Source organism: Lentilactobacillus fungorum (genome assembly GCF_016860605.1).
GTDB lineage: Bacteria > Bacillota > Bacilli > Lactobacillales > Lactobacillaceae > Lentilactobacillus > Lentilactobacillus fungorum.
Genome location: NZ_BNJR01000012.1, coordinates 57,672 through 115,342 on the forward strand (window position 1 = coordinate 57,672; position 57,671 = coordinate 115,342).

Annotated in this window: 47 protein-coding genes (2 of these 47 cut by a window edge); 26 read left to right on the forward strand and 21 right to left on the reverse strand. The window is 44.3% G+C overall.

Annotation, left to right across the window (positions count from 1 at the left end):
- From YK48G_RS05990 to YK48G_RS06015, 6 genes are all read left to right on the forward strand, one after another.
- Window positions 1-654, forward strand: partial view of a type 1 glutamine amidotransferase domain-containing protein gene (locus YK48G_RS05990; protein WP_203629811.1) — the 3' portion only. 33 nt of this gene lie to the left of the window's left edge; the window shows 654 of its 687 coding nt (coding positions 34-687); the start codon falls outside the window, past its left edge; its stop codon occupies window positions 652-654.
- A gap of 430 nt (window positions 655-1,084) precedes the next feature.
- The gene (locus YK48G_RS05995; protein WP_203629812.1) at window positions 1,085-1,258 is read left to right on the forward strand and encodes a hypothetical protein; all 174 of its coding nucleotides are present in this window, start codon (window positions 1,085-1,087) and stop codon (window positions 1,256-1,258) included.
- 454 nt (window positions 1,259-1,712) lie between these two features.
- Window positions 1,713-2,798, forward strand: a complete 1,086-nt coding sequence (locus tag YK48G_RS06000; RefSeq protein WP_203629813.1) for an ammonium transporter family protein — start codon at window positions 1,713-1,715, stop codon at window positions 2,796-2,798.
- Between the two features lie 7 nt (window positions 2,799-2,805).
- The gene (locus YK48G_RS06005; protein WP_203629814.1) at window positions 2,806-3,921 is read left to right on the forward strand and encodes an NAD(P)/FAD-dependent oxidoreductase; all 1,116 of its coding nucleotides are present in this window, start codon (window positions 2,806-2,808) and stop codon (window positions 3,919-3,921) included.
- A 165-nt stretch (window positions 3,922-4,086) separates the two neighbouring features.
- Window positions 4,087-4,377, forward strand: a complete 291-nt coding sequence (locus tag YK48G_RS06010; protein ID WP_232365297.1) for an ArsR/SmtB family transcription factor — start codon at window positions 4,087-4,089, stop codon at window positions 4,375-4,377.
- 80 nt (window positions 4,378-4,457) lie between these two features.
- Complete coding sequence (locus tag YK48G_RS06015) at window positions 4,458-4,790, forward strand: hypothetical protein (protein WP_203629815.1); 333 nt, start codon at window positions 4,458-4,460, stop codon at window positions 4,788-4,790.
- A gap of 120 nt (window positions 4,791-4,910) precedes the next feature.
- Here YK48G_RS06015 and YK48G_RS06020 read toward each other — a convergent pair whose 3' ends face one another.
- The 3 genes from YK48G_RS06020 to alsS all read right to left on the reverse strand — a co-directional run bounded on the left by YK48G_RS06020 (window position 4,911) and on the right by alsS (window position 9,351).
- Complete coding sequence (locus tag YK48G_RS06020) at window positions 4,911-6,299, reverse strand: sugar porter family MFS transporter (RefSeq protein ID WP_203629816.1); 1,389 nt, start codon at window positions 6,297-6,299, stop codon at window positions 4,911-4,913.
- Window positions 6,300-6,938: 639 nt separating this feature from the next.
- Entirely contained in the window at window positions 6,939-7,649 is a 711-nt protein-coding gene (budA, locus tag YK48G_RS06025; protein WP_203629817.1) for an acetolactate decarboxylase, read from the reverse strand.
- Window positions 7,650-7,674: 25 nt separating this feature from the next.
- Window positions 7,675-9,351: an acetolactate synthase AlsS gene (alsS, locus tag YK48G_RS06030; RefSeq protein ID WP_203629818.1), complete on the reverse strand. Its 1,677-nt coding sequence runs from the start codon at window positions 9,349-9,351 to the stop codon at window positions 7,675-7,677.
- A 561-nt stretch (window positions 9,352-9,912) separates the two neighbouring features.
- On the opposite strand from alsS, the gene YK48G_RS06035 reads away from it, so the two are divergent.
- The 5 genes from YK48G_RS06035 to YK48G_RS06055 all read left to right on the forward strand — a co-directional run bounded on the left by YK48G_RS06035 (window position 9,913) and on the right by YK48G_RS06055 (window position 14,901).
- Entirely contained in the window at window positions 9,913-10,596 is a 684-nt protein-coding gene (locus YK48G_RS06035) for a YjjG family noncanonical pyrimidine nucleotidase (RefSeq protein ID WP_203629819.1), read from the forward strand.
- Window positions 10,597-10,881: 285 nt separating this feature from the next.
- Window positions 10,882-12,225: an MFS transporter gene (locus YK48G_RS06040; protein ID WP_203629820.1), complete on the forward strand. Its 1,344-nt coding sequence runs from the start codon at window positions 10,882-10,884 to the stop codon at window positions 12,223-12,225.
- 116 nt (window positions 12,226-12,341) lie between these two features.
- On the forward strand, window positions 12,342-12,821 hold the full coding sequence (locus tag YK48G_RS06045) for a Dps family protein (protein WP_203629821.1): 480 nt from the start codon (window positions 12,342-12,344) through the stop codon (window positions 12,819-12,821).
- A 462-nt stretch (window positions 12,822-13,283) separates the two neighbouring features.
- Complete coding sequence (locus tag YK48G_RS06050; RefSeq protein WP_203629822.1) at window positions 13,284-14,201, forward strand: aldo/keto reductase; 918 nt, start codon at window positions 13,284-13,286, stop codon at window positions 14,199-14,201.
- Window positions 14,202-14,706: 505 nt separating this feature from the next.
- Window positions 14,707-14,901: a hypothetical protein gene (locus YK48G_RS06055; protein ID WP_203629823.1), complete on the forward strand. Its 195-nt coding sequence runs from the start codon at window positions 14,707-14,709 to the stop codon at window positions 14,899-14,901.
- 724 nt (window positions 14,902-15,625) lie between these two features.
- On the opposite strand, the gene YK48G_RS06060 is transcribed toward YK48G_RS06055, so the two are convergent.
- The 3 genes from YK48G_RS06060 to YK48G_RS06070 form a co-directional block, all read right to left on the reverse strand.
- Window positions 15,626-17,017, reverse strand: a complete 1,392-nt coding sequence (locus tag YK48G_RS06060; RefSeq protein ID WP_203629824.1) for a flavocytochrome c — start codon at window positions 17,015-17,017, stop codon at window positions 15,626-15,628.
- Window positions 17,018-17,260: 243 nt separating this feature from the next.
- A complete protein-coding gene (locus YK48G_RS06065; RefSeq protein ID WP_203629825.1) occupies window positions 17,261-18,523 on the reverse strand; it encodes an MFS transporter in 1,263 nt (420 codons plus the stop codon).
- Window positions 18,524-18,565: 42 nt separating this feature from the next.
- Entirely contained in the window at window positions 18,566-20,218 is a 1,653-nt protein-coding gene (locus YK48G_RS06070) for a glycoside hydrolase family 43 protein (RefSeq protein ID WP_203629826.1), read from the reverse strand.
- Window positions 20,219-20,450: 232 nt separating this feature from the next.
- Here YK48G_RS06070 and YK48G_RS06075 point away from each other — a divergent pair, with 232 nt between their 5' ends.
- The 3 genes from YK48G_RS06075 (at window position 20,451) to YK48G_RS06085 (ending at window position 23,644) form a co-directional block, all read left to right on the forward strand.
- Window positions 20,451-21,467 carry a LacI family DNA-binding transcriptional regulator gene (locus YK48G_RS06075; RefSeq protein WP_203629827.1) on the forward strand — a complete coding sequence of 339 codons (1,017 nt, stop codon included), beginning with the start codon at window positions 20,451-20,453 and terminating at the stop codon, window positions 21,465-21,467.
- A gap of 354 nt (window positions 21,468-21,821) precedes the next feature.
- A complete protein-coding gene (locus tag YK48G_RS06080) occupies window positions 21,822-22,739 on the forward strand; it encodes an NADP-dependent oxidoreductase (RefSeq protein ID WP_203629828.1) in 918 nt (305 codons plus the stop codon).
- A 221-nt stretch (window positions 22,740-22,960) separates the two neighbouring features.
- Entirely contained in the window at window positions 22,961-23,644 is a 684-nt protein-coding gene (locus tag YK48G_RS06085) for a GTP pyrophosphokinase (RefSeq protein WP_203629829.1), read from the forward strand.
- Window positions 23,645-23,721: 77 nt separating this feature from the next.
- Here the strand turns inward: YK48G_RS06085 and YK48G_RS06090 are convergent, their stop codons facing one another.
- Entirely contained in the window at window positions 23,722-24,915 is a 1,194-nt protein-coding gene (locus tag YK48G_RS06090) for an oxidoreductase (RefSeq protein WP_203629830.1), read from the reverse strand.
- 153 nt (window positions 24,916-25,068) lie between these two features.
- Here YK48G_RS06090 and YK48G_RS06095 point away from each other — a divergent pair, with 153 nt between their 5' ends.
- From YK48G_RS06095 to YK48G_RS06120, 6 genes are all read left to right on the forward strand, one after another.
- Window positions 25,069-25,932, forward strand: a complete 864-nt coding sequence (locus YK48G_RS06095) for a fructosamine kinase family protein (RefSeq protein ID WP_203629831.1) — start codon at window positions 25,069-25,071, stop codon at window positions 25,930-25,932.
- A 665-nt stretch (window positions 25,933-26,597) separates the two neighbouring features.
- Window positions 26,598-27,293: a response regulator transcription factor gene (locus YK48G_RS06100; protein WP_203629832.1), complete on the forward strand. Its 696-nt coding sequence runs from the start codon at window positions 26,598-26,600 to the stop codon at window positions 27,291-27,293.
- 10 nt (window positions 27,294-27,303) lie between these two features.
- Window positions 27,304-28,707 (forward strand): sensor histidine kinase, encoded by a 1,404-nt coding sequence (locus YK48G_RS06105; RefSeq protein WP_203629833.1) that lies wholly within the window; start codon window positions 27,304-27,306, stop codon window positions 28,705-28,707.
- 116 nt (window positions 28,708-28,823) lie between these two features.
- Window positions 28,824-29,492, forward strand: a complete 669-nt coding sequence (locus YK48G_RS06110) for a phosphatase PAP2 family protein (protein ID WP_203629834.1) — start codon at window positions 28,824-28,826, stop codon at window positions 29,490-29,492.
- Window positions 29,482-32,040 (forward strand): YfhO family protein, encoded by a 2,559-nt coding sequence (locus tag YK48G_RS06115; protein ID WP_203629835.1) that lies wholly within the window; start codon window positions 29,482-29,484, stop codon window positions 32,038-32,040. The genes YK48G_RS06110 and YK48G_RS06115 overlap by 11 nt, the downstream gene beginning before the upstream one ends.
- A gap of 233 nt (window positions 32,041-32,273) precedes the next feature.
- Window positions 32,274-33,059: a YhfC family intramembrane metalloprotease gene (locus YK48G_RS06120; RefSeq protein ID WP_203629836.1), complete on the forward strand. Its 786-nt coding sequence runs from the start codon at window positions 32,274-32,276 to the stop codon at window positions 33,057-33,059.
- A 137-nt stretch (window positions 33,060-33,196) separates the two neighbouring features.
- Here YK48G_RS06120 and YK48G_RS06125 read toward each other — a convergent pair whose 3' ends face one another.
- From YK48G_RS06125 to sufC, 9 genes are all read right to left on the reverse strand, one after another.
- Window positions 33,197-33,466, reverse strand: a complete 270-nt coding sequence (locus tag YK48G_RS06125) for a Txe/YoeB family addiction module toxin (protein ID WP_203629837.1) — start codon at window positions 33,464-33,466, stop codon at window positions 33,197-33,199.
- A complete protein-coding gene (locus YK48G_RS06130; RefSeq protein WP_203629838.1) occupies window positions 33,467-33,745 on the reverse strand; it encodes a type II toxin-antitoxin system RelB/DinJ family antitoxin in 279 nt (92 codons plus the stop codon).
- A 261-nt stretch (window positions 33,746-34,006) separates the two neighbouring features.
- Entirely contained in the window at window positions 34,007-35,278 is a 1,272-nt protein-coding gene (locus tag YK48G_RS06135; protein ID WP_203630086.1) for an NRAMP family divalent metal transporter, read from the reverse strand.
- A gap of 16 nt (window positions 35,279-35,294) precedes the next feature.
- Window positions 35,295-35,618: a metal-sulfur cluster assembly factor gene (locus YK48G_RS06140; protein WP_203629839.1), complete on the reverse strand. Its 324-nt coding sequence runs from the start codon at window positions 35,616-35,618 to the stop codon at window positions 35,295-35,297.
- A 14-nt stretch (window positions 35,619-35,632) separates the two neighbouring features.
- Window positions 35,633-37,036, reverse strand: coding sequence for a Fe-S cluster assembly protein SufB (gene sufB / locus YK48G_RS06145; protein ID WP_203629840.1), 1,404 nt, complete (start codon window positions 37,034-37,036; stop codon window positions 35,633-35,635).
- Window positions 37,029-37,484, reverse strand: coding sequence for a Fe-S cluster assembly sulfur transfer protein SufU (sufU, locus tag YK48G_RS06150; protein ID WP_203629841.1), 456 nt, complete (start codon window positions 37,482-37,484; stop codon window positions 37,029-37,031). Before sufU ends, sufB begins: the two co-directional genes overlap by 8 nt.
- Window positions 37,471-38,709, reverse strand: coding sequence for a cysteine desulfurase (locus YK48G_RS06155; protein ID WP_203629842.1), 1,239 nt, complete (start codon window positions 38,707-38,709; stop codon window positions 37,471-37,473). The genes sufU and YK48G_RS06155 overlap by 14 nt, the downstream gene beginning before the upstream one ends.
- Window positions 38,690-39,982 (reverse strand): Fe-S cluster assembly protein SufD, encoded by a 1,293-nt coding sequence (gene sufD / locus YK48G_RS06160; RefSeq protein WP_203629843.1) that lies wholly within the window; start codon window positions 39,980-39,982, stop codon window positions 38,690-38,692. Before sufD ends, YK48G_RS06155 begins: the two co-directional genes overlap by 20 nt.
- A 1-nt stretch (window position 39,983) precedes the next feature.
- Window positions 39,984-40,802, reverse strand: coding sequence for a Fe-S cluster assembly ATPase SufC (gene sufC, locus YK48G_RS06165; RefSeq protein ID WP_203629844.1), 819 nt, complete (start codon window positions 40,800-40,802; stop codon window positions 39,984-39,986).
- A 312-nt stretch (window positions 40,803-41,114) separates the two neighbouring features.
- On the opposite strand from sufC, the gene gltB reads away from it, so the two are divergent.
- A complete protein-coding gene (gltB, locus tag YK48G_RS06170; RefSeq protein ID WP_203629845.1) occupies window positions 41,115-45,575 on the forward strand; it encodes a glutamate synthase large subunit in 4,461 nt (1,486 codons plus the stop codon).
- A 662-nt stretch (window positions 45,576-46,237) separates the two neighbouring features.
- Window positions 46,238-47,671, forward strand: coding sequence for a glutamate synthase subunit beta (locus YK48G_RS06175; RefSeq protein WP_203629846.1), 1,434 nt, complete (start codon window positions 46,238-46,240; stop codon window positions 47,669-47,671).
- A 456-nt stretch (window positions 47,672-48,127) separates the two neighbouring features.
- On the opposite strand, the gene YK48G_RS06180 is transcribed toward YK48G_RS06175, so the two are convergent.
- On the reverse strand, window positions 48,128-48,853 hold the full coding sequence (locus tag YK48G_RS06180; protein WP_203629847.1) for a gamma-glutamyl-gamma-aminobutyrate hydrolase family protein: 726 nt from the start codon (window positions 48,851-48,853) through the stop codon (window positions 48,128-48,130).
- 200 nt (window positions 48,854-49,053) lie between these two features.
- A complete protein-coding gene (locus YK48G_RS06185; protein ID WP_203629848.1) occupies window positions 49,054-50,670 on the reverse strand; it encodes a peptide ABC transporter substrate-binding protein in 1,617 nt (538 codons plus the stop codon).
- A 508-nt stretch (window positions 50,671-51,178) separates the two neighbouring features.
- Here YK48G_RS06185 and YK48G_RS06190 point away from each other — a divergent pair.
- Window positions 51,179-51,640, forward strand: a complete 462-nt coding sequence (locus tag YK48G_RS06190; RefSeq protein ID WP_203629849.1) for a hypothetical protein — start codon at window positions 51,179-51,181, stop codon at window positions 51,638-51,640.
- 118 nt (window positions 51,641-51,758) lie between these two features.
- Here YK48G_RS06190 and YK48G_RS06195 read toward each other — a convergent pair whose 3' ends face one another.
- Window positions 51,759-52,922, reverse strand: a complete 1,164-nt coding sequence (locus tag YK48G_RS06195; protein WP_232365299.1) for an MFS transporter — start codon at window positions 52,920-52,922, stop codon at window positions 51,759-51,761.
- A gap of 81 nt (window positions 52,923-53,003) precedes the next feature.
- Entirely contained in the window at window positions 53,004-53,306 is a 303-nt protein-coding gene (locus YK48G_RS06200; RefSeq protein WP_203629850.1) for an ArsR/SmtB family transcription factor, read from the reverse strand.
- A 126-nt stretch (window positions 53,307-53,432) separates the two neighbouring features.
- Here YK48G_RS06200 and mazE point away from each other — a divergent pair, with 126 nt between their 5' ends.
- The 3 genes from mazE to YK48G_RS06215 all read left to right on the forward strand — a co-directional run bounded on the left by mazE (window position 53,433) and on the right by YK48G_RS06215 (window position 56,725).
- Complete coding sequence (mazE, locus tag YK48G_RS06205) at window positions 53,433-53,645, forward strand: type II toxin-antitoxin system PemI/MazE family antitoxin (RefSeq protein ID WP_203629851.1); 213 nt, start codon at window positions 53,433-53,435, stop codon at window positions 53,643-53,645.
- A complete protein-coding gene (locus YK48G_RS06210; RefSeq protein WP_308440168.1) occupies window positions 53,642-53,929 on the forward strand; it encodes a type II toxin-antitoxin system PemK/MazF family toxin in 288 nt (95 codons plus the stop codon). The genes mazE and YK48G_RS06210 overlap by 4 nt, the downstream gene beginning before the upstream one ends.
- A 489-nt stretch (window positions 53,930-54,418) precedes the next feature.
- Window positions 54,419-56,725 carry a glycoside hydrolase family 31 protein gene (locus YK48G_RS06215; RefSeq protein ID WP_203629852.1) on the forward strand — a complete coding sequence of 769 codons (2,307 nt, stop codon included), beginning with the start codon at window positions 54,419-54,421 and terminating at the stop codon, window positions 56,723-56,725.
- A gap of 73 nt (window positions 56,726-56,798) precedes the next feature.
- Here YK48G_RS06215 and YK48G_RS06220 read toward each other — a convergent pair whose 3' ends face one another.
- A protein-coding gene (locus YK48G_RS06220; RefSeq protein WP_203629853.1) for an NAD-dependent formate dehydrogenase crosses the window boundary here: on the reverse strand, window positions 56,799-57,671 show its 3' portion. The gene runs 324 nt beyond the window's last position; 873 of the gene's 1,197 nt are visible here — the last part of the coding sequence; its start codon lies off the right edge, out of view — the gene reads right to left on this strand; it ends in the stop codon at window positions 56,799-56,801.

Here is a 57,671-nt window from a genome sequence, read left to right on the forward strand (position 1 = left end):
CCAAAATTTGAAAAGCTCTATAAAGCAACGGGCATTTGGCTGCAAGAAGTGGCGCATTTTAACAAGGTCATGCAGGATAACGACATTGACGTTGATTACGTCAGCCCACAAGGCGGTTATGTACCAATCGATCCACTTAGTCTAGCTCCCGACGCGATGGACCCGGTTGACTGGGAATTTTATTTGGATAATGACTTTCGAAATCAGCATTTAGCTAAATCCTTGAGTCCTCAAGAGATTCAGCCGACTGATTATCAAGTCGTTTACTTTGCCGGCGGTCACGGTGCGATGACTGATTTTCCCGAAAATAAGGAGTTAGCCAGCATTGCGCTTACAATTTACAATAATGATGGCATTATTGCTGCCAACTGCATTGGCGTCTCTGCTTTATTGGCAATCAAATTAGTGGATGGTCACCGCTTCGTCAACGGCCGCAAATTAACCAGCTTTACCAACGACGAAGAAGCGCTAAACGGCTTAACTAACGACGTTAAGTTTCTGCCTGAAGATGAGCTTAAAAAAGCCGGTGCTCACTTCGAAAAAGAAGAAGCCTTTAAGTCCCACGTGGTTGTTGATGGCCGCTTAATTACCGGCCAAAATGCCAATTCAGCAACCGCTGTTGGTGAAGCAGTCATTAAGGGACTATTGAAGTGAGCGGAGCAAAGCGCTTAGAAAGCGCCAGATAGGCTAGGCGTTTCACGGCCGTCGGAGCCTAAGTTGACTTGGCCAGAAATCCCGGGCTTGGATTTTTGACCAAGTCTGCTTAGGTGTAACTTTCTGCTTTGCGTAGCTGTCCTAAGAAAAGTGAGCGAAGCCAGGCGATTAGAAAGTGCCAGGTAGGCTAGGCGTTTCATGGCCGTCGGAATATAAGTCTCTTTATAGGAAATTCCCAAGCTTAGAATTTTTTACAAAGATGCTTAGACGCAGATCCCTGCTTACACGCAGCTATCCAAAACAGCCAGGAGGGGTCACCATAAACATTTGGAGTGATTCTTTACTATACATATTAATTGCCACAGCGATCATCAGCGTTGGCTTATTTGGTTTACTGAAATCAACGTGGGTGCGGCAGCGTTATTATCGATTGACACTAAAAGTTTTACTGACTTTTTGTGGACTAGCCGCAAACGGCCTTGGCGTTGTCTTTTTGATCCAACCTTTTTATCGCTTTATCGATTCGCTTCTAGTTGGGCTGATTGGCATTGGCTTAGGAACTTTCTGGCTGATCGTTGCGTTTTTTGAATTTCTACGACCATGACTTAACAAAAAAAGCCGCTGACCACTTGTAATCGGGGAGATCAAGTAGTCAGCGGCTAAAGCCATTGTTAATTATCGCACGAGGAGTGCTTCACTAAAACCGATATTTCCAAAACACAAAATTAAGCGTTAATCAGATGTTGATGTTAAGGAGTAGATGTAGCAGCGGTTTGAAAGTATTACAAAAGATCCATATCGTTTTGTGAAGTTTAAATAGTAATGGCTACGATTTATTCTACTCAATTCATTCCCATTTGTCTAGTGAAAATGATTAAAAATTAATCAGCTTTTAGTGCTTTTAATTATTAATTTCCTTATTATTCGGCAGTTAGCAACGGCTGTTTTTAAGTGATTTTTATATATCATGCTAAATACCCCTTGACAGGTTTCAATTCTCGTTCCATAATTCTAAATCGTAACAATTACTATTTAGAGTAAAAATGGGAGGTCTTTCATTGAAAATTAACTTTTCACTTCTATGCGCCGTCTTGATGATCCCCATGATTTTTTTCGTGCCAATTATCTATACCCAAGCCTTTCCGAGCCGCCATACGGAAAAACATTTGGTTGAGATGATCATTGCTTTATTAACTGGCATTTTATGTTGGATCTTTTTTGGTTATTTTGAATCCTTTCAAGTCGGTTCTGGAAATGCGCTGCCAATTATTAGTCAAACGTTTAGTCCGGTCATGTTTGTGCAACTTGATTTCTTTTTATATGCGTTAGTTATGTTTACCGGCACTGCTATTACCAAACATTCTTGGAATTTCTTTTTGATCTTTGTGCCCGTTTGGACACTGCTCGTTTATGCTCCCATCGCAAATATGATGTGGTCAAAAACCGGTTACTTGGCCCAATTAGGGGCGCTGGATTTTTCAGGCGGCTTAGTCGTTCATTTAACCGCAGGCCTCACCAGCCTGATGATCGCCTTTTCAATTAGGCGGCCGCCCAATGACGAACGTTCAACCAATCCGACATTAGAATATATCGCAATTCTTTTTGTCATTACTGGTTGGTTTGGCTTCAACCTTGCACCAGCTGGAAGCTTTCAAAATTACGGTAATTTAATTGTCACCAACACTTTGATCGCAATCATCGCGGCAACATTCGGTTGGCTCATCCCATTGGCCGATCATGATCAACCCATCAAGCTAAACGACGTCGTCAACGGCATCCTAGTTGGCCTAGTCACTAGCACGGCCGCCGTTGGCTATGTTTCGCCGCTCTCAATTGGCATCATTACGCTTTTAAGTGGCCTTATCTGTCATTTGGCAACTGATTTAATGAACCGAACAAATCGATTCTACGATGCCGTTGATTCCTTTACGATTAACGGTGTCGGGGGATTAATTGGCACCCTAGGTCTTATCTTTTTGGCCGATACTAAGGTCAACCCTAGTGGTGCCAACGGCTTATTATATGGTGATTTTCATTTCGCTAAAATCGAATTGATTGCCATCGTCATTATTTCAGTCATGACAATCTTGGGTGCTGCGCTTAGTTTGTTGGCTACTAATATTTTGTCACTCAGAAAGGATTGAGCAAGTTATGTCATCACACGTCTCAGTTGCCATTATCGGTGCCGGTGCTGCCGGAATTGGCTTTGGCGCAACTTTAAAATCATACGGTTTCCAAGATTTCGTCATTTTAGAAAAGGGGGAAATTGGCGATAGTTTTCTAAATTGGAATCCTGAAACCCGTTTAATCTCACCATCATTTACGACCAATGGGTTTGGCTTTCCAGACCTAAACGCTATTATACCAGACACTTCGCCAGCTTATAGTGAAGGCAATGAACATCTATTCGGTAAAGAATATGCCCATTATCTCACTCAGATCGCTAAAAAAGCCGCCTTGCCAATTAAAACTCATACGGAAGTCGAAATGATTCGGCTTCTGGCTAACGAATCATACGAATTGACCTTAGCCAATGATACGTCGCTTTCTGCTGACTATATTTTTGTCGCAATTGGCGATTATCCTTATCCATACACACCCAATATTCCGGGAGCTGCCTATGGCATTCATTATGCCAACCTTAAAGATTACGATCAATTGTCAGCAAAAGGCCCCCAATTAATCATTGGTGGTAACGAAGCCGCCTTTGATGTCGCAATTCATCTCGCCAAACGAAAAATCCCCAGCGTTTTATTTGCGAATGAAAGTGCCGCCAATTCAAACAACCCTGATCCAAGTAAACGGCTTTCAACCTACACAGCAGCTGGTTACCAGAAGTATCGATCCTATATTCGTTTGAATGATAATAAAACAATTTTAGCGATTAATAAGACTGATCATGAATATCGGCTCTTATTTAGAGATGGTACTTTAACCAAAACTAACAAACGACCAATCTTTGCAACCGGTTTTGCCTGCTATCAAAGCCCACTAGTCGCCAATTTGTTCATTAACTATGGTGACCGTCCATTACTAAAGGACAATGACGAATCAACCATTTCGCCAAATGTCTTTTTGTTGGGCCCTCAAGTGCAGCATGGTAACGTCTTATTATGCTACATTTATAAATACCGCCAGCGCTTCGCTCCTTTAGCAGAAGTCATTTTGCAGCGAGTCGGTATTGAAATCAATCCCGAAATTTCTAGAAAATATCAGCGAAACGGAATGTATTTAAAGGACTACTCAGCTTGTGACGTAAACTGCTAATAGCTTTTATGAAAGAGGGCTGACCACAGCGACAAATTGTCGCTTGATGGTCAGCTCTTTTTGCACAATCATATAAAAAGAGTCGATTATCATGTTAAAATACGAGTTAATATCTATGCTTATTTAAATTAGATGATTATTATTTTAAGCTTAGGAAGTGTCAATATGACAGAAGAAATTAATCCCCGCTTCTTCCAGCTGACCCGGGCATTAAATCACCCCGTTAGAATTCAAATTTTAAATTATTTAATGAAACATCAAAAAAGTAACGTTAACAGTATTGTTGCCATTGTTAACGTTTCTCAACCAGCCGTTTCAAGGCATTTACGAATCCTCTTAGACGCCTACCTCGTCATTGGCCATCAAGTTGGCAAAGAAAAAATTTATCAGCTAGCTGATACACACGTTGAGAAGATTCTTGAACTTCTTAATCAACACGTTAGAGAAATCAAGTGAAAACATTTGAATATCGTATCAAGATATGTTTATATGTAGATGTAGCGATGTTGTTCAGTTTTTTATAGGAGGAATGTAATATGGCAGATCCAAAAGCAGAAGTTAACCCAAACCACGTTCATAGTTTACATTGTGGTCACACAAAGATTCTTCATCACGATCACATCGACTTTGTGGAAGCAAACGGCCATCTCCATCATAAACACGAAGACCATTGGGACGAATGTCGAATTGAAGTTTCAGAGCAAAATCCCGATGGTGAACATCCAGTAGAAGGCGAAATTCATAATCAATATTGTGGTCACGAACAAGTTCCGCATGGTGACCACATGGACTATTTAGTAAATGGCAGACTTCAACACGTTCATGGCGATCATGTTGATGACCACGGTCCAGTTGATATTGTCAGCTAATAATTAATCATCGAACCAAGGGCTTTTCCCAAGGTTTTCAAATATAATAAATCGCGCTACTATTCCTTTTGAGAATAATAGCGCGATTTTTTCTAACGACTAATTACTATTTATTTGCGTTTATTTGCGGTTGGCTCCCTGTTCTTCAATCTCTTCCAAACTGCGGCCCTTAGTTTCTGGCACGCAAGCTTTGATGAACCAAACACCCAGCAGGCAAATCACCCCAAAAATCGCAAAGACCGCATCTTGAGGCATATTGGCCGTCATGATCGGGAATAACAGTCCAACGGCAAATGACCCAATCCAGTTAGCAGAAGAAGCCGCACCGGATGCCCGGCCCCGAATTGCTAACGGGAAGACCTCGCCGATAATGACCCAAGTCAAAGGTGCCCAAGTAAATGAATAAGCAGCCACGTAAAGGCTTAAGAAGGCAACAATCATCATTGGACTTGCATTTGGCATCAACATATTAATCACTGTGGGCAAAATGAAGGATAGGCCCATCACCGTGCCACCCAAGATGAGTAAAGTCTTTCGCTTAAATTTATCGGCAATGGCTAAGAAAACTAGTGAGCCAACTACTAGCAGAATTCCTTGGATAATTGGCCACATCAATGCCGAACTAGCCGCTTTACCAGTCGCCTTTTCAACAATCAATGGAATATAGTAGAAAATTGCGTTGGCTCCTTGGAATTGTTGGAAGGCCGCAACGCCAATTCCAGCAATTGCCAAGTAACGATACTTGCCACTGAAAACAGTTCCCCAAGAAGTCGCCTTGGAGACATTCTTTTCTTCGGCTGCCGTTTCTTGAATTTGAGCTAATTCCGTATCAATTTCGTCATCATTATCACGGATATAACCCAAAACCCGGCGCGCGTCATCGATACGCTGACTTTTAACCAAGAACCGGGGTGATTCAGGCAATCGAGAGACCCCAAAGAACAAAATGAGAGCTGGTACCGCTGCTAGGCCAAGCATGAGTCGCCAAGCCAAGTTCTCTGGCAAGTCCTTTAAAACAAAGTCCATCACGTATGACAATAACATCCCCGATACGATCATCGTTTGGTTAATCCCAGTGAGCCGCCCGCGCAGTTTGGCGGGAGCCATTTCGGACATATAAGCCGGTACCAAGGCGGAAGAGGCGCCGACTGCAAGCCCTAAGAAGACCCGCACAGCAATTAGGTAATACTGGCCGTCGTTAGGCGAAATTGCTGATAAGATTGAACCAATCATAAAGACAATCGCCGATAATAGAATCATCTTTTTTCTACCAAGCTTATCAGAAAGCTGGCCGGCAATTGCGCCGCCAAAGATGGCTCCTAACATGACTGCTGATGTAATCCAACCGACGATCGTTGCGTTATTTTGTAAGCCCCAATCGGTCTGTAAAAATGGCAAGGCGCCAGTCATAACCCCAATATCGTAACCAAACAGAATGCCACCAAATGAGCCAAAGAAGTAGATAAATCTGCTTGAGATCTTCTTTTCTTTCGTGATAACCTTTTCCATTGTCAATCTCCTTATCTTAAATCAGTGAGCGGAGCCAGGCGCTTAGAAACTGGAACATAAGGCTCCTCAGACGGAAATTCCCGGGCTTGGAATTTTTGGCTGAGGTGCTTATGTGGAAGTTTCTGCCTGGCGCAGCTGTCCTACAATCAGTGAGCGGAGCAAAGCGGTTAACAATCGGAGCGTAAGTCTCCTTCGAGGAAAATTCCCGGTTCTGGGATTTTTTTCGAAGGTGCTTACGCGTAGATTGTTGCTTTACGCAGCTGTCCTATCATCCATGCTTCCCGTTTCGACAAAGTTGAAAGGGGTTGCATAACAAATCAAACAAATTCTTAAATCATAACTTATACTAACATCAGTTACAAAACGCTAATATAACAACGCTTACATTGATTAGAACAAATTAGTATTTGAAATAGCCACTAACCCTGCAGCGCTTACAAGGTGATATATTAAAGCATTTATCCGTACAAATCAACTATAAACTTTATTAACCTTACAAATAAATTTAAAGTAAGCGCAAAAAAGCCTTCGCTTCAACATTTGAAGCGAAGGACATTTTTTACTAATATTAAAATCAATTTTACTTAAATTAAACGATTTGTTATCAATATCCGCTATATGATTATCAGTCAAACATCATTACTCAGATTTTTGAATACTCCCAGCAATATCGTCTTTTGAAAAGTCGTGAGTCATATACGCCTCATTATTAACCGGCAGATGTTGTTCTAATGTATCAAACAGCTGATAAGTGACCTCACCTTTTACCAAGCGAAAATCAAGTACATGCCCGCCATATTGATGATCGGCTGAAAGGAAATGATGGTGGAAGCCACCAACCGCGGCGCCATTAAACAATTGCGGCGAATAGTAGCTGAGAAGGGTCCCATCAACTTGATCCCGCGTAAAAATGCTTTGATTTTTTGCGGTTTCAGCTAATGTTGCATAGGGCCGCTTCGATTTAGCAACTGCTCGCGTCTTGACATTTGCAAAGGTCCCCGTAATTTTAAGCGAGAAGAAGGTGTTTTCAGCCCGGCTTAGTGCTTGCATTTGTTGATTCAAATCATCTTGGTCAACGTTTTCTAATTCTGCCAGTGGCGAATAACGAGCAAAATGAGCGTTGGCAAACGGTAGCGTAAAGTCGTCATCAACAATTATGACTTTGCCAGTTGAATCGACTTGATAGGGCTTGCCATCAAGAATAATCAGTTCACCGTCTAATCCTTCACCGGTGCCAATCCCGGTGTCACCGTGTTTTAAAAGATCGCCCATTGTAATCGTGCCGTCAAGTAATCCTGGGACCAGTAAGGCTAACGTTCCATGTTGATACAGTGTCGTATAATTTACCATTATGAAGACTTCCTTAGTGTCATCGTTAATTTAAAATATCTTTCATTAAAGCTGATTTCAACTTAATGTTATCACTATAGTCCACCGGGATGTCAACAACGACTGGTCCTTGTGTATGAAACGCCTCATCAAGCACTGCTCCCAAATCATCTGGGCCAGTCACTTGCAAGCCCTTGGCGCCAAAGCTTTCAGCATATTTAACATAATCCACTGGGCCAAACTTAACGCCGGCATCCTTACCATACTTAGCGATTTCTTGGAACTTCACCATATCATAGTAGCCATCGGTCCAAATCACCTGAACGATGTTTAAATGCAATCGAACCGCTGTCTCCAATTCCTGGCCGGAAAACAAAAAGCCACCATCGCCAGAAACCGAAACTACCGGCTTTTCAGGCCGGGTTAATGCCGCCGCGATCGCCCAAGGTAAAGACACGCCCAGCGTCTGCATCCCATTACTAAACAGTAAATGTCTTGGCCGATAAATTCTAAAGTAGCGGGCCATCCAAATGTAGTGACTGCCAACATCAACGGTAACCGTTGTCTCATCATCAACGCGTTCCTGCAGCGCACGGACAATTGCTAATGGATGAACCTGACCTGGTGTCGTAGCCGCCGGTACTTCACGTTGGGAAGAAAACTCAGTTCGTAAATTATCGAGCGTTTTTGTCACTTCTGGTGAGAGATCATACTCACCCACAAATGCATTGGTGAGCGCATCAATTGTATTTTCAATATTTGATTCTACAATCAAATCAGGCTGATAATTAGTAGTAATTTCAGGGGCAACCGTATCAATATTCACAATCTTTTTATTATGTTCAAGATTCCAATTCCGAGCTTCGTATTCGACTGGGTCATAGCCAATCGCCAAAACCAAATCGCTTCGTTTTAACAAAGTGTCACCAATTTGATTTCTAAACAAGCCCACCCGCCCAAAGAAACGGTCTTCAAGCTTTCTGGAAACCACGCCGGCCCCTTGGTAAGTCTCAACAACTGGCAGCGACACCTCGCCGAGCAGCGCATGGAGCGCCTTGGTTACTTCCGGAGTCGAAGCCCGCATACCGGCAAAAATAACCGGCAGTTTCGCGTTCTTAACCATCTCAGCGATTTTTTGAATAGTTTCATCAGATGCTCGACCCTCGTCGGCACGCCGTAACGGGGCAATCTCTGGCCGATCGGTCTCGTCGCTTAGTACGTCGGCTGGCAACGACAGAAATGCCGCTCCCGCTTTTGGTGAAATTGCCGTGGCATAGGCGTTTGAGAAGGCTTCGGACACGTTATTGGCATCTTGGACTTCCACACTACTTTTGGCGGCGTTAACCATCAGTTCTTTGCTAGGGATACTTTGATGAGTTAGGCGGGCTAAATCGTCTCGAGGGACCTGGCCGCCTAAAGCAATCACTGGATCCCCCTCAGTCGTTGCCGTCATTAGACCGGTGACCAAATTAGAAACGCCGGGGCCAGAAGTAGTTGCCACAACGCCGGGCTTGCCAGTTAATCGACCAATGCCCGCTGCGATAAAAGCCGCATTTTGTTCATGCCGGGTGACAATCAGCTTCGGCGTTTTCGGGTCATCGCTATACGTTAAATCTTCAAACAGTTGATCAACTTTTGCGCCCGGAATGCCAAAAACATACTTGACGCCTTGATTGATCATTGACTGAATCAGGGCTTTTGACCCCCGCTTTTTTTCACTCATAAGAACACCTCGATTGAATTTTATAATCCTAATATACTATCGAATGTGGCTTTTAGCTATTTTGAGTTGGTTTTCACAATTCGTTTAGGGGTCGCTGGCCTTGCTAAATAAGTTAAAGTTCAGCAAAAATTACCTCAAAATTTGAAAATAAGTGTATGATTTACTAAACAAAGGACAGCTGTGCCAAGCAGAAAGCTGCGCGTAAGCACCTTTGCGAGAAATTCCAGGCCCGGGAATTTCCCGCAAAGGAGCCTTACACTCCGACTTCTAACCGCTTTGCTCCGCTCACTGTTTTTATAGGACAGCTGCGCCAGGCAGAAAGCTACACGTAAGCACCTCTAACAAAAATTCCAGAACCGGGAATTTCTGTTAGAGGAGACTTACGCTCCGCTTTCTAAGCGCCTGGCTCCGCTCACTAATTGTAGGACAGCTGCGCAAAGCAGAAACTTCCGCATAAAACATCTTGGCCAAAAATCCAGGCCCGGGATTTCCGGCCAAGATGCCTTATGCTCCAGTTTCTAACCGCTTTGCTCCGCTCACTAATTAACAGGAGTGATCACCGTGACTTATTCCACCATATTATTTGACGTCGATGATACATTACTAAACTTCGAAGCATCAGAAAAACAAGCCTTGGAAAAACTCTTTAAGACAATTCACCAACCGTTAACGCCAGCGGTTTATCGGGATTACCATGACCTAAACGCCCAATTATGGCACCGATATGAGCGCGGCGAAATTAGCCGAGAAACATTATTGAACAGCCGATTTAATCTTTTCTTTGCTCATTATGGTCAAAACATCGATGGCAAGCTTTACGGGCAAAAGTACCGAACGTTTTTATCCGAAGGCCACGACCAAATCCCTCAAGCCCAAACGTTACTAAACGATATTCGGCCAAACCATCAACTCTATGTCATTACCAATGGCATCGCGGCGACTCAGCAACGGCGGCTTAAAGAATCCGGGTTGGTCAACTACTTTGATGATGTCTTTATCTCAGAAAGAATCGGTCACAAGAAGCCTGACTCAGCCTTTTTTGAAGCGGTGGCTGATCAAATTCAGGGTTTTACTAAACAATCAGCATTAGTTGTTGGCGATTCATTGACTTCAGATATCCTTGGAGCAAAGCATTTTGGCATTGATTCGGTTTGGTTTAACCCTCACCACTTACCAAATGCTAGCCAAACTAAGCCAACCTATGAAATTGACCACTTATTGAGCTTAGAGGCAATCGTAAGTTAACCCATCTCACAATAAACTGATTTTAACGCTGGCAGATCCCAGCGTTTTTAATTTCCCTTGATAAATATTCCGCTTTAATTCATTTAATTTAAATTATTGACTAAACCCATATCCTCAACGGGCTTAGTCATTTAGGCCCCATCGAATTAATATTCATGTTAGTATACCTGACAAATTAATTTGTTATTTGTTAATTATTAACTTATAATATGAAATTACTAAGAAATTTTCTAATTAAACTGCTGGTTAGAAATGATTACGAGTCAATTAAGGAGGTCATTTAGCATGCAAACCATGAGTCAAAGTCGAATTACAAGTAATATCATTAAGGGATCATTGGGCAACATGATCGAATGGTTTGATTGGTATATTTATGCATCATTTGCCATTTATTTTGCGAACTCATTCTTTCCAGATGGTGACCAGACCGTCGAACTTTTGAGCACCGCCGCTGTTTTTGCCATCGGGTTCCTAATGCGACCGTTTGGCAGCTTTATCATGGGTAAATATGCTGACCAGCATGGTCGCCGAGCTGCGTTAACACTTTCGGTTAGCATCATGGCCGCCGGTTCATTGATGATCGCCGTCATCCCAACTTATGAAATGATCGGCCTCTTCTCACCAATTTTGCTGGTACTCATTCGGCTAATTCAAGGGCTTTCGCTTGGCGGAGAATATGGCATTTCAGCAACTTATCTGTCTGAAATGGCCACCAGTGGGCGCAGAGGATACTACGCTTCTTTTCAATACGTCACACTAATCAGTGGTCAACTATTGGCGTTGATCGTGCAAATTGTTCTTCAATTATCGTTTAGCGATTCTCAGTTACGTAGTTTTGGTTGGCGAATTCCATTTGCAATTGGTGCGATTGGCGCATTAATCGTGTTGTACCTGAGATTATCAATGGATGAAACCAATCAATTTAAGCATGTGAAAAATGCTCATGCCCATCGTGGCACGCTCCGGCAATTGGCAAAATATCCCAACCAGGTATTAACCGTTGTCGGCTTAACACTTGGTGGCACCATCGCATTTTATACGTATACTACCTATATGCAAAAGTACATGATTAATTCGCTGGGACTGACACCAAAACTGGTCACTTGGATTAACTTTTTGGCGTTACTTATCTTCATGGCCGTGCAACCCCTGTTTGGCCACTTATCCGATAAAATTGGCCGCAAGCCCTTGCTTTATTGGTTCGGCCTTGGCGGCACAGTCTTAACAGTGCCAATTTTCTTAGGCCTCCAATACTTTTCGAATCCTTGGGCATCATTTTTCCTCATGCTGGCAGGGCTACTCATTGTCAGCGGGTATACTTCCATTAACGCCGTCGTCAAGGCAGAACTGTTCCCAACTGAAATTCGGGCTTTAGGGGTTGGCTTTCCCTACAGTTTGACAGTGGCCCTGTTTGGTGGAACGGTTGAATACGTTGCCCTTTGGCTTAAGCACATTAACCATGAAGATTGGTTCTTCTTTTACGTCTCAGCCGCTGCTTTTATCAGCTTTTTGGTTTACGTCCGAATGTTAGAAACTTCCAAACACTCGACACTCAATGACAACGCGCAGACTCAAGCACCAGTCACTGACCCAGAGCAATCTAGTCTACGAGGACCGTCTGATCGCTAACGACTTCAGAATCTTGAATTATTTCTTAAGCGAACACTTTGCTTGCGATTGCTCTTCCTATTTAATATGCTTAGGTTGTGTATGAACTCAGCCATATTTATAGGAGGTACGCTGTAATGTCAGAAACTTATGATTTCCCAAAGACCCGCGCTCAACTCAATCAACTGGTTGCAGATATCAGCCAATTAATGACTAATGTTCAACAAACTCACTGGTATATGCGGGGAGAAAACTTCTTTAGATTACACCCATTAATGGACGATTATTCCGATCAACTGGGTGAACAACTTGATAACGTAGCTGAACGCCTAATTGCGCTCAATGGTTCACCGTTTGCTACCACTCACGAGTTTATTGAAAATACCGGCCTACCAGATGAAAAGGTTACTTGGGATCAACTAACGATGAGAGATTTCATGCAACGATTGTCTGATCAATTTAAGTATTTGCGTGACCAGTATCAAAAGGGCATTGAAATAACCGACGAAGAGAAGGACTTTCCAACCCAAGATATGCTTAATGGGTTTAAAGAAGCAATTGATAAGGATATTTGGATGGTCAATGCTTACTTAGGTAAAGGGCCTTACGACGAATAATTGAGATAATCAGTCATTTTGGTTCTAAATCAACTTTCCATCAGTCGGGTATGGAAAAATAAATGGCTGGTGGTTGAGTGAGCGGAGCCAGGCGCTTAGAAACTGGAACATAAGTCTCCTCAGACAGAAATTCCCGGGCTTGGAATTTTTGGCTGAGGTGCTTATGTGGAGGTTTCTGCCTGGCGCAGCTGTCCTAAAATAGTGAGCGGAGCAAAGCGGTTAGGGATCGGAGTGTAAGGCTCCTTGGCGGGAAATTTCCAGGCCTGGAATTTTTCGCCAAGGTGCTTACGCGCAGATCCCTGCTTTGCGCAGCTGTCCTACAATCAGTGAGCGGAGCCAGGCGCTTAGAAACCGAAGGATAAGTCTCCTTGGGCGGAAATTCCCGGTTCTGGAATTTTTGACCAAGGTGCTTATCCGTAGGTTTCTGCCTGGCGCAGCTGTCCTAAAAAGGAGGAATTTAACATGGCAGCATCAGTTACAATTGGCAATAGTCAAGTTACCAGCACACCACTGGGGTTAGGTACTAATAAGGTCGGCGGTCACAATTTGTTTGATGGCCTAAAGGACGAAGACGGGGTAGAAGTCGTCAAAGCGGCCCTAGACGATGGCATTGGGTTACTCGACACCGCCTTTATGTACGGTCTAGGCCGTTCAGAGGAAATTATTGGCGATGTTATCAAAGATTACGATCGTTCTAACTTTGTCATCGCGTCAAAAGCCGCCCAAGATCCCGATCGTGGCTTAAAGCCTAATAACAGTCCCCAATTTTTAAAGCAGTCTGTCGATAGCGCATTGCAACGGTTGGGAACTGACTATATTGATATCTTTTATATTCATTTTCCAGACGATGACACGCCAAAGGCTGGGGCAGTCAACGCGTTGGCTGATGAAAAGAAGGCTGGTAAAATCAAAGCGATTGGCGTTTCCAACTTTTCACTGGCGCAAATTAAAGAAGCTAATACGGACGGTCAAGTGGACATTGTTGAAGACAACTACAGTTTAGTTCATCGAAAGGCTGAACGAGAGCTGTTCCCTTATCTAAAGGAAAATAACATCTCCTTTGTGCCTTACTTTCCACTAGCTTCCGGCTTGTTAACCGGTAAGTATTCACCAGCCGATCAAAACCGCTTCAGCCGATTTTCGGCTGACCAATATTCGGCAATTATGAAGGCGCAAACCGAGGTCAAAAAAATTGCTGATAACCACGACGCCACAATGGCCCAGATTATTTTGGCTTGGTACATTGCTGATCCGGATATCAGCGTTGTCATCCCCGGCGCCAGAGTAGCCGATCAGGTTCACAGCAACGCCAAAGCTATGCAGATTGAATTATCTGGTTATGAATTTGACCAAATTAATGGCCTATACGACCAATTTTAAAATAGGTCGTATATCAAAATATAACTCGCTCTTACAAGTTCAATTCAAAAAGGAGCGTGATTGGTCAAAATCAATTTGATCAATTTTTCCGGGGATTTTTAAAGATTAAACTAAAATGTGCCCATTTTAAGCCAGCTTTTCAGCAGCCTCAAATACAGAGTATGTATCCGATTCCCGCAACTAAAATTAGGAATGATTGTCAACGAATTGAAACTCTGTAAGAATTTAGATTATCCAGAAGAATGTCAAGAATAAGGGTGTTAATTTAATGACAAAATCTTTCAAGGAAAGTTATTTTGATGAAGTCATAGCTTCGTTAATGGAATGGCTGCAGGCTTCGCAATTGGTGGAACATCAGCCGCAGAGAGTTGGTATTGGCAAACCTTTTCGAACAGTTTAGAAAGAAATAATGGTAAAAATGGGACTGTTACGACGATGAATAGATTTGTTCCAACTTTTAAAGTTAAAGCTCAGTAAATTGAATTTGAGGTGTAAGGAGTCATTTATGAACGTTTATCTATATATTGGCTTGATCATTGGCATTCCGGCACTTCTAGCAGCTAGCCTCGTTCTTTTTGGCAAAAGGTTTGTAAAAGGCCGAGATGAGAAAGAGGTTTATTTCAAGCGATTACGGATTTTAGGCCCAATAGTGATCGTTTTGTATGTACTGATTTTTTGGTTGTCGGTCCATTTAGTGTAACCGGTATCGGTACTTAGTAATCTAACAAAGCGTTTTAGTTGGTTTACCCTGGGTCTGGGTAGATACTGCCCTTGAGAAACATTAATTGTCAAGATCCATCTAGGGGGAGCTTGACATAACAAATTTAGTTGTTTCAGCATTGAGTACGATGCTGTTAATCAAAAGACTGCTATTATTATGATGGAGATGTGCAAACCGCTAAGGGCATCATCATTAACATTCATGGTGGTTGGTTCAGCGGTAATAAATCAGCAGTGATGCAATTACCTAAAAATCGTGATTGCGTCACTGCTTTTTTGCCAGTAGACATAGCGCCAAATTAAACTATAGAAAGTTGTTGCGTCAGTAACCGAACTTATGATAAGTTGATCAGGTCGTCAATTCATTGTCACGCGTAAGAGTCAACCACCCAAAAAGAGATTTTTTATGACGACGATTCTGATACCAATCCTTTTTCTGTTACTGATTATTTCAATTGTTGTGGCATTCGCTGACCTCATGAGAAAGGGACATGTGCGAAAACGACGGATTGGTTCGATTATTTGTTTTATCGTCCTTTTAGGCAATAGTCTTTATGAAGCAGTTTTTGTTTATCCCCTTCATTAAGGATTTCAAACGATATACAAAAAATTGATTCACCATAAAAAACGATTGCGTCCCCCTTTTTAGGGATGCAATCGTTTTTTTGACTTTATTTAACGCCCTTCTAACTTTGAAAAGTTATCTACTTGCCAATATACCTTGCAGCTTGTTTACCAGCTTGAAGGCCAAATACCACCGTCTCGGCGATAGAGTTCCCACCAATTCGGTTATTACCGTGCAGGCCGCCAACCACTTCGCCGGCCGCAAACAGGCCAGCAATAACGTTCCCATCAGTCCCAACGACTTGGGCTTTAGGCGTTGCTTTGACGCCGCCCATCGTGTAATGGACTGCCGGGGCAATATGGATTGAGAAGTAAGGCGCTTGGTCAATTGGCCGGCTCATCCCAGTGGTTCGTCCAAACTCGGCGTCCGCTTGAGAAGCGACCGCCGCATTCCACTTAGCCACCGTCTTTTCCAAATGGCCGCCGACCAAACCAGTACTGGCCTCAAGCTCGGCTAGCGTTTGTCCTGACTTAACCAGACCAACGTGATCGTAGAAATCAATGGCCTTCACTCGATTGCGAATGCCCTGATCAAAAATCAGATAAGCGCCAGTCCCACCCAGTTGATTGATGGCCGCGGTAACCTTATCCCGAGTCGTTAATTCGTTAACGAAACGTTTGCCGGAATGATCAATCAGAATGGCCCCCTCGCCCCTAACCGTTTCGCCAATTAAATACACGTGGTCGGTGTCTTGCTGAACGGTGGGATGCACTTGAACCTGATCCATATCCACTAGTTGCGCACCCAGCTTTTCAGCAAGCTCAATGCCATCACCGGTATTGCCTGGCTGATTGGTTGTCTTATACTTAACCAAGTCGGGACGATACTTTTTAAGCAATTCCGGACTGGCGCCAAAACCACCAGTGGCTAACACGACCGCTTCAGCTTTAATCGTCGCCGTCCCAGCTTCTGATTTGATATCGACGCCGCTCACCCGACCGCTTGTCTCATCAATCTTAGTCACCGCGACGTTACAAAATACCGGAATTTTGGCTTGAGCAACTTGTTTGAGCAATCCGGTCACCAAAAATGCGCCGACGGGAGCCGTTGAACTTGGCCGATGGGCTCGTGGCACGCTCATGCCGCCGGTTGTCGTTAAATCATCCAGCTCAATACCTTCATCAGCCAGCCATTGAATCGCAGCCGCGCCGTTTTCAGTAAAATATTTAAGCAATTGATGGTCATTCGTTTGGCCGCCACCGACTAGCGTTTCTTCATAAAAACTTTGGACGCTATCGTCGATTCCATGCGCTTTTTGAACAAACGTTTCAGCTGCATTCATCCCCGATGAGGCCCGCTTGGTATCACCCCCAAGGGTCGCCATTTTCTCCAACACTACCGGCTTTTTCCCAAGCTGAGCCGCCTGCAAGGCTGCTGTTAAGCCGGCACTACCAGAGCCGATAATCACAATATCGTATCCCTGTCGCAATTGATCGAGCGGCGTTGGTTCAAAAACAAATTTGTCCGTCATGGTGAATCTCCAATCCTTTGTATAGTTTGTTAACTGATTAATTAGTCGTATTATACGCCGAATAGCATGGGCGAAACAAAATAAATTGGCAAAACTTGGTAGGTAATTAAAAAAAATTGATCTTAAAATCCTCTCTTGAAGCTTTAAAAACCAACTTGGCGTTAGCTTTTTGGATAAAGGACACCATCGGCGGTTCGCTGTTCACGCAGATTTACCACCAGCAACATAATAAAACGGTTACAATTACTTAACTTTTTTAATCAGCATAATCAATAACCCGCCAATTACACAAATTGCGGTTTCGACCGGAAACATTGCCCGATATCCCATAGTAGAAATAACCGCCGCAGCCACCAAAGGTCCAAAAACTTGGCCTAATGTATTGGCCATATTGATAATACCTAAATCCTTTGCGGCAGTATTGGGATTGGGCAAAACCGCAACGTTAAGCGCTTGATCCACCGCATTATAAGCGCCCATCCCAATGCCCGCAATAACCGCATAAGCAAACATTGTCCATGGTTTTGCACTTAAAAACGGGAAGAAAGCTCCAATCCCAAGCAGAATAGTGGTTATGGCAACCGGTGCTTTTAATCGATGCAAATGATCAGAAATTGGGCCGGCGAGCGCCGTAAAGATAATACCAGTTACCATTAAAATGGATGACATCGTCGCAATCGATGCCGAAGTTGTCGCCTTGCTTAATTTCATATAGTCCGTAAAAATATAGAGCTGGTAGCCAACAATCACGTATTGGCCGGTAACCATCATTAACTTGCCAATTAACGCAAGGTAGTAGTCCCTAGCGCCTTTTGTCGGAAACATAAAATTCTGTTTAATTGTTTGCGCATCAAACTTTACTTTAGGTTCATCCAAGTTAGCCGGTTCTTGAGCAAGATAGGCAGAAAGCAAGCCGCCGACTAAGGCAAAGGTTGCCAAAACTTGCATCCCGGTAGCAATCGAACTTGGGCCGATAAATTGAGACGCAATAATCCCAGAACCATAGTTACCAAAGGCCATCCCCATTCCATAAAATGATGAGATAGTGCCCCGCCACTTAGGAGCCACCCGGTCAGAAATTTGAGCAATCATCGGGGCAACAACCGCGTTTAGCACCGCCTGATAAACACCCCAAATGATTAGCAAAGTGGTTATGCTTTTAGCCATTGACAACCCAACCATACAAATGGCCGACAGAATTGAATTAATCACAATCCAAGGGGTTCGTTTACCGTACTTTGTTCGCGTAACATCTGAAAATGCCCCCGCAATAATATTAGCAATTGTTGCGACCGTCATCGCAATTGCTGACGCCACGGCAACTAAACCGACTTTATCAGCCGGTGCCAATTGCCCGATCTTGGCGGGCAATAGCGTCGCCGAAACTCCGACGTATGGTCCCAACCAACAAGCCGGTCCAATCACCAATGCAAATCCTAACCGAATCGGCCGTTTAGGTTGCTGTTCGTCTGTAATCCCAATTTGTGCCTGATTTTCTTGTGCCATTATCATTCATTCCTTTCAATCTACTTCCGCTATTTTGACTTCTTATTTGGCAGGCGTTATTTTAAAGTAATTAAAATCCGCGAACGATTCGCGACGATAGGCATCAAAAGCGCCGATGCCACCCATTAAGCCAGTAAATCCGCCGGTTTGTTCATCCGACATAAAGGAAATATCAATCTTGGGTCCGAGCTTTTGCCAATCATCGCTTGACTGCTTTCGCCATTCAAATTGGACAGTCCCATAATTGATTTGCGCACAAATTTGGGCTTTTCCTTCGGGTAGGCTAACCCGGTCCAAAAGATACTCGTCTTTGTTTCCTTTTTCACCCTTCATAATTGCTAATGCCGTCCCACCCAATGTTTCAGAGTAGTAAATTCTGGCAAACAGCCAGTTTCGATTATCGTAATAAAGAGTCAGCCCTGCTGATTGTGAGTAATGAATTGGCTTGAATTCTAGTTCCGTTGCAACCGTTGACTTAAACGAATCAATCCGTGATGCTAACAGTGATACTTCAAACTGGGAGAAAAATGATTGGCGTCCCCAAATTCGCAATTTACCAGAATTTTTATTAATTGAACACCATTCTTTGGTTCGTGGACCATAAGGACTCATCAAGTGTTGGTCAATTTGGCCGTGGCTGAAATCCGCATCAACGCCAACGGCTTGAGGCGCATCCGAGACAGAAATCCCTTTCATCCCCTCAGTTGTTTTTTGAGCCAGTGTGCCACCTGCTTTCATCCGCAGCCAGCCATCTTTGGTCCAGTAAACCTTTTGAATTGAAGTTTCTCTTCCCAAGGTACAATTCGTTGTTCCTGGTAATGGTCGTGCTGAAAGATGCACGACGTACCACTCATCAGTTGCAGTATGAACCAGCGAACCATGACCGCATTTCTGCAAAGGCGCCTTAGGATTATATAAATCAAGTCGGAGTGAATCAGGATCATTTCTTCTAAAATAACGATACGGTGTTGACGTAATAATCGGATTTTGCGGGTCAGATTCATACGGCCCTTCAATTTTTTTAGCGCGCTGGATGACAACGCCATGTCCGTAACCGGTGCCGCCTTCTGCAGTCATTAAATAGTAATAGCCATTGTGTTTATACAAATGTGGTGCCTCAAGACAACCCCGATCCGTCCCCCCACGAGTAATTCGCTTGGTTGGCCCAACGATTTTCCCAAGTTCTGGATCAAATTGTTCTAAGACAATTGCCCCTGGGTGCTGATAGCCTTTGCGGGTATCCCATTCTAAAGTAGTCACCCAATGCTTGCCGTCATCATCATGGAATAGTGAACAGTCAAACCCAATTGAATTCAAATAAATTGGCTTGGACCATGGGCCGTTAATGGAATCAGACCAGACAGCATAATTATCCTGGTCAAATAAATTACCGGTCATATTATGCATCTGACACATTAAAATCCAAAACTTACCCGTTCGTTTGTCGTATGAAAGATCAGGCGCCCAAATTCCTGCCGGCGTATCAGTCCCAGCAAGATGTAAAAAGTTTGGATCATTAAAAACATATGACTGAAGATCCCAATGGGCTAAGTCTCTTGAGTGAAAAATCTGAATGCCTGGGTACCAATTAAAGGTTGACGTGGCCAGATAATAATCCTCTCCATGGCCTAAAACGGCTGGGTCAGGCGTAAATCCAGGTAAAATTGGATTATGAATCGTTGAAAATTTTGTCATAGTGTTCCCCTTTCGTCATCAATTTTGATAGCGCTATCACCTTTAAAACTTAATCGATTTTAGCAATCAACACAATAATCCTCTGGACGAAAGGTAAATTTCTCATTATGCTTAGTATGTACTTATCCATTGTAAACGCTATCAATAAGGGGCTTCTGTTCATTTCAGCTGTTATAATGGGAGCCAATGGTTTTGTTGGTAAACTTTGGTAAACACACTAGGAGCGATTAACATGACAACTATTCGCGAAATTGCTAAGCAAGCGGGAGTTTCGCCGGCGGTTGTTTCTCGAATCATCAACCGCGATCCCGCACTAAGGGTCTCAGCTAAAACCCGCAGTAAGATCCAACAAATCATCAAAGAGACAAATTACGTGCCAAAGTCTGGTATCAGAAATGAAATCATCGTCTTAATGGCAATCAGCCAACAGCGTCAAGCACAGGATCTTTATTTTTCTAATTTACACTCGGCAATTCTGCACTATTGTAAATGCAATAATTTAAAAGTACTGAAAACCATTTGGCTGCCAAACGAAAACCAAATTGCAAACCTAACTCGATTTAAGGGAGCTATGATGGTTGGGCCGTTCACTGCCTCAACGATTGTGAAAGTTAAGAAAGTTGCCCGTTCATTTGTCTTAGTAGATGATAATACCAACGTTCCAGAAACCAATCAGGTCAAAAGCAACTTTGATACGATAACGAATGCTGTTTTGACTAATTTCTGGCAACGCTCTCGAGAAAAAATTACTTTCGTAGGTGGTCCAATCACTCGAATTAGCGGCGCGGGAACTAATTGGGGAGATTTAATCGATATTCGTCTGGCAACGTACTATGATTGGATCAAAAAGCACGCGTTCGCTCCTGATATTATCAACGTTGGCCTTACGATCGACGATGGCAGAAAAGCCGCCGAGCAATTGATCGCCCGGAAAATGAACCGCCCGTATACTTTTCCAAATGCAATCATTGCCTTAAACGACATGATTGCGCGCGGTTTAGTCGATCAGCTAGCAGCGAGTGGCATCAGAATCCCTCAAGACGTTACCGTAATTGGCTTTGATGATCTATCAATTACGAGGATTAGAAAACCAACGATCACATCCGTTAACATTCCAACAAACGAAATTGCCAACGCTGCTGTTAGATTGTTGAGAGACCAGCTTAACCATTCAATCTGCGGTACTAATATTATTACAGTTCCAGGAAAGCTCGTTTATCGAGACAGTTTTCCCAAGGTGATTCGATAACCTATGAAGGCTATCGAACCTGATATCAGTCATTTTGCTAAGAAAGCATTACGACTCATACCATGTTTGATTCATTCTTTTAGTATCTAGCCAAGTAAGCGGTTATTTTGACAGTAAGTTAACCGGTTTTGACCATCAACTGAAAGCTAAAAAGCACTTTGGTTGCCAACGTCCCAAATAACTCTTACACTTTTGTTAACTTTAATAATTGGTTTAACAACTACGCAAAGCAATCAGCCACGGGTAACGCCTACTTCAGAATTAGAAGCTGATGTAATGGCCCCTTCTTCAACAGCTGTGGATTAGTCTGTTTGATGATTATTAACTGCTTTGCCACAGATAGGAGTGTTTGTTATGAAAGCCTTTGGATACGATCACAATGGTTCACCGGATGTCTTTGAGGAATACGACCTCCCAACCCCCGAGATTTCTGATGATCAGATTTTAATCAAAACAAAAGCCTTTAACCTCAATAATTTTGAAAAGTCAATGCGGGCAGGTGAGTACCGCAAAACGACCCACCAAGTCATTCCCGGCCGCGATGTCGCCGGTACGGTTGCCAAAGTAGGCACAAACGTGAGTGGCTTTAAAATTGGTGATCGCGTCGTTGCTCATGGTCATGGTTCTTATGCAGAATACGCCTACGCGGATGCTAGCGAAACAGTCCTCATTCCAGATGCCGTCTCATTTGTCGAAGCGGCAGGAATTGTAACCCCCGGCATTACCGCTTACAAAGCCGTTTATTACTTTGGTCAGGTCAAAGCGGGTCAAACCGTTGTCGTAAGGGGCGCCTCTGGTGGGGTTGGTTCCTTGGCTGCCCAACTGGCCCTTAATTTAGGTGCCACCGTCATTGGCATTGGAACCAGTAAAAACGAAGCCTACGTTAAATCGCTGGGGGTTCAAGAATACGTTGCCTATAATCAGCAAGATCCCGCTTTAATTCTTGCCAACCGGGCGGACGTTGTCATTAACTCTGCCTTGAACGGTGCAGACAGTGATGGTGATGCCCAAATCGTCAAAGACAACGGCATTATTACAACCGTCGGCGGTGATGAACCACTATCTAATAAACCATTTCAGTTTAAGCCGATTCGCCCCACCAAAGCGATTACTGACGTAAAAGCATTGTCTGCTTTGCTGAACCTAATGGCTGAAAAGAAGCTGTCAATTCGAATTGGTTATCAGTTGCCGTTTACCCTTGATGGCGTGATTCAAGGCCACCAGCTATTAAGCAAGAAACACGATGGCCGTATTATTGTCACGATAGCGTAAGGTCGATTGGGTAGCTATTATTTGTTACCATTGATTAAGCCCAACCAATTAAACAAAATCTTTTCTGATTCATGAAGATTTTCAAAACGTTAGGAGCTATCAGCCAATAGTTGATGGCTTTTTTCGTGTTTTAAAGTCTTCTTAGGATGCCCGAGTAATCCGCACAGCACTGCCAAAAAGCAGTAAACTAATATTAAATACCTCAAAGGAGCGGTCAATCAATGATACTCGAACGCAACAATTTCCCCAACGTCAAACAAATTACCAGAGAGCTCAACCGGTCGGGGCTAAAGAATCAACTTAAAAATTTCAAGGAGCTGACAACCATTTATCAGCTTAGGCATGCCGGTGCCAATGAGATCGGCACCAAATTGGAAAACCTTGACGATGAATATTCAATCAACTATGACCATAATCCGATTCATCATATGGAAGAACGAATGAAAAGTGTCAACAGCCTGCTCAATAAATTAAGGCGCAAGGGCTACCCCATTACGATTGACAGCATCAAGGAAAACATTCACGACATTGCGGGTATTCGGGTAGTTACTAATTATATTGAAGATATTTATCGGGTAGAAGATGCTTTAGTTTGCCAATCGGACGTGACCTTACTAAAGCGAAAAGATTACATAAAATCGCCGAAGCCAAGTGGTTATCGAAGTTTGCACATTGTGGTTTCCGTTCCCGTTTTTCAATCAAATGGCGTATTCGACGTCCCAGTAGAAGTCCAAATTCGAACAATTGGCATGGATATGTGGGCCAGCTTGGAACACAAACTCCGCTATAAAACCGACGTTCCCCCTGACAAAGTCACCAAGCACACCGCCAGCCTCCAAAAATATGCCGCAGAACTCTACGATATTGAAAGCCGGATGCAAGAAATCTTTAAAGACCTGAGTTGATTGAACGAAATTGGCCCACAGGTGAAAATTCTGATTCGAATTTTCACCTGTGGGCCGTATTTTTACATAGATGTTAATTAAACGGGTCGTCGGGGGACTAACCCCGCTGTCCCATGCATTTTGACGCAAGCCGCCAGTGCGCGCCAGCCATTAGCGTAATGCTGAACCGGTTTGCCAGCCGCAATTCGGCGCGCCTGCTGTTCACAATAACTCGTCACCAACAGGGCATTATACTTGTCGTCCAAGCGTTTGTTTCCCATTGTGAGCTTAAGTGGAGCCGGATGATATTGATCCGCCAAAATTCGGTTAGGCAAATCCGGCATTGTGGCCATTGCTGTACAAATGCCAATCATGTCGGCATCTTTTCTCCCCAGTGCTTCTTCCATTGTCGAAATATTTCGGAAACCGCCACTAATCACAATCGGAACATCAACCAGTTGATGAATCATATGCGCGTAACCAGAAAAGCCTAATTCAGAATTTTCATAATCATCACCAGCCAATTCAATCAAATCAATTCCCAATCCCGCCATTGTTTTAATCACTGCCGTTAGATCGGTTTCAGTAAACCCATTGAGATTAATGTCTGTCAGGCTAAGCTTCAAGCTGATCGCAAACCGTGCACCACAGCTTTCACGAATGCCGTGGTAGATTTCGGTTAAAAAGCGCATTCGGTTTGCAAGCGAACCGCCATATTGATCGGTTCGCCGATTGGTTTCTTGGGACAAGAACTGTGTGATTAAATATCCAAATGCCCCATGTAACTGAACACCGGAGAAACCTGACAGTTGTGCAATTTCAGCGGTTCGGACATATTTAGCCACTAACTGTTGAACTTCGTCAGTTCGCAATTCCCTCGGCTGGTTAAAGTACCGACTGCTAGCTCCCGTAATCGGAATTGCACTGGGAGCCACTGGCTGTTGCTGAAAAATTTTGGGTGATTGTCTGCCTGGATGATTGATCTGCAGCCAAAGTTGGGTGCCATTGACGGTTCCGGCTTCGGCCCAGCGCCTTAGGGTTGCCAGATCCCGCTTACTGTCGATCACGACATTTCCCGGTTCCGCCAGTGCCTCGTGATCAACCATGACGTTGCCGCTGACAACAACGCCCGCGCCACCAAGCGCCCATTGATGATAGAGATTGGCAATGAGGTTATTTGGCCGGCCATCTTCTGAGGCCATCGTTTCGCTCATCGCTGACTTAAAAAATCGATTCTTGAGATTAACGCCACATGCCAATTGAAGTGGTTTGGCAATTTGTAAATAGCTCATGATAATTCGCTCCTCTCAGTTAGATTTGATCCGTCAGTATAGTTGAATTAATCGTACCCCGAAATCGTTATCTAAGCAATTCAAATTCAATTGCTATTTTGTTTACGAAATTGGGGCCAATCAATTACAATGTAGCCAGAGGTGATCAATTCAATGGACAAACAATGGATTTCACAATTACCGATTTCAAATGTGACCAAACTGGTCCGGGTTGGTGGTGGCGACGTGAATAATGCTTATCGCCTAGAAGCCGGTGATGATACTTACTTCTTACTCACCCAACCTCATCAACCGGCCACATTTTACGCGGGCGAAATTGCCGGTCTAAAGGATTTTGAAAAACACGACATTTTAGCCCCACGCGTTTTAGGCAATGGTCAAATTAACGGTGACGCTTATTTACTGCTCAATTATCTTGAGACAGGCCAAGGCAGTCAAACCGATTTAGGACAGCTAGTCGCCAAGCTCCATCATGTTCATAGCGCCAATGGCCAGTTCGGCTACGACCTTGACTATGTCAGCAACGATGAAAGCTTCGACAATCGTTGGACCGACTCTTGGCGTGAGTTATTTGTCAACCGACGCTTGGATAAATTGCGCTCAATGATCTTGGCCAAGCATCTTTGGACAAGTCGTGATGATGACAAATATCAACGTGTCCGCGAGGTCATTTTAACCGAATTATCCAAACATCAAAGCGACCCTTCCTTACTTCATGGTGACCTTTGGGGCGGAAACTATCTATTTTTGGCTGACGGCCAACCAGCCTTAATTGATCCAGCGGCATTTTATGGCGACCGAGAATTTGATTTGGGGGTAACAACTGTTTTTGGCGGATTTGATGCTGACTTTTACGCGGCTTACAATGCTGCTTACTCATTAGATCCAGGGGCCAATCAGCGAATCAACTTTTATCGGATGTACTATTTAATGGTTCACGTAAATAAATTTGGTTCAATGTATAAGAGCGGGGTTGACTCCGCAATGAACCAAATTTTGGAAAATGCGAGAGCTTAACTGGTAGCTGGAAGTCAAGCTTGACTGACTTCCGGTTTTTTTAGGCCGAATGGACGACTAGTCCGGTCGCAATGAACTTTTCTGATAAATTCTCAGAATCTTATTATTTACAGCTGCTATTTTTATGATGAGTAATCAGCTATTTTTAAGGGGACGCGGAGCGCTGATTATCATTGTTCGATTAGGTGCTGTTTGCTATTAGATAGCTATTCTAGTTAGAAAGTTACGGCTATGCCAGTTAACCGTTTTGTTTTGCTCAGTGGTTAGGACAGCTACGCAAAGCAACAATCTGCGCGTAAGCACCCTCGAGAAAATTTCCAAGCCCGGGGATTTCCGCCCGAGGAAACTTATGTTCCAGTTTCTAATCGCTTTGCTCCGCTCACTGCTCTTAGGACAGCTACTAGGACAGCTGCGCAAAGCAGAAAGCTACACGTAAGCACCTCTAACAAAAATTCCAGAACCGGGAATTTCTGTTAGAGGAGACTTACGCTCCGCTTTCTAACCGTTTTGCTCCTCTCACTGCTCTTAGGACAGCTACGCAAAGCAGAAAGCTGCACCTAAGCCGACTTGGCCAAAAATCCAAACCCGGGATTTCCGGCCAAGTCGGCTTAGGCTCCGCTTTCTAATCGCTTTGCTCCGCTCACTGGATATAAGGGGATTTAATCATGACAAGTACAATTTTGTTAGTTGAAGATGAGGCCGCCATGAGTGCCTACTTAATTCCTGAACTGCAATTCGAGGATTACCACGTTTTACTGGCACAAGACGGGGTTGAGGCCCTTCAAGTTTATGATAATAATCGCGGGAATCTCGATCTGATTATTCTAGATTGGATGCTGCCCAAGCTCGACGGCCTCGAAGTTCTTCGCCGGATTCGAAAAAGTGATGACATTCCAGTCATTATGATGACCGCCAGGGATTATGTTGGCGATAAAGTCGCCGGCCTTGATAGTGGTGCCGATGATTACATCACTAAGCCGTTTGAGATTGAGGAACTCCTTGCTAGAATTAGGGTCATGCTGCGCCATGAAAATCAGCATCCCCAAACGACTAGTCTCTATACAGTCGAAGATTTAACCTTAAACACAAAATCCCGTCAAGTTACTAGAAATAACCACCTCATTCAATTGACCCAGCGAGAGTATGAATTGCTTTTGACGTTGATTCGTCACAGTGGCGAAACTCTCACCCGCGATGAACTCTTAGATGCCGTCTGGGGAGTTGACTTTGAAGGCCAACCCAATGTGGTAGATGTCTATATTCGCTACTTACGAAATAAAGTCGACCGAAATTATCCAAAGCAATTGATTCACACGGTTCGAGGAATTGGCTACGTTTTAGCCGGAAATTACCAGGAGTAAGGTGATCCGCGTGCGACTTAAAAAAAATCGGACAACCGCTGAGGCCATCCGGCATAACTTCATCATCGTATTTACTTTCTTTGCGTTATTAACCGGGGCGGCCGTGGTTACTGTCGTCGGGGTCAACTTAGTTCATCAACGCCAAACCGAATCAGCCGAATTACTAAAAAGTCTCAACCGATCGTTTATTGATGACAAGCCTGATTGGACTCAGTGGCGAAAAAATAGCAGCATTAACACGCAAAACACCTACGTTAAAGTTACCGATGAAGCCGGATCAGCCAGTCAAAAGCAAACCTTTTATTCAAGAGGCGCCAAACAATTTCTAGCTCTTCAGCAAACCAAGATTTTTAAAAAACTGGCCTTGCCGTTCTTTCCAGCGTTAGTCTACACCAAGCATTATGGCCTTTTCTATTACCGTAGCGGTGAACGCCGTGGCCAACATAAAAATATTCGCTCCGAAATTTGGCTCAGCTTAAATCCCGTCGTCGATACGCTAATTTCGGTCGTTCTTGTCGTCTTACTCACGTTATTAGTAAGCCTACTAATCGGTTGGTTTGTGATTTCACTCGTTGCCAAACGGCTGACCAGATCCCTTGAAGTCCTTGAAACCACTGCGCGAAAGCATAGTCAATCGGTTGTTAATATTGAAAGTTTGTTACCGGTTCCCGATTCACCTAGTGAAGTTCGCGAACTTTCCATTAGTTTTAACGAACTTCTTAGTGCCATTATTGAGAATAACAAAAAAGAAAAAGCGTTTATTTCCAATGCTTCCCATGAACTGCGAACACCGATTGCTGCCATTCGGGGCCACATTTCCTTAGTCAAACGACGGGGCAAAACCCACCCGGAAATTGTTGACCGCTCATTACATTTTATCGACGACGAGTCAGCCAAAATGCAGTCGTTGGTGAACAGTTTGCTGGCCCTCTCAAGGGCAGATAAGGGAATCGTCGAAAAAAGTCCCTTTGATTTGGCAGGAATTGTCAATGAAACAGTCGAAGAACAACGCGTCGTTCTCAGCCAAACCATTCAAGTGCTTGGTGCGAAGTCAGCAACGGTCTTTGCCAACCAAACTAGCATTTCTCAAATTTTATCAATCTTACTAGACAACGCGGGCAAGTATTCACCACCCGACTCAATAATTACCGTGCGCATTAGGCAAACGGCCAGCGATACCGTCTTATCCATTGAAGACCAGGGGGCCGGAATTTCCGCGGCAGAAAAACGCCATATCTTTGACCGTTTCTATCGTGGTGATCATGCTCACAACAGCGAAATTGTCGGCAATGGTCTTGGATTGGCGATTGCCCTTCAACTTGCCAACCTAAACGGGCTTCAACTAACGGTTACCGATGTCACACCACATGGGGCGAGCTTTAATTTGATCTTTGACCCTTCGAAATTCCATTGACAATGCGTTTCTGAGAAATTCTCATTTAGCTCTTCTTTAATCCCTGTATTAGCAATGAACGATTCATCGTATTCTCTACGTATAGAAGAATATCTTGATAGTTAGAAGGGATTCAAATGGACTCATCATCGCTTAAACATCCAATCCTCATTGCAAGCTGGGTGGGGTTTGTGATCCTCGCCGTCATGGCGTCACTTGAAAACATTCAGTTATTTGCTTTGGACCGCCAAAGCTTGAATTATCTCGGCCATTTTATCACTGTTCAGCGAACTGAAATTTTTAAAACGGTTGCCACGATCTCCGCACCAGCAGTCATCATTTTGTTGTCACTTGGATTATCCTTGGTTCTTTGGCATTCCAAGCAGTTCTTTGAATCCCTAGCGGCTTTGACGATGACTGTTACAGGAAACTTAGTTGGTTTTTTGATTAAATTACTTGTGCAACGCCCAAGACCAACGACCATGCTAGTAAATGCTAGCGGTTACAGTTTTCCCAGTGGCCATGTCGTTAGTGCGACCATTTTTGTCTTTGTCATGTTTCTATTTGGCATCAAACTCATCCGATCCGTTCGCGTCCAATTGTTTACGGCAATGGTATTGATTTTCTGGTTGGCGTTGGTCGCTATCTCGCGAGTTTACCTGCAGGTTCACTATCCTTCAGACGTCATTGGCGGCGGCCTATTCTCACTACTTTGGTGTGACACTATTTTGGTCGCTTTTCGCCGCTCCCAAACTAACTTAGAACGCTTAATCATTAACAAACGAGGCATTGATCATGAATCTTAATAAGTCACAACCCATCATTCCGATCATGGCAATAGCAGCTAGCTTAGCTGCAATCGTGTTAAGTATCATCTTGCTGATTAATCAGGTCACCCCATTTGGTCACCAAAATTTGCTGGTGGGGGATATGGGGGCCCAGTACGCGCCATTTTTTACCTATTTTCACCATGCCGTTGCTGCTGGCCAGTTCCCAGCCTTTTCATTTTCAATCGGAGTTGGTGCCAATAGCTTTCCGCTAGTGGCTTATTATCTACTAAGTCCATTCAACCTAATTATTTTACTGTTTTCAGCTAGTCAAACTCCCACCGCGATCACTTACATTTTAATCCTAAAGGTGGCAGCCATTGCCGCTTCAATGGCCTTCTTCTTGTCTCGACACTTTGGGCGATCCGACTGGTCGATTTTAATTTTTGCCATCACGTTTAGCCTGTGTGGGTTTGTGGCCGCCAACTTTGTGAACATCATGTGGTTAGACGCGCTGATTTACTTACCACTTATTTGCCATGGCATTGACCGGTTCAAAGCAGGCAATTCCAGTAACCAACTATTTATTTGGTTAACATTGTGTATTTTAGTCAACTATTACATGGGTTACATGATCGGCTTATTTACCATTATTTATATGATTCAAACAATCATTCAAACTCAGCCTTCAAATACCAAGTTAATTGCCGCAAATGGCCCGTTCATCAGGCGATTCATCGTTACAGAACTTTGCAGTGGCTTAACCAGCATGGTCGTCCTGTTGCCAACTGCCTATGGCATGCTACAAACGGCCAAAGTTGGCCCCGAGAATATTTCACCAATCAGTCGGTTATTCTTCCAATTTGGCCCTGAAGGCTTTTCACAAATTGGCTTAGGCGCCACTGTTTACGATAATCGGTTACTGCGGGCACCTGCTATTTTTTCATCGCTGGCAATTTTTCTGCTGGTTGCAACCTACTTTGCCCATCCAAAAATCTCACGGCGCCACAAATTCGGTGTCGCCACCTCACTAGCTGTTCTCTTGTTGAGTATGTTGATTGAACCAATTAATCTAGCTTGGCATTTATTCAGCCAGCCAGCCGGGTCACCATTCCGTTATTCATTTTTGTTCAGCTTCATCATGATCACCACTGCATACGAGGCTTGGTCGGCAAAGCCTCAGCTCATCGGTCGCCGAGCTAAGCTGTTAATTCCAACGCTGACAATTGCGTTGTTAGCAGCCAGCTTCATTTACATTCGGTTGTCCCCCGTCGCTTCACTCACTGATTACTTATCGCTACAACCCGATTCAGCAAAGGTGTTACTTTTAAACAGCTTTCTTGTCTGCATTTTCGCGATACTGATCACTGTCAAAAATCAAAATTGGGTATGGCCCCTCATTGCCGGCATTATTGTTGCTGAAATGGGAACCAACTTTGAAGCTGCTCTAAAAAGTGAACCACTCGGTAACCAATCAGTTTACGAAGCACTTGTTCGCAAACAAACGGCTAACCTGAACCAAATTTCGTCATCAACAACTCTTTATCGGATTAATCAATCCAGCAGCCAGTTAGCCCCAGCCTTTCAGGAACCTTACCTAGGCTACAATGACCCCCTGCTTTTCAATTATAATGGCATTCAGGAATACAGCTCCACATTAAACGAAGCCACCCGGCAAACCCTCAAGATGCTTGGGTTGTATAGTAAGAATCAACGCCGAATCAGCACGGCTGGATCAACAGCCATTTCTAACCTGCTACTGGGCGTCAAGACAACCATCAGCGGCCAAACTACGACCCCCAATCCGGCTTATGTCGGGATGGGCTTTCCAGTAACCACTCAATTCACCAATTTAAAATTAGCAAGAGGTTATCTGTTCTTAAACTTAGAAAACACACTTCAACGCATTCAACCAGCTAAACAGCCTTATTTAATAAGTGAAACTGCCAATCTAGTCAGTCGGACCGCTTCGTCACAGTCCCAAAAGACTTATACGGTTAAAATAACACCCAAAGCAAGCGGACCGCTATATCTAGATACCTCTGACAATACATTTGATTACGCGGCTATTCAGGTGAATGGCTACCGGCTTAAAACCATCTCTAATCCATTCCATCACGCCTATTTGGTCAAGCTCGGTTCAGTCAAGAAAGGAGCGCCGGTTATCCTCAAATTTAAGAGTCGAAGCGCTCACGCAACCAGCATGATCCATTTAAAGAGTCTAAACGTTGCGCAGCTGACCAACTTAACCGCCAGTTTGCGAGCTCATTCGTTTCAACCAACTTACCAAAATAATCAGGTTACTGGAACCGTCACCCGCTCAGGTAATCACAGCTGGCTTTATACCGCTATTCCTTACGATAATGGTTGGAAAGCCACTGTAAATGGTCAAACTGTGGCGGTAAAGCGCGTCTTAGGCAATTTTATCGCCCTCCCCTTAAATGCCGCGACTAATCATATTACACTGACCTACCACACGCCAGGTCTATTGCTTGGCGCCATTCTGTCATTCATCGGCTTGTTAGCTTATTTAGGCACCATGATTTGCCGGCGATTATTGTTGGCAACCAAAGCAGCTAAGCATTAACGCCACTCCACTTTAATGAGGCTGCACCAAACTGAAAACTAAACGCAAACTAAAATCAACCACTATCGCAAACTCATTTGGATAGTGGTTGATTTGGGTGTAATGCAATTCCTCATTGCTAGTTATTGCTTCAATTTTATTTTAGGATAATCATAGTTGGAATAGGTTACAGATGTCCAGCTTCAATTTATCCGGCTCAATGAATGATTCTAAATAAAGTGAGGTAAAGTCTAATGGTCCCTTCTTTTGATATTTGGTATATGGCAATTGCTGCTATTGGGTTAGTTCTCATCCCAATTGCGTTCTTCTTGATTTTTCGAAACCGCTGGCACTTAAAAGCGCTGCCGATGTGGATTGGTGTCTTAATCTTTTTTGTATTCAGTCAAGTGCTTGAAAAGATTATCAATGTCATTATTTTGCGGCCCCAGCCAAATGGCACCATTGCTTTAGCCAATAACCATCCGTGGTTATTCGTTATCTATGGAATCCTAGCTGCCGGAATCTTTGAAGAAACTGGGCGCTTGGTGGGATTTCTCTATTTAAAAAAGAAAGTTTCCGGTTTGCAAACTGCGATTTCATATGGAATCGGTCACGGCGGCATTGAAATGATTTTAATTGGCGCAATGAGTCTGGTAAGTTATCTCATCATCAGCACTGGCATTAATGCTCATAATCAAAAAATACTTACAACCGTCGCTAGCAGCTTAACCCAATCACTGACAACAAACGCCGGCTGGCTGATTTCTGAAACCATTATTGAGCGCTTATTTGCATTTGGGATTCAATTGTCACTTTCAATCCTAGTCTGGCTTGCAGTCAATCGGACTGCCAGGCGCTGGCTTTACCCACTGGCAATTGGTTTGCACGCAATCGTTGACGTGCCATCAGCCATGTATCAGGCACATTTGCTTTCTGGAATGACAATGACGCTCTCATTAACGATTCTTTTGACACTGTTGTTGGGTGCGTTCGTTGCTTGGTATGTCAACAAGTTAGGCATTCATCTAACTATCGATTAACGCTTACTTTCCAAATAAGATTAATTGGAGGTGTTTAATTGAAAAAACTATTAGGAGGTTACTTTAATTTCACCCTCAATTCTACATAAATAAAATAACCGTAAAAAGGCTAGTAGCTGTGAATTTTGCTACTAACCTTATACTACTAACCTTATAATATAATGACTTTTGCAGGCAACAATCGTTAAAATATCATTCCGCATAGTATATACTAAGTGATCTTTATCATTAATTCTTCGTGACCAACCATCTTGATGTTTGAGCCTTTCAGGTTTTCCTAAGCCGTTGTTAAGACCATCTCGCTTAATTGACTTAATGAGTTGATCAATCCGTTTTAAGGTTTTACGATCTTCGCTTTGCCATTCGACATATTCATCCCAAGCATCATCTAAAAATTCAACTGCCATTTATTCGTCACCATCATCCAAAAGCTGATGCTCATGGACGTCTTTATCTTCGCTAACTTTTTTAAACCGACGATTAAGTTCAGCTTGATTTGCTTCACTATAAAACGGATCCCTAACGTCAAAGGGTAAACCGCCTTCAGCAATACTTTTCTTAATGAAGATGTTGATAGCGGTTGAAAGATTAAGCCCCAAAGAATCAAAAATCTCGGCAGCTTGTTGTTTATCTGCCAAATTAGTTTTAACCGAAATTGACGTCTTTTCTTTTTTAGTATCTGGCATCATCCTCACCTCTTCACCATTGTAGCACAATATGTATACGGTAGATGTGTATTGTGCTTCGATGGATGTCCACAGTTACCATGGTCAAAGCAATTTTCACTTTGTTATCTTTCAATTTTTTGGGGCAGCCGATCCGAATGATGCTGCGCCGGTTAATAATCGGAGCATAAGTACCCTTAGCCAAATTCCCAGGACCAGGGATTTCAGCTAAAGGAGACTTATGCTCCGATTATTAATCGCCCGGCTCCGCATACTACTCTTCTACCAAATGCCAGTCATCGGCCCCACCATATACAAACCAAACGCCATGACAATTAAGCACAGACCGGTAACCGTGTACTTATACCAACCATGCATCCGGTATCGTTTCGGTAAGGCTTTGGCTTCCAGCATCAGTAACAATCCCAGCACAATCGGTAACATCACTGCATTTAAGACTTGGACGAAGACCGCCATTTGAACCATTTCGACGTTCGCCAGTACTAACACCGCACCGATAACGTGAGCCAAAATATAAATCGTATAAAAGCCGGCACTCTTCTTACTCAATTTTTCATTTAAATTATGGCCCCAGCCCAGCACTTCGGTAATGCCCCAAGTCCCAGCCAAGGCAACGACTAAAGCCGCCACTAGGGCACCGCCCATGATGCTTACGCCAATCAGGATCTTTGCTGGCGCGCTGCCAATGAATGGCCCCAGTGCTGATGCCAAATCACCAACTGAACCCAATGCCCGGTGCGAGCCGGTTCGGCCAATTGTGGCGGCAAAAACGACGACAAACAAAATCATAATGCCTTGCGTTAGAAAGGTGCCAATTAATGTATCGTGTTTTGCTTTTTTAATAGCCGCCTTATTCAATTGTTTATCAACGACGGCACTTTGCTGGTAAAAGATCATCCAAGGCATGATGACCGCGCCAACATTTGCGGCGACTAAATATATGTATGAAGCATGCTGCCAGGGAATTGTCACCAGGCCTTGCGCCATTTCGCCAATGCGAGGATGAATGAAAAAAATGGCGCCAATAAAGGCTAATTCGGCGAGGCCAACAATCACGCCGATCTTTTCGGTTCGCCGATAACTGCCAGTAAACGCCACAGCAATCAGCAACACCGTTGCCACCGGAATCGTTAACCATTTGGAGATGCCAAACAACTCGCCAACCCCGGCAATCCCAACGAATTCCGTTAACAAGGCGCCAACCGCCGAAACGGCCAACGTACCGGCAGATAGCCAGGCCCAGCCCTTACCAAAGTTTTCCCGGATCAACGCCCCATGGCCCTTGCCGGTCACAATTCCTAATCGAACGGTCATTTCCTGGGCCATATACAAAATGGGAATTAATAGTAGTTGCGGCAGCACCATTGCGTATCCCCACTGAGCTCCGGATTGAGCCGCCGTGATTAAACAGCCCGCATCCGTATCGGCCAACATCACAATCAGCCCTGGCCCCCACACCTTTAACCAACTGCCAACTTTCTCTTTTAGGTCTGAATGAATCCTTGCATTTGTAACAGTCGTTGCTTCTTTCATGGAATCACGCCAATCTTTAATGAATACCAAGTTCTAGTTTGGCCTCTCGAGACATCTTGTCAATCGACCAAGCCGGCTCCCACACCAAATTAATTTTGACCTCGTTGACTTCATCGAAGGCCATTAACTCTTCGGCGATTGCTTCGTTGAGGTAATCCGTTAACGGGCAGCCGGCAATCGTCAAGGTCATTGTGACGGTACAAAGTCCCTGATCATCTAAATCAATCCCATAAATCAATCCCAAATTCACAATATCGACGGCCAGTTCCGGATCAATCACGTTTTCTAAAACGGCCATCGCTTGATCTTTAAATGATCGTTTTTCATCGGTTTGACTCATTTTCAACACCTCCGTTAGCCGATTGAGCCTTCCATTTCAAAACTAATCAGCCGATTCAATTCCACCGCGTATTCCATTGGCAGCTCCTTGGTAAATGGTTCTACGAAGCTCATGATAATCATCTCAGTGGCCTTAGCTTCCGAAATTCCCCGACTCATCAAATAATAGAGCTGTTCTTCAGAAATCTTGGATACTTTGGCTTCATGTTCCATGGACACGTTATTATTCAATATTTCGTTGTAAGGAATCGTGTCACTGGAAGACTTGTCATCCATGATAATTGTGTCACATTCCACGTGGGCAAATGAGCCATCAGAATGGCGGCCAAACTTGATTTTGCCACGGTAGTCCACCGCACCGCCATCCTTGGCAATTGACTTGGACACCACTGAAGATGAGGTATTCGGGGCGTTATGAATCATCTGGGCGCCGGTATCCGAATCAATGTTTTTGCCGGCCACTGCGATTGATAGCATGGTGCCCCGGGCGCCTTCACCGTTCAAATAAACTGAAGGGTATTTCATGGTCACTTTGGAACCTAGGTTGCCGTCAACCCACTCCATAATGGCGCCTTCCAGTGCTTGGGCCCGCTTGGTTTCCAAGCTATAAACGTTATTCGACCAGTTTTGAATGGTTGTATAACGACAATAGGCGTGGGGCAAGACATTAACTTCAACCACGGCTGCATGCAGGCTGTCGCTCTTATAAGTTGGCGCCGTGCAGCCCTCGACATATTCAACATGAGCGCCTTCGTCAACAATAATGAGGGTGCGCTCAAACTGACCGGAATTTTCAGCGTTCAACCGGAAATAAGCCTGGATTGGCGTTGTCAAAGTCACACCTTTTGGAACATAGATAAACGTCCCGCCGGACCACACCGCAGAATTTAACGCCGCATACTTATTGTTTGTGGGTTTAACTAACTTGCCAAACCACTTTTTGAATAATTTCGGGTATTTCTGTAAGGCCGTATCCGTATCGGTAAAAATAATGCCTAACTTCTCAAACTGTTTGACCATGTTGTGATACACCACTTCAGACTCATATTGAGCCGATGAACCAGCTAAATACTTACGTTCGGCTTCTGGGACGCCTAACCGGTCAAAGGTCGTTTTAATTTTTGCCGGCACATCATCCCAATCCCGGTATTTTTTATCGGTTGCCTTTTGGTAAAACTTCATATTATCTAGGTCAAGCTTCGTAAGATCTGGGCCAAATGACGGCTGTGGCATCTTCAAATAAGCGTGGTAGGCAGCCAAACGATAATCCAGCATCCACTTTGGTTCATGCTTTTCGGCTGAAATTTGGCGGACAATGGCTTCTGTTAAGCCTTTACCGGTTGTATAGACAGGCTTAACGTCATCATGGAAGCCATATTCATAATCCGACTCTTTTACAATTTCTGATACATCAGTCATGATGGTCATCTCCTTTTTGGTCTAACAGTTCATCCAGCGCGTGCCAAGCCAGCGCTGCACATTTAATTCGGGCAGGAAACTCTGCCACTGACCCAACCAGCGCGGCATCCCCTAAATCGTCATCGTCTTGGTCACTAATCGTTTCACCAGAAATCAGGTGCGAAAACGCCATAATCAGTTCGCGAGCCCGTTGAACTGGTTGGTTAACTAACACAGTGGTCATTAAACTCGCCGAAGCCTGAGAAATTGTACAGCCGCTGCCAGTAAATTTTAAGGCCGCAATCTTGCCATCCTTAAGCTGGGCGGCGACGTTGATCACGTCACCACAAGTTGGGTTTCTCAATTCGACGACGCCGCTTGCATTGGTTAACTCGCCCCGATTGCGAGGATGCTGGGCGTGGTCTAAGATCACTTCTCGATAGAGTTGATTTAACTTAGCTAATCCCATCGGCGAAGAACTCCTTTACTGCTGTAATTGCTTCCACTAATTTGTCTGCTTCGGCAAAGGTATTGTAAAAATAAAAACTGGCTCGAGCCGTAGCGGTGACGTTTAAATAATCCATTAAGGGCTGGGCGCAATGGTGACCCGCCCGCACAGCGACGCCTTCCATATCCAAGCCGGTCGCAACGTCGTGGGGATGCAGGCCAGCTAAGTTAAATGCCATGACACCGGTATGCTTATTAGGATCGGACGGCCCATATAGCGTTAAGCCATCAATTGACAATAACTTTGGTAACGTATAGGCAACAATTTCGCGTTCATAAGCCTGAACGTTTGCCATTCCAAGCTGGTTTAAGTAATCAATCGCACTAGCTAGACCAATTGCGCCACTGATGTTAGGGGTTCCAGCCTCAAACTTCCAAGGCAATTGTGTCCAAGAAGCGTCCTGATGGTGAACAAAGTCAATCATTTCCCCGCCAAATTGAGCTGGCGGCATCATTTCCAATAGATCTTGTTTGCCATAGAGTACCCCAATGCCGGTGGGGGCTAACATTTTATGACCCGAAAAAGCGTAGAAGTCAACATCTAAATCTTGAACATCGACCTTCATATGTGGAACCGCCTGAGCGCCGTCGGCAATCATATAGGCCCCGTGCTGGTGAGCAATTGCGGCCAATTCCTTGATTGGGTTGACGACTCCCATCACGTTAGCCGCATGGGCGATCGATACAATCTTGGTTTTGTCAGTAATCTGGCGTTTGGCACTCGCCATGTCCAGTTCACCGTCTTTGGTTAAGTCAATGTACTTGAGCGTTGCGTGCCGCTTTTGGGCAACCTGCTGCCAAGGGACAATATTGCTATGATGTTCGAGCTGAGAAATCACAATCTCGTCGCCTTCATTGACTACTAAGTTACCAAAACTCGCTGCGACCCAGTTAAGTGCTTCAGTCGTCGACCTCGTGTAGACAATCGATTTGCGGCTTGCCGCGTTGATGAACGCCGCAACTTTATCCCTGGCAGCTTCGTAACGATCAGTTGCCCGCTCAGCTAAGGTATGAACCCCCCGATGAACATTGGCATTATCTGCTTGGTAATAGTTCAAAATCGCCGTTAACACTTGGTTAGGCTTTTGAGTTGTCGCCGCGTTATCCAAATAGACCAAGGGTTCGCCATTTACTTGTTGATCCAAGATTGGAAAATCCTTTCTTGATTCATTCAGTCCTTTGTCCATTGACAAGCTTCCTTTCAATCATTGCGATCATCTGCTCACGAACTTCAGCCATCGGAATATCTGAAAGCACCACGCCCAAGAACCCACGGGCTACTAAGCGCTGAGCAACTTCTTTGGTCAGCCCCCGACTCATCAGATAGTAAAGCTGGTCTTGATTAATGCGTCCAACACTGGCAGCGTGGCCGGCAATAACGTCATTTTCATCAATTAATAAAATTGGGTCGGCATCGCCTCTGGCTTTGGGTGAGAGCATCAGCACCCGGTTTTCTTGTTGGGCTTTAGAACCGTGGGCGCCTTTAATAATTTTGCCAATGCCGTTGAAAACTAATGCCGACGCCCCGAGTAGGATGCCGCGTTGTAAAATATTTCCTTCTGAATGGGCACCATAATTGGTCACTTGGGTATCAATTCCTTGAGTCTGGCGATCAGTTGAAATGGCCACCGTTTGCATTTCCGTATGCGAGCCAACCCCCACTAAATCAGAATCAAAGTCAGCAACCGTATTGCCGTCATTGAACAAGCCGACGGTCCAATCAATTCGCGCGTCTCTGTCCAAGTAGCCCCGGCGGTTAATATATGAATGCGTTTGGGCTGCTAATGAATCCAATGCGGAAAACTTTACATAACTGCCAGCCGCCGCCACGATTTCAACCATGACGTGAGCAGGATTTTCAGTTTCCCCAACGGTTGCCAGCCGCTGAAGGACTTTAAACCGGCTATTTTCACCGGCCACGATTAATGTATGGTTGACAAAATTGGTTGTCTGGCGGCTGTCTTGAAACTGCAAGAGGTTGATTGGTTCATCAATTTCAACGTCGTCTGGAACATATAAAAAGGCGCCACCGTTGACCAACGCCGCGTTGGCTGCAGTTAAGCGGTCCTCATCAAAATGAATTGCTTTTGAAAATAAGAACTGCTTGACGAGATCACCATGTTCTTTAATCGCCGTCGCCAAATCACAGAGAATAACACCTTGCTTAATTAATTTTTCACTTAATTTGGCCTTGGCAACGATCTGCCCCACACTGGCAAATTGGTACGCGGCTGATTCGTTAACCACCGTTTGGGGGATCGACATATTGATACCTGGATCAGCCGTTAAATTTAATAAAGGCCAACTGTGATAATTAATTTTGGCAAAGATTGGCATTTCCAAGTCATCAATTTTTGACCAGGCCCGCTGCCGCAAGTCAGTTAACCATTGTGGTTCACTAGCAAACTTTGAACTTTCAAGCAGCGCGGGATCTTTTTTTAATACAGCAGCTTTTGGCATCTTATCGACCCCCGTTTCCTGCCGGAACATCTTCGTCAACTAAGTCAACATCTAGGTTAAGTTCTGCCCGCAAGCCAGCATACCCAGTCCTTTCGAGTTCCTTGGCTAACGAATCATCGCCGGTTTTGACAATCCGGCCACCCATCATTACGTGAACCTGATCTGGATGAATGTAGTTTAGCAGGCGTTGGTAGTGGGTAATCATCAACACACCAAAATCGGGACTCATCATTTCATTGACACCTTTTGAAACGACCTGCAAGGCATCAATATCCAACCCAGAATCAATTTCATCTAAAATTGCAAAGGTTGGTTTAATGGTCATCAGCTGTAAAATTTCGTTTCGCTTTTTCTCGCCACCAGAAAACCCTTCATTTAAGTAACGTTCGGCCATATCGGCTGACATGTTCAAAACATCCAGGTTATGATCAAGCTGCTTTAAAAATGTTCGAATTGGAATTGGCTTATCTGCCGGTCGGGTGGCGTTAACGGCAGCCCGCATAAATTCCGAGTTCGTAATGCCCTTGATCTCAGCCGGATATTGCATGGCTAAAAATAACCCAGCCCGGGCGCGTTCATCAACCGTCTTATCTAAAAGACTTTCCCCATCCAAAGTGATATCGCCCTTTGTCACAATGTACTTAGGGTTTCCCATGATCGTTTCTGATAAAGTTGATTTACCGGTTCCATTAGGTCCCATAATTGCGTGGGTTTCGCCAGTATTCATCGTTAAATTAACGCCCTTTAGAATTTCTTTAGTTGCCTTTGTCTCTTCATCAGCAACGCTGACATGTAGATCACTTACTTTCAAAGTTGTCATTATGGCAACCTCCTTTCAGGTTTCAATACCTTACAATTCCATGAAAGCCAGATTATGAGAATTCCGTTAAGAATAAAATTAGCTTTTATCATAAACTCCTATTGCCATTTGCGCAATGTGCGATTTTTTATTCATTTAAATAAAATAGCGCTTTCTTAGCCATCCATCAATATCTCGCACGTTTTGACCGTCACTTCAGCTTAAAGTAATTAAGTATAAATTTCTAAAAAAAGATTGTTTTATCATAAAATTAGAATATTATTAGAAGCATATCTGCTAAATGACAACTCAAATTACTAAGTAGGTGACGAAATGAGCCAATTAACATCTTCAGGAAAGTTAATGTATTCCGATAAGTTTGAACATGCTGCCTGTGGCATGGGCTTTATCACCCAAGTTGACGGCAAGGCCAGCCATCAACTGGTTGAAAAAGCTTTAACCATGCTGCAGCGAATGAATCACCGTGGCGGTACCGGTGCCGAGCCGGATACTGGTGATGGGGCTGGCATTTTAATGGCCATGCCCGACGCCTTCTTTCGCAGTGAGATGGCCAAAGTTGAGCTGACACTTCCTAAGAAGGGCGATTATGCGGTTGCCCAATTATTTCTACCACATAATGAACAAGAACGTGATGCAATGTTAAAGGCCGTTATCCAGAAAATAGAAGTCGCCGGTTTCACCGTTTTGTGGACCCGTTCCGTTCCATTTGTTTATGAAAGCTGCGGCCCAGCAGCTCAAAAATCAATGCCTGGTTTTGCTCAAGTCATTATTAAAAGAAGCTTTGAGGTTAAGCCTGGCCGCGATTTTGAAGACCGCCTGTACGTGTTACGCCGGCAACTGGAAAAAACGTTTGATCGGCAATCGATGTATATCTGTTCGCTTTCCAGTCGTACCCTCGTCTATAAGGGAATGTTGCACGCTTATCAAGTGAGCCGGTTTTATTCGGACCTACATCACCCCGAAATGAAAAGTGCTATTTGCCTGATTCACTCCCGATTTTCCACCAACACATTTCCCAGTTGGGACCGTGCCCAACCATTTCGCTTTTTAGCCCACAATGGTGAAATCAATACTTTAAAGGGCGCCGAAAATTGGATGACCAGCCACGACATTGAAATTTACGATGAGGATGATTCTGATTCAGCCAAACTGGAAAACTGTATGGAGTATCTTTACCGCCATGGACGCACCATTCCTCAATCGCTGATGATGATGGTGCCAGAAGCTTGGGGCAAGGGGGCCGATCTTCCCACTAAGCAGCGCGCTTTTGATGAGTATAACGCGACGTTCACTGCCCCATGGGACGGTCCGGCCGCGCTTTGTTTTACTGACGGTATCCAAGTTGGTGCTTTTCTGGATCGAAATGGCTTACGGCCTTCCCGCTACACCTTGACAAAGGACAACGAATTAATCGTTGCTTCAGAATCAGGCGTGGTTGACGTTGCCCCAGAAGACATCGTTGACAAAGGGATTCTGTCGCCGGCACAAATGCTGCTAGTCGATACTGATAAAGGCAAAATTTACAAGTCTGACGAACTCAAGCACCAATTTTCAGAGGCCCATCCATATGAACAATGGTTAACCGCCAACCGGCTTACGTTAGATAAGTTGCCGGAAGTCAAATCCGAGCCGAAAGTTACTGGCGATGCCCTTCAAAAACTTTGGCGACGAAACGGCTACACTCACGAAGTCATCGAAACGGCCTTGATTCCCATGGCCAAAAATGGCGGTGAACCGGTTGTTGCCATGGGCTTTGATTCACCTTTAGCGGTTCTCAGTAAAAAGCCGGAGTCTTTATTTACCTATTTCAAACAATCGTTTGCTCAAGTGACTAATCCACCGATTGACCCTCTGCGAGAAAAGATTGTGATTAGCACCACGCTTTTCTTGGGTCGAGACGGAGATGTCACCCAAGACGCGGCAGGAAATTGTCAAAAATTGCGAATTGACAGTCCGATTTTGGATGATCAAGCCTATGCCAAGATTTCCAACCTGGATTTGCCGGCCTTCAAAGTCGCCAAACTTTCATTAGCTTACGACTTAACTGCCACACCGAATCGATTGGCCCACGTGTTGGAACGTCTGTTTAAGCAAGCAGAAAATGCCATCGATAATGGCGCAACCATCCTGATTTTATCTGATCGGCCAGTTCATGAACATCAAATGACGATTCCTGTTTTGCTGGCGGTCGCCGGCCTTAATAATTATTTGGTTCGCCAAGGTAAAGGCACGGCAGCTTCAATCGTCGTCGATACCGCCGAAGCCTGCGAAATCCACCACTTTGCCTGCTTGGTCGGCTATGGGGCAATGGCCATTCACCCTTACGGTGCATTTGCCACCCTAACAGAACGCGGCTTGGATCGCCAAATTCCAAGCTATTGCCGAGCTTCAACTAAAGGCATCATCAAGATCATGAGTCGAATGGGGATTTCTACGGTTGCTGGTTATCAAGGCGCTCAATTATTTGAAGCTGTTGGTCTAGCTGACAGCGTTGTTAATCAGTATTTCACCGGCACGCCAACTCGGATCGGTGGTATTCAGTTGGATCAGATTGAAAATGAATATTATCAAAAATATCAGTTGGCTTATGGCAGTCGATCAATCGATGATTTACCATCCGGTGGCAGCTTCCAATACAAAGTCGACGGTGAATACCATCTTTATAATCCAAAATCGATTTATCAATTCCAAAAGGCCGTCCGTTCAGGGGATTATCAAGAATATCAAAAGTATGCCGCTCAAATGAACCAAGAAGCTCAAGCTAATCCAACAACTCTGCGGTCCATGTGGCAGGTTCACCAAGCTGGTAATCAACCAGTTCCTTTAAGTGAAGTTGAACCAGTGAGTTCCATTGTTAAGCGATTCAAGGCTGGCGCTATGAGTTTCGGCGCACTTTCTCAAGAGGCCCATGAAACCATTGCAATTGCGATGAATAAACTGGGTGCTCGCAGCAACACCGGCGAGGGTGGCGAAGACTGGCGACGTTTCCACGTTGGCAAAGACGGCGTGGATCGCAACAGTAAGATTAAGCAGGTATCCACCGCCCGCTTTGGTGTCAACACCGAATACTTGATGAGTGCCGAAGAGATTCAAATTAAGATGGCCCAAGGCGCCAAGCCTGGTGAAGGCGGTCAATTGCCAGCTGGCAAAGCCTACCCGTGGGTCGCAAATATCCGCGGTTCAATTGCTGGCGTCCAACTGATTTCACCGCCGCCCCATCACGATATTTACTCCATTGAAGATTTAAAGCAGCTTATTTATGACTTAAAGCAGGTTAATCCTTATGCCATCATCAACGTCAAACTGGTTTCATCAACCGGGGTTGGCACGATTGCGGCTGGCGTGGTTAAAGCCGGCGCCAATACCGTTGTTGTTTCTGGTTACGACGGTGGCACTGGTGCGGCTCCCAGAAACTCAACCCGCGACTGTGGGCTGCCTTGGGAAATGGGCTTGGCCGACGCGCACCAAACGTTAGCACTTAACCACCTACGTCAACGGACAACCCTAGAAGTTGATGGTAAGTTACTTACCGGCCGAGATATCGCCATTGCAATCATGTTGGGTGCCGAGGAATTTAGCTTTGCCACCCTAACCATGGTTGCTATCGGCTGTATCATGATGCGGAAGTGTAATTTAAATACCTGCCCAGTTGGGATCACGACTCAAAACCCAGACTTAAGAAAGTTATATGCTGGCAAGCCTGAATACATTATGAACATGATGCGCTTCTTGGCTGAAGACCTCAGAGAACAAATGGCACAATTAGGTTATCGAACTGTCGATCAAATGGTCGGTCACGGTGAACATTTACAACCACGCTATGTACCAGCTGGCAAGGCTAAGACGCTCAATTACGATCGCATCATTCAAAAAACCATCCCAATCGCGCGCAAGGTAAAAGACCCCTTCAAGCCAAAGTACAATTGGCCAGATTTGGATCAGTTTGCTAAGGCCAGTCTTAAAAATGGTACTTCAACAACCGTCAATCTCCCAATTAATAATACCATGCGCGCAGTGGGAACTCGAATGGGTGGCTGGATTGGCGCTCATTTCGGCAACAATGGCTTAAAACCCGGCTTGCTTAAATTCCACTATCAAGGGACGGCTGGCCAAAGCTTTGGGGCCTTCATCACTCAAGGAATGGAAGTCAAGTTAACCGGCGAAGCAAATGATTATGTTGGTAAAGGCCTTTCCGGCGGCCGCTTGATTGTCGCCGCACCTAAACAAGCTAGGAATTTGTACACCCACTCGCCAATTATCGGCAACGTTGCCTGCTTTGGGGCAACCGGTGGCGAGGCTTACTTCAATGGCCGAGCCGGCGAGCGATTCTGTGTTAGAAACTCGGGCGCCAATGTTGTCGTTGAAGGTATTGGCAACAATGGTTGTGAGTACATGACCGGCGGCGTTGCGGTCATCCTTGGCCGAACGGGGAGAAACTTTGCGGCCGGTATGTCTGGTGGCATCGCCTATGTGTACGATTGGACTCACGAATTCGAAAAGAACTGTAATCGCGACTTGGTTGACCTCTATCGTGTCGGTGAAAATGGCGATGATCGAATCTTGAAACAATTAATTCGCAAGCATTACACCTATACCCAATCAGAGACTGCCAAGCAAATTCTTGACAATTGGGAAAAGGAAAAACACACGTTCATTAAGGTTTACCCGCGGGATTATCATAAGATGCACGATTTGATCAAACAATTCACCAAATCGGGCATTCCTAAGGAACAAGTGATCGAAAAAGCATTTTATCTGGCAACGGGGCAATAAAGTTACCCTTATTTAGCAGAGTCGGGCACCGCCAAGCAGTAGTCTGCACATAAGCGCCTTGGCGAAAAATTCCAAAACTGGAATTCTTGTCCGAGGCGACTTACGGTTTGGTTTCTAATCACCTGACTCCGCTCACTTTATTCTTAGGACAGCTACGCAAAGCAGGGATCTGCGCGTAAGCACCTCAACCAAAAATCCCAAACCTGGGGATTTCTGGTTGAGGAGCCTTACGCTCCGATCCCTAAGCGCTTTGCTTCGCTCACTGATTTTAGGACAGCTACGCAAAGCAGAAACTTCCGCATAAAACATCTTGGCCAAAAATCCAAGCCCGGGATTTCCGGCCAAGATGCCTTATGCTCCAGTTTCTAAACGCTTTGCTCCGCTCACTTTATTTTTAGGACAGCTGCGCAAAGCAGAAAGCTGCGTGTAAGCCTACTTGTCCAAAAATCCAAACCCGGGATTTCCGGCCAAGTAAACTTACACTCCGCTTTCTAGGCGCTTTGCTCCGCTCACTTTATTTTTAGGACAGCTGCGCAAAGCAGAAAGCTGCACCTAAGTCAACTTGGCCAAAAATCCAAGCCCGGGATTTCCGGCCAAGTTGACTTAGGCTCCGCTTTCTAAACGCTTTGCTCCGCTCACTTCGTTAGAATAGGAGGAACAACATGGCAGATCCAAAAGGTTTTATGAAATACCCCCGAAAAGATAATCCCATGCGGCCAATCATGCAGCGGGTCAAAGACTTTAACGTCATGGAATTAGACTTAGGCGACGGCGATCGGCGTCAACAAGCCCAGCGCTGCATGAACTGCGGTATTCCATTTTGCCATCACGGCGTTTTCTATGGTGGCAAGCGGGCCGTCAGTGGCTGCCCCAACGATAATTTAATTCCTGAATGGAACGATTTGGTCTATCAAGACCGCGACCAAGCCGCTTTCGAGCGTTTGAGCCGCACCAACTGTTTACCGGACATGACCGGCCGAGTCTGTCCCGCACCCTGTGAAGCATCCTGTGTCCAAGCACTAAATGGGCCGGGAATTACAATTCGCAATAATGAAAAATTTATCATTGAACAAGCCTTCAAAAATGGTTGGGTAGTTGATTCTGGCAAGCCGCTTCACCGAACTGGCAAAACAGTCGCCATTATTGGCAGCGGGCCAGCCGGGATCGCCGCGGCCTGGCGGCTCAATCAACTTGGCCATTCCGTCACAATTTTTGAACGCGATGATCGATTTGGTGGCTTACTCATGTATGGCATCCCCAACATGAAGCTGCCCAAAGAAATTGTAGAACGACGCATTCAAACGCTGCGAGATGTTGGCATTGAGCTGGTAGCCAATACCGAAGTCGGCACTGATATTTCTGCCGAAGAACTCAAGCAGCACTTCGATCGGGTGGTTATTTGTACTGGCGCCCGACAATATCGTGATCTAGACGTTGTTGGCCGAGATTTAGCCAGTATTTATCCTGCCGTTGATTATCTGCGGCGGGCAACTCAATCGGTTATCAAAAATGGTCCGGCCGCTTCAGTTGAACTCAAGGGCAAACACGTGTTGGTTCTCGGCGGCGGCGATACCGGTAACGACTGCATCGGCACCGTCATTCGCCAAGGCTGCGCTGGCATTACACAATTAGAAATCAATCCGGCTTTACCTAAAACCCGCACGGCTGATAATCAGTGGCCCGAATGGCCAATGGTGCAAAAAAACGGTTACGGTCAAAAAGAAGCTCGGGTGCTGTTTGGTGACATTACAACCTACTCGGCAACTGCAACCGGCTTTACTGGTAAAAACGGTCACGTCACGACTGCCGAAATTAGCAAAGTGGACCACTACCAGCCAATTGCCGGTAGTGAAAAACTAATCAAAGCCGATCTGGTCTTGTTAGCCATGGGATTCACCGGGGCTGAACAGTGGTTATTTGATCAGTTTGACATCACCGAAAAAAACGCTAATTATACAACTAATGATAGTCAAGTATTTATTGCCGGCGATTGTCGAAGAGGCCCTAGCTTAGTGATTTGGGGAATCCACGAAGGTCGAATGTGTGCTGAAAAAGTGGACCAATCTCTTCAAGTGTTGGCAAATACACGCATTTAAGGTAATCACTAACTAGATAAACCACAAAAATGAGGTTGTCATTGGGGTCAATAAAAAAGCTCATCGAAAAGTTGAGTTATTCGTCAAATGTCCTAAAGTAAGAGATATCAAGATTGCGACGGCAATGGGGTGTCTCTTACTTTAGGATGTTGCCTAATAATTTTGTAGTATCAACATAGGGTATTTCCTTCTTTCTGAAAAATCTTCGTCGTGGTTGACTTTGATGAACAGACTGGGAATGCCCGCTTTTTATTCTAGCGATAAATAAAAAAATCCGTCATCAGTAATAGATAAAACCTATTATCAACAACAGATATTGGAAAACTTAGAAAAACCACTCGTCCTCTTTGAAAGTTACATTTCAAAAGGCGAGTGGTTTTTAGATTTGGCATTATTAAAAGCCGTTGAGGGAAAAGCAGTCTATATGTGACGCCCTTGTGGGAATCGATAGTCGATCTAACCGTGCGAGTTAGAAGCCCTATCGACAAAATAATCAAAGATTTTCTGAAATTCCGGGTGGGCTTTAATCATCATTTCGGGATGAAATTCGACACCAATCACGTTGCCATCAGTTGATTCAACGGCTTCAACAACTTGATCATCGCTAGCGGCCACTTTAGTAAGCTGGTTGCCCAGTTGGTGAATGCCTTGATGGTGAAAGGAGTTTACCAAGAAGCGGTCGCCCAGCAACTGATTTAGCCAAGAGCCTTTAGTCGTCGTAATGTGATGGGTGGGGATCTCCCAAGAAGTCGGTGCTTGGTTATGCTTGAGATAAGCACCAGCCTGTTTATAAACGTCTTGGTATAACGTGCCGCCTAGCGCAACGTTAATAATTTGAATGCCGCGGCAAATTCCCAAAACTGGTTTGCCGGCAGCCACAGCCGCTTTTACCAGTGCAATTTCAAACTGGTCACGGTAAACGTCAGTCTCGGCAACTTCTCTAAGGGGTTCTACGCCATAAAGTGCTGGGGTAACGCCTTGCCCACCGGATAGCAGCAAGCCATCAACGGTCTCAATATAAGCAGCTGCGTCTTTGGGATCGCCCAACGGTAAGACGAGCGGCAAACTGCCCGCTCGTTTAAGGCCGTCAACGTAGTCAATTTGAATATAGTCAATATAATTTGTATCAAACCGTGGATTTGGATGAATCAAGTGATTACTGGCAATACCAATTTTTACCATGATAATTAACATCTCCTAAGTGAGCGGAGCCAGGCGGTTAGAAAGTGGAGTATAAGTCTCCTCGGACGGAAATCCCCAGGCTTGGGATTTTTGGCTGAGGTGCTTACACGGAGCTTTCTGCTTTGCGTAGCTGTCCTACAATCAGTGAGCGAAGCCAAGACGCTTATATGGAGGTTTCTGTCTGGCGCAGCTGTCCTAACCTATTTCCAACTTGCATACTCATATTTCTGATAGCCAATCAGCGGATAATCAAGGCCTTTAATTTTGTTAGTCAACAAATGAACCGACGCGTATTGATAAAGTGGCGTAACCCCTTGAAGTTCATTAAGCAAACTGGCAGCCTTTTGCTCTAACTTCACTCGTTGCGCTGGCGTTTGGCTTTCAGTATCGTTAATTTGATCAATAATTGACTGATATTTCTGGTTGTGCCACTTGGTAAAATTAATCACTCCCGCTTTTGAGGCCAAGTTTAAGTAATCAATTGGGTCAGGAAAATCAGTTGACCAACCTAAGGTGCCAGCTTGGAAACGATGATCTGAAAAGCTTGAGATTTCTTGTTGCAACGGCAATGAACGCACTGAAACGTTAAGATCTGGTGAAATCTTTTTTGATTGGGCCTGAATATATTCCGCAACCGCCTTGTAAGCATCTGTGTCGGCAGAAATCAACTGAAACTTAATCTTTTTGCGGCCAAGTTGCTTTTGCGCCAGGGCAAAATATTTTTTCGCCTTAGCAAGATTATACGATAATTTATGGGTAACGCCCGCGTTAAAGTCCTGGCCACTTTCGTCCTTAACTTCCCCTTGAGGAACAACTGATTCAGCAGCCGTTGAGCCATCATTTAACACTTTAGCAGCTAATTGCTGGCGGTCGATTGAATAACTGATCGCGCGCCGCAAATTGAGATTTCTAGTCGTCTTGTCATAGTTATTCCAAGGAATGAAGGCAAGCTGTCCATACTGGCGAACCTTCACTTCATTTTTGAACTGCTTTTTGGCATCATTGACCCAATTACCGGAAATTTGAGTTTCATCGATATCACCTGATTGGAAAAGCTTGAAGCTAGTTTGCGGTGACTTAACAACTTGGAAATGTAGTTTTTTGATACGCACTTTGTTAGCGTCATAATACTTTGGATTCGTAACCAAATTCCAAGTATCCTTGGACGAATTCCAATTTCTAATTTGATAAGCACCATTGGAAACAGCATGCTTAGAATCTTGGCCGTACTTGTTCCCCCATTTAGCTAATGCCTTACGTTCTACCGGAAAAATTTGAGTGGCTAAGACATAGTTGTAATATGGTACCGCGTGACTCAACTTGATCTGTAGCTTGTTGGAACTCAACGCAACCACGCCCAATTCCTTGGGAGAAGCCTTACCTGAATTAACTTCGGCATAATTTAAGATATCTGATAAATGACCAGCTCGTTGAGATTTCGTTTGGGGTTCTACTTGCCGACGGGCAGACGTAACAAAGTCTTGGGCAACAACCCGGGTACCATCGTTCCATTTAGCATCTTTTCGTAATGTGAACGTATAGGTCTTACCATGATTAGTTGGCTTCACAATTTTGGTTGCGAGCGAGGGCACAATTTTGCCCTGATTATTTTGCTTATAAAGTCCTTCAAGTACTTGATTGATCGCCAAGTAACTGCCAATGTCTGTGGCGCGATTTGGATCGACCGTAATCACATTGCTCTGCGCGGTTGTTTGGAGTGTTTTTTCTTGTTGGCTAGACTGTTTTTGACCACAACCAGTTAAAATCAATATGATACTTGCTAGTAATCCCACCGTCACAACTACTTTTCTTTTCATAGATAATCCCTCCAAGACAAGCTGAACAAAGCAGTTAAGAGCCCCACGCAGCTGTCATCATACTAGTTAGAAGTTGTTAATTAATGATGCCGCCAACCTAAAATCGCCCCTTAGCCGTTAATCCGACTAAGGGACGATTCCTCGTGTTACCACCCTAATTCATGTCCGAAGACACCTCTACGATACCAATCGATACCAGGGAAAGTAACGGTTCCTACCGGTTATGATGCGTGAACACAATAACAACATTGACAAGCTCATCTTCACCAACCTATTGACGTTCTTTCCCAGCCGCCGAACTCTCTTGGATCAAATTAGTTGGTTACTCTTCTCGTTGTTTTCTAACTGAATTTTAATTTAAAATTATCATAAGGATTCGTTGATAAAATGTCAATAGTTATTTGCCTATAGTTACAACCGATCTTTATTTTAATTTGATTCTAACCAATAACCTTTTTTATCAAAACATTTTATAATAAAGTTGGTTTTACACATTGGAGGGATGATTATGGGTTATCAACTTTTATTTTTCGCCGGCATCATGATGTTCATCATCGCCGGTTTATTGTACAGTCAAATCAGTCGATCTAATGCTGATCAAGTCGCCACCCAACCTGTTTGGTATCGCGGGCGAATAGCCGCCTTTGATGTTGAAGTGATGCCTGGCGCTTATACATATAATCCCATCGATGGAACGGCCAACATCCCCACCAATTTAGACGATCACTACAAGCTCTACCGCATCAGCAACGTCCCCGTGCGACTCAACCGCCAAACTGGCATGATCGTCCCCGCAATTGAACTCAATCAAACTGACTTGGAGCTAACCAATCAACTCAGGAATCCCGCCAACGGTTGGAACCAATTTCCGCCAGAAATTAAACAGGATTATTTTGTGTGGACGATTGCTGACAAGGGCAAGGTCTTGCTACAAGTGGAAGATAATCCGGATTTAGTGGAACCTTGGTAGCGATGGCACTCATGATAATAATAATTTTTGGTCTAAAAGCTCCCAATTATTCAGATATGATTTAATCTCAAAGTTCAAAAAGGCTTCTGTTAAGTCTTTTATATAGCTAATCCTATCTTCACTCGTCCAATTGACGGCTTTCTCTAAATATTCCTGAGCTACTATACAGTGCGATGGAAATGCCAATCATGGCAACGGTAAATAAGGCAATCGCCGAAAACCCATAAAATTGGTTGAATAGGATTCCGCCCACAACCCCGGCAATTGTTTCACCAAAATACATTGCTGCATTTGAAAGCGACGAGATCGTACTGCGGGCATTGGTTGCCGTACTTTGTAAAGTGGTCATGAACAATGGGAAAATGAAGCCATTAAATAAGAATGCCGTCGTTAATAATCCTTCCGCCAACCAAAAAGTATGTACCAATGGAATAGCTAAGTATATCGCAATTAAAGCGAATAATTCATACATGAAGGCGCGTCTCAATCCCAGCCAGTCTACAATCCGGCTGCCAAATAACGATCCAATTAAATTGCCCCCGCCAATTGCAATCATGGCTGTTCCAATACCAGATAATGTCAAACCAAAATCCTTCGTAAACCATGTTGAGATGAACGTCATAACCGTAAACGATCCAGTTTGAAAGACAAAATACGCAATCAAGTAACTAATTGCCCGTTTATTGTCAAAAACTTTCGAGTAAGTCTTAAAAAATGAAAAGTGCTCGCGTTGGCCGATTTCTAATTCTGGCAGAACAAAAATTAGTAATCCCAACAATAAAATTGCTAAAGTCGAAATAACGAAAAACGGCAGCCGCCAAGACATCGCCGCCAGATAGCTACCAATCGGAATCCCCACTAACTGAGAAACCGATAAGCCAGCAGTTGCATAGCCCATTACTTTAACAACCCTTTTTCGGTCCACAACCACTGGAATTGAGGCCCATACCTGTGGCGTTACAAACGAGGCACTGATCCCTGCTAGGAACCTAAACGTCAGCATTAACTGAAAATTAAGCGCAAAGCCACAAAGCAAAGTCGAAAGCGCAAATGCAAACAATCCCCAAATCATCACCTTTTTTCGATCCCGACCATCTGAAATTGGTCCCGAAAATAAGGCAAACACCGCATAGCCAATAGCATATGCTGAAACCATCCAACCGGATACAGAAGTTGAAACACTATATAAATGACTTAAAGTTGGCAAGAGCGGCGATATTAAAAATGTATCTGTGCCAATTAAAAACATGGTTAGGAAAAAAATAATCGAATATTTTTTCAAGTGATTACCTCTTTTGTTTTATAGTTTTATATTTATCAAACAATGATGCAAAAAAAGATGCTCCTAAAAGAGCATACTTCATCATAAGCTTGCAAGTAATCCCGGAAGCTCCAATTCAATCTTAGCGACATTTAACGTAACATATTTTTCACGTCCTTGTGTCCGCGTACTCGTAATGCCAGCTTCCCGCAATGTTTTCAAATGATATGACATGGTAGATTTGTCGATTTCGACATGTTGGTTAAGTTCCCCACACCCCATTTCATGACCCACGTTGTATAGCATTTGAACAATCTTATAACGACCAGGATCTGATAAAGCAAAGAAAACTTGTTGCTTAAACTCAGTCTCGCTTACGTCTGGAGATAATTGTTTGATATTCATAAAACTATCATATCCTTTGCTCTTGATAATTACAAGGAAAAATTTATCGCATCTAATATTTGACCAGCACCAAAGTAGACTGATATATTTTTTGTGAATACAAGGTAAATACGAGGAGGCAACATAATGAAAGTTCGGGAACAGGGGAACTCGTTAGTCGTGACGGTTCCTAAAAAATTTGGCATTAAATCTGGAACTGAAGTAATTGCTGTTAAGGGTCGTGATGGCTCTTTTTCATATATCCCCAAAACGAACAATCCATTTAAAGACCCAAATGTGGACTTTGAACATGATCATGAGGAATTTGACGATACCACTACTGGACGTGAAGAAATATGACAAGTTATCAGTATCGAGGTTACTTACCCGAACAAGGAGATATTATTTGGGCAACCTTTGATCCCCAAGATGGTCGTGAGATCACCAAGCGACGACCCGCATTAGTCGTGAGTTCTACTGAATATAACTCGGCAACCGGCTTTATTCAGATTTGTCCAATTACTAGCAAGCAACGTAAGCATCCTGGATACTTTGATTTGCCTAATCATCTAAAGACCCAAGGCCAAATTAATGCAATTCAGCTAAAGTCAATTGATTTTTTTCCTCACATCGAAATATCGTAAAAATCGAAGAGATTCCTCCCAGCGTCTTTGGATCGGTTGCGCAATTCGTAACTTTTATTTTTAATTTTAACGATATGCTAAATTCGGGTGATTAGCACGTTTTAAGCAAGTGAGGCCGTAGATTCTTGTTGCTTTCGTTTATAGTCTAGACGATGCAATTCCTTCTCCTCTTTTGTGAAAACGGATACAATATAACTTAAAAGAGTTCTTCCTGATCTGATAGGAGGAACTCTTTGGCATACCAGTTGATTACAAACAGGATTGTCAACCACTTTAGTTAACAATAACTTGGTAGCTTCTAGCTGATCATACCATCGGCTTCACCATTTCTAATTGATGGTCACCCAATTCCTGTTATGATGTTAATAATAGCTGGTAGCTTAAAACTGATCGCGACGCTGGCAATTAACGTGACTAGCAGATAAGCTCTAACTTGATAAAGCCTAAGTGAACTCAACATGTTTTCAAAAAATATAAAGAAGGTTTATGATGACTCAATTACCAGATTATCAACAAACCAATCAAACCATTACGTTTGCCTTTCCAAAACATCCTTTGCAATTATTCGTCTTAACTCCTACCATCATCCGTGTCTTTGAAAATCGTGGTGACAACGGCAGCTCGTACGCTGTCGCAGATCATAAGGAGCAATCCACCAGCTTCACCATTAAGACCGTTGGCGACCACTATGAACTTCAAACCAGCAACCTATTAGTTAAAATTGACGGTGACCGCCACATTGACGTTTACGATGCTGCCGGTAATGCGTTAGCAGTCGATTATCGTGGTAAACGGCAACTCTTGGATAAAGGCGTCGATAAAGTACACGAACGACTTGTCAAAGCAGAGGGTCACAACGTTTCGGGGGCGACAACCGGTTCCGGCCAGTATTATCAAATCGTCAAATCACTCGCCAAAGATGAACATTTCTATGGGCTGGGCGATAAAACCGGCTACCTTGACAAGCGTGGTTTTGAATACGACAACTGGAATGTCGACAATCCAGCTCCTCAGCTGGAAAATTTTACTAAACTATATAAATCAATTCCAGTGATGTATGGCCTGAAGAACGGTCATCCTTACGGGCTCTTCTTCGATAATCCATATAAGAGCCATTTTGATATGGGCAAGGAAAGTCCTAACTACTACTTCTACTCAGCAGTTGCTGGCAACCTTGACTATTATATTTTGGGCGGCAATTCCTTAAAAGACGTCGTTGCTAACTATACGTATCTAACAGGCCGCGTGCCGTTGCCGCAAAAGTGGACACTGGGTTACCAACAATCTCGTTGGGGCTATAGTGCCAGTCAGAAGGAAGTTCAAGCAGTTGCCGATAACCTAAAGAAATTCGACATCCCCTGCGATGCCATTCACTTTGACGTGGATTACATGCGCGGCTACCGCGTTTTTACTTGGGATAAAGATCAATACGAAGGCGACCCCAAACACTTCATCACCAGCTTAAAGAAACAAGGTATCAAAGCTGTTCCAATTATTGATCCTGGCGTTAAAAAAGATCCAAACTATGAGGTATACGCTGATGGCGTTAAGAAGGGCTACTTTGTCAAATCTCCTGATGGTCAAGTCTACATCAACAAGGTTTGGCCTGGTGATTCCGCCTTCCCAGACTTTGGCCGTCCAGAAGTCCGTAAGTGGTGGGCACGTCATGACAAATTCTTAGTCGACATGGGCGTTGGCGGCATCTGGAATGACATGAATGAACCAGCGTCGTTTGAAGGCCCAATTCCAGACGATGTTGTCTTCTCTGACCAAGACCTGCCATCTACCCATAAAAAGATGCATAACGTTTACGGCCATAATATGGCTCAGGCCACTTATGCAGGCCTAAAACACTATCAAGGCAAACGGCCATACGTGATCACGCGCGCCGCTTATGCTGGCACCCAAAAGTATTCAACCGTCTGGACCGGTGACAACCGTAGTATCTGGCCGCACATTCAAATGATGATCCCACAGCTCTGTAACCTGGGCCTTAGCGGCTTTAGCTTTGCTGGTGTCGATATTGGCGGTTTTGCTTCCGATACGAATCCAGAATTATTAACCCGCTGGATTGAAGCTGCCATCTTCAGCCCCCTGCTGCGAAATCACGCCGCAATGGGTACCCGCCACCAAGAGCCTTGGAGTTTCGGTGACCCAACTCTTTCAATTTACCGGAAATTTGTGAAGCTGCGCTACCGCTTCATCCCTTACCTCTATGATCTGTTCGAAAAGCAAACCAAGAGCGGCTTGCCCATTATGCGGCCACTGGTATTAGTCGATGATACTGATCCACGCGTTCGGGATTTAAACGACGAATTCATGGTCGGCGATAATGTCTTAGTCGCCCCAATCGTTGAAAAATCCAAGACTAAGCGACTGGTTTATTTACCTGCCGGTGAGTGGGTTGACTTTTGGAATGATCGGCAATACACCGGTCATCAAGACATCGTCGTTGATACCCCGTTGGATAAACTGCCATTGTTTATTCGAAACAACACCATTCTGCCTTGGGGCAACCCAGTTAATCACATTTCAGAAACGCCTGATCGAACAATGACATTTAGGGTTTATGGTAATCAAGGCCATTACGATCATTACCAAGATGATGGGGTGGACTTTAACTACCAGAATGGTGAGTTCAACCACTACACAATTTCCGTTAAGAACGGTCAAGTTGCCATTAATTTACCTCATCATGGGTTTAAACCAATTTATGAAACCATCAACGTTGAACTATCAGATAACCAAATTAAATTAAGGTATGATGCCGCTGCTGGAGAATATCGGCAATCATAAAGGGACTAAAAAGCTGATTTCACTTCCGCCACTAAGAGGAATGAAACCAGCTTTTTAATCTAATATAACTTAGTTATTTTTCTTCTTCCCCGCTACCAGGCGTTTCTTCGCCCTTCTTAACCGTATAGGATTTTGCACCCACACCAGCTAGTTGGCCGCCTTGGGCAATCAAATACTCCGGTCGAATCGGTTTGTCTTCAAAAAAGTCTTCCAAGATTTCTCGAACGCCGGCTGCATAGCGAGCCTGAGCTGAAAGTGTTGTTCCCGACATATGCGGCGTCATGGCCTCATGGGGCATTGTTCGCCACGGATGATCTGCCGGAGCTGGTTGTGGATACCAAACGTCACCAGAGTAACCAGCGATTTGACCAGATTCTGAGGCTCGGACAATGGCGTCTCGGTCAACCAACTCTCCCCGACTATCGTTGACAATGTACGCGCCCCGTTTCATTGTGGAGATAAGCTCATCATCAAACATATGATAAGTTTGAGCATGCAATGGTGCGCAAATAACGGCAACATCAACGATCTTAACTAAATCACGGACATCTGGGTAAAAGGTAGCGCCCAACTCTTTTTCAACGTCGGCTGGCAGCTGATGGCGTTGATAGTAAACCAACTTGACCCCAAACGGTTTCAGCCGTTCCAAAACAGCACGGCCAATTCGGCCAGCCCCAATGATACCAACCGTCATGCCTTCAAGGTCGTATGCCCGTGAAGCAGCATCGGCGATATTCCATTTACCAGACCGAGCAAGGTCGTGAGATGGGATAAAGTTTCGAACCAAGGCTAACACTTGCATGACGTCTTGTTCGGCAACGCTGATACTATTGCTGTAAGTCACTTCGGCAACCGTCACGTTATGCTCATTAGCTGCGTTTAAATCAACGTGATCAGACCCAATTCCGGCAGTAATCGCCAACTTTAAATTACTTGCCTTAGCAAT

What these genes read in the sequence shown, in the direction of transcription:
- YK48G_RS06005 (WP_203629814.1), top strand. Translation starts at nt 2,806, where the DNA reads ATGTCATCACACGTCTCAGTTGCCATTATCGGTGCCGGTGCTGCCGGA.
- YK48G_RS06010 (WP_232365297.1), top strand. Translation starts at nt 4,087, where the DNA reads ATGACAGAAGAAATTAATCCCCGCTTCTTCCAGCTGACCCGGGCATTA.
- YK48G_RS06015 (WP_203629815.1), top strand. Translation starts at nt 4,458, where the DNA reads ATGGCAGATCCAAAAGCAGAAGTTAACCCAAACCACGTTCATAGTTTA.
- YK48G_RS06020 (WP_203629816.1), bottom strand. Translation starts at nt 6,299, where the DNA reads ATGGAAAAGGTTATCACGAAAGAAAAGAAGATCTCAAGCAGATTTATC.
- budA (WP_203629817.1), bottom strand. Translation starts at nt 7,649, where the DNA reads ATGGTAAATTATACGACACTGTATCAACATGGAACGTTAGCCTTACTG.
- alsS (WP_203629818.1), bottom strand. Translation starts at nt 9,351, where the DNA reads ATGAGTGAAAAAAAGCGGGGGTCAAAAGCCCTGATTCAGTCAATGATC.
- YK48G_RS06040 (WP_203629820.1), top strand. Translation starts at nt 10,882, where the DNA reads ATGCAAACCATGAGTCAAAGTCGAATTACAAGTAATATCATTAAGGGA.
- YK48G_RS06045 (WP_203629821.1), top strand. Translation starts at nt 12,342, where the DNA reads ATGTCAGAAACTTATGATTTCCCAAAGACCCGCGCTCAACTCAATCAA.
- YK48G_RS06050 (WP_203629822.1), top strand. Translation starts at nt 13,284, where the DNA reads ATGGCAGCATCAGTTACAATTGGCAATAGTCAAGTTACCAGCACACCA.
- YK48G_RS06055 (WP_203629823.1), top strand. Translation starts at nt 14,707, where the DNA reads ATGAACGTTTATCTATATATTGGCTTGATCATTGGCATTCCGGCACTT.
- YK48G_RS06060 (WP_203629824.1), bottom strand. Translation starts at nt 17,017, where the DNA reads ATGACGGACAAATTTGTTTTTGAACCAACGCCGCTCGATCAATTGCGA.
- YK48G_RS06065 (WP_203629825.1), bottom strand. Translation starts at nt 18,523, where the DNA reads ATGGCACAAGAAAATCAGGCACAAATTGGGATTACAGACGAACAGCAA.
- YK48G_RS06070 (WP_203629826.1), bottom strand. Translation starts at nt 20,218, where the DNA reads ATGACAAAATTTTCAACGATTCATAATCCAATTTTACCTGGATTTACG.
- YK48G_RS06075 (WP_203629827.1), top strand. Translation starts at nt 20,451, where the DNA reads ATGACAACTATTCGCGAAATTGCTAAGCAAGCGGGAGTTTCGCCGGCG.
- YK48G_RS06080 (WP_203629828.1), top strand. Translation starts at nt 21,822, where the DNA reads ATGAAAGCCTTTGGATACGATCACAATGGTTCACCGGATGTCTTTGAG.
- YK48G_RS06085 (WP_203629829.1), top strand. Translation starts at nt 22,961, where the DNA reads ATGATACTCGAACGCAACAATTTCCCCAACGTCAAACAAATTACCAGA.
- YK48G_RS06090 (WP_203629830.1), bottom strand. Translation starts at nt 24,915, where the DNA reads ATGAGCTATTTACAAATTGCCAAACCACTTCAATTGGCATGTGGCGTT.
- YK48G_RS06095 (WP_203629831.1), top strand. Translation starts at nt 25,069, where the DNA reads ATGGACAAACAATGGATTTCACAATTACCGATTTCAAATGTGACCAAA.
- YK48G_RS06100 (WP_203629832.1), top strand. Translation starts at nt 26,598, where the DNA reads ATGACAAGTACAATTTTGTTAGTTGAAGATGAGGCCGCCATGAGTGCC.
- YK48G_RS06110 (WP_203629834.1), top strand. Translation starts at nt 28,824, where the DNA reads ATGGACTCATCATCGCTTAAACATCCAATCCTCATTGCAAGCTGGGTG.
- YK48G_RS06115 (WP_203629835.1), top strand. Translation starts at nt 29,482, where the DNA reads ATGAATCTTAATAAGTCACAACCCATCATTCCGATCATGGCAATAGCA.
- YK48G_RS06120 (WP_203629836.1), top strand. Translation starts at nt 32,274, where the DNA reads ATGGTCCCTTCTTTTGATATTTGGTATATGGCAATTGCTGCTATTGGG.
- YK48G_RS06125 (WP_203629837.1), bottom strand. Translation starts at nt 33,466, where the DNA reads ATGGCAGTTGAATTTTTAGATGATGCTTGGGATGAATATGTCGAATGG.
- YK48G_RS06130 (WP_203629838.1), bottom strand. Translation starts at nt 33,745, where the DNA reads ATGCCAGATACTAAAAAAGAAAAGACGTCAATTTCGGTTAAAACTAAT.
- YK48G_RS06135 (WP_203630086.1), bottom strand. Translation starts at nt 35,278, where the DNA reads ATGAAAGAAGCAACGACTGTTACAAATGCAAGGATTCATTCAGACCTA.
- YK48G_RS06140 (WP_203629839.1), bottom strand. Translation starts at nt 35,618, where the DNA reads ATGAGTCAAACCGATGAAAAACGATCATTTAAAGATCAAGCGATGGCC.
- sufB (WP_203629840.1), bottom strand. Translation starts at nt 37,036, where the DNA reads ATGACTGATGTATCAGAAATTGTAAAAGAGTCGGATTATGAATATGGC.
- sufU (WP_203629841.1), bottom strand. Translation starts at nt 37,484, where the DNA reads ATGGGATTAGCTAAGTTAAATCAACTCTATCGAGAAGTGATCTTAGAC.
- YK48G_RS06155 (WP_203629842.1), bottom strand. Translation starts at nt 38,709, where the DNA reads ATGGACAAAGGACTGAATGAATCAAGAAAGGATTTTCCAATCTTGGAT.
- sufD (WP_203629843.1), bottom strand. Translation starts at nt 39,982, where the DNA reads ATGCCAAAAGCTGCTGTATTAAAAAAAGATCCCGCGCTGCTTGAAAGT.
- sufC (WP_203629844.1), bottom strand. Translation starts at nt 40,802, where the DNA reads ATGACAACTTTGAAAGTAAGTGATCTACATGTCAGCGTTGCTGATGAA.
- gltB (WP_203629845.1), top strand. Translation starts at nt 41,115, where the DNA reads ATGAGCCAATTAACATCTTCAGGAAAGTTAATGTATTCCGATAAGTTT.
- YK48G_RS06175 (WP_203629846.1), top strand. Translation starts at nt 46,238, where the DNA reads ATGGCAGATCCAAAAGGTTTTATGAAATACCCCCGAAAAGATAATCCC.
- YK48G_RS06180 (WP_203629847.1), bottom strand. Translation starts at nt 48,853, where the DNA reads ATGGTAAAAATTGGTATTGCCAGTAATCACTTGATTCATCCAAATCCA.
- YK48G_RS06185 (WP_203629848.1), bottom strand. Translation starts at nt 50,670, where the DNA reads ATGAAAAGAAAAGTAGTTGTGACGGTGGGATTACTAGCAAGTATCATA.
- YK48G_RS06190 (WP_203629849.1), top strand. Translation starts at nt 51,179, where the DNA reads ATGGGTTATCAACTTTTATTTTTCGCCGGCATCATGATGTTCATCATC.
- YK48G_RS06200 (WP_203629850.1), bottom strand. Translation starts at nt 53,306, where the DNA reads ATGAATATCAAACAATTATCTCCAGACGTAAGCGAGACTGAGTTTAAG.
- mazE (WP_203629851.1), top strand. Translation starts at nt 53,433, where the DNA reads ATGAAAGTTCGGGAACAGGGGAACTCGTTAGTCGTGACGGTTCCTAAA.
- YK48G_RS06210 (WP_308440168.1), top strand. Translation starts at nt 53,642, where the DNA reads ATGACAAGTTATCAGTATCGAGGTTACTTACCCGAACAAGGAGATATT.
- YK48G_RS06215 (WP_203629852.1), top strand. Translation starts at nt 54,419, where the DNA reads ATGACTCAATTACCAGATTATCAACAAACCAATCAAACCATTACGTTT.